The following is a 54,094-nucleotide window of genomic DNA, read 5'->3' as shown; positions in this document are numbered from 1 at the left end:
AACAGGCCCCCCCCCCGTGTGGCGCAGCGCGGGCGGCGGCCTTGTTCAGCCTTCTTCGCTCAGCGTTCCCACTGGTAGAAGCACTTCGCCATCGCGTCCTTCGGACTCCGCCAGGTCTGCGGGTCGTACGGGCTGACGAAGGCTTCGAGCCGCTTGCTGATGCCGACGAACTCGGGGTGTCCGGCCACCTTCGCGATGGCGGGTCCCGGGTCCTGCTCGGCCTCGATGAAGTGCATGTACACATCGCCGAACTGGAACAGGGAGCGCTTGGTCACCCCGACGAGGTGCGGGAGTTCGCCGGCGTCGGAGGCCGCGAAGACGTCGGCGATGTCCTTGGCCGACTGCGGGGCCATCCTGGCGACGATCAGTGCGTGGTGCATGCGGCCTCCACACGCTTGCGGATGAGCTCCATCTGGATGGGCGAGTTGCGGTTGATGATGTCCGTCATCCCGGCGTCGTCGACCGGGGCCTCGGGCTTCATGGCGAAGTCCTGCGTCCAGTGCATCCGGGTGCCGCGCGGGGTCTCGGCGTACTCCCACACGATGTTCATGTACTCGAAGGGGCCGGTCTCGACCCTGCGGGCACGGACAACGAGGTTCTCGCGGTCGGCCACCCGCTCCGACACCCAGCTCCACACCTTGCCGTTGTCGTCGGGGTGCATGGTCAGGCGGAAGGTCACCGTGTCGCCCTCGCGGGACAGCACCTCGCAGGAGGCGTACTCGCTGAACAGCTGGGGCCAGCTCTCCAGGTCGTTCGTCATGTCCCAGACGAGGTCGAGGGGTGCGGCGATGGTGATCTCGTTCTCGGTGTGTCCGGCCACTTCAGGCTCCTGTCGTGAGGGCGCCGTTGACGAGGTCGAGGAAGGCGCGGGGGCTCTTGCAGCGCTCGGCGTCGGTGGGCAGCGCCCGGCCGTGCCGGTTCTCCAGCTCGCCCACGATGCCGAGCAGGCCGAGCGAGTCCAGCCCGAACTCGCCGAAGGGCGTGTCCACCCGGCGTTCGAGTTCCTGCGGGTCGACGGTCACGCCGGCGGCCTTCTTCATCAGCGCGGCCAGTTCCGCGACGGTCACTTGGGTCACGTCGGTGGTCATGCGGGTTCTCCTTGTTGTTCCGGTCGGCGGATCCCGTGGCCGTTCACGCGGCGGATCCGGGGCCACGGCGCAGGACGAGCGCCGCGTTGGAGCCCATGAGTCCCCGGCTGAGGACCAGGGCGGTGCGGAGCTCGGCCGGGCGTGCCGTGGCGGTCACCAGGTCGATGTCGTGGCAGACCTCGAAGACGCCGGGCGTCGGCGGTATCTGTCCGTGCTCCATGGCCTGCACCGCGGCCACGACGTCCAGCAGGGGTGCCCCGCAGTACGACCGCCCGATGCCGGTCTTGGGGGCGGTCACCGGCACGCGGGTGCCGTGCGGGCCGAGGGCGTCGGCGAGGGCGAGCGCCTCCGCACGGTCCGCCTCGGGCACGCCCATCGCGTCGGCGAAGACCACGTCGATCTCCTCCGGTGCGCAGCCGGCCTCGGCTAGGGCGCCGCGGATGGCGTGCGCGAGCCCTTCCCGCGACCGGTCCCAGCGCGAGGCACCGGTGAACGTGGCGGCGTGTCCGGCCACGGTGGCCCGGACGAACGCGTCCCGGCGCCGGGCCCGCTCCAGGTCTTCCACGACCAGCACGGCCCCGCCCTCGGCGGGCACGAAACCGCAGGCCGCCGAGGTGAAGGGGCGGTAGGCACGGGTCGGGTCCTCGACGGTGCTGAGCTCGGGGTAGCCGAGCTGGCAGACCCCCGAGTAGGGGGCGAGCGGCGCCTCGGCGGCGCCGACCACGACCACGTCCGTTCCCCGGTGCACCGCGCGGGCGGCGTGCGCGACGGCGTCCAGGCCGCCCGCCTCGTCGCTGGCCACCACCCCGCAGGGGCCCTTGAAGCCCTTGCGGATGGAGATCTGGCCGGTGCTGGCCGCGTAGAACCAGGCGATGGACTGGTACGGGCCGACGAACCGGGATCCCTGTCCCCACAGCTTCTGTAGTTCCCGCTGGCCGAACTCACCGCCACCGGACCCGGCGGCGGTGACCACACCGACGGAGTACGGCGAGTCGGCGGCGCTGCTGCTCAGTCCCGCGTCCTGAAGGGCGGCGTCGGCGGCGGCCAGCGCGAAGTGGGTGAACTTGTCGGTCTGGACGAGGAAGGTCTCCTCGATCAGGGCCGACGGGTCGAATCCGCGGACCTCGCCGGCGACCCTGAGCGGAAGGTGCTCGCAGCCCTCCCGGGTGACCCGGTCCAGTACGCTCGCGCCTTCCTTGACGGACTTCCAGTAGGTGTCCGCGTCCAGGCCGTTGGGCGCGACCACACCGAGGCCGGTGACCGCGGTGTGCCGGGTGCGTGGACCACTCATCGTCGTCTCCTCCCACTCGGCCCCGTCAGGAGCACCGCGGACTGGAACCCGCCGAAGCCGCTGCCCACGGAGAGCACGTTGTCGAGCCTGCGCGGGCGGGCGGTGCGCGGGACGTAGTCCAGGTCGCACTCGGGGTCCGGGGTCTCGTAGTTGGCCGTCGGCGGCACCACCTGCCGGGCCAGCGCGAGCACACAGGCGACGACCTCGATCGCGCCGATCGCGCCGAGCGAGTGGCCCACCATGGACTTGATCGAGCTCATGGGCGTGTCGTAGGCGTGGGCGCCCAGCGACTTCTTGACCGCGGCGGTCTCGTGCCGGTCGTTCTGGCGGGTGCCCGAGCCGTGCGCGTTGACGTAGTCGATCTCTGTCGGGTCCACGCGCGCGTGGTCGAGCGTGTCCTCGATGGCGCGGGCCATCTCCAGGCCCTCACAGGTCAGTCCGGTCATGTGGTAGGCGTTGCCGAAGGTGGCGTAACCGCCGATCTCGCAGTAGATGTGCGCGCCCCGCGCGCGGGCGTGCTCCAGGTCCTCCAGGACGAGTACGGCGGCGCCCTCGCCCATGACGAAGCCGTCGCGCCGCGCGTCGAAGGGGCGGGAGGCGTGCTCCGGGTCGTCGTTGTTGGGCGACGTGGCCTTGATGGCGTCGAAGCAGGCCATGGTGATCGGGGAGATCGGGGAGTCCGAGGCCCCGGCTATGCAGATGTCGGCGCGGCCCTCCTCGATGGTGTGGAAGGCGTAGCCCACCGCGTCGAGTCCGGAGGTGCAGCCGGTGGACACGGTCTGCACCGGTCCCTGGGCGCCGAACCGCTCCGCGACGTCGGCCGCGAGCGTGCTGGGCGAGAACGCCCGGTGCAGTTGCGGCTCGGCGGCGCGGTGGTCGACGTCCCAGCGCTGTCCGCGCTCGCTGACCAGGACGTAGTCGTGCTCCAGGCGGGTCGTGCCGCCGACCGCGCTGCCCAGGGACACGGCCACCCGCCAGGGGTTCTCGGCGGCGAAGTCGACACCGCTGTCGGTGACGGCCTCCTGGGCGGCGGCGAGGGCGAACTGTATGTACCGGTCGGCGCGTTCGACCACGTCGGTGTCCAGGCCGTGTGCGAGCGGGTCGAAGTCGCACTCGGCGGCGATCCGGGAGCGCAGCCCCTCGGGGTCGAACAGGGTGATGCCGCGGGTCGCGGTGCGGCCGTTGGAGAGGAGGTCCCAGAACGCCGGCACTCCGATGCCGCCCGGGGCGACCACGCCTATGCCGGTGACCGCCACGCGCCGGGTCATGACAGCACCTCTGGGCGTTCCGGCTGCGCACCCTCCCCCTGGACGAGCGGGTACGCCTGGACGTCGTCGCTGATGTCGGGGGCCTCGGTGTCGACGTGTCCGAGCTTCGGGTTCGGTGCGAGGGGGCCCAGATGGAAGATCATGCGGGCTTCCTCGTCGCCGACGTTGCGGAAGCGGTGCCGCATGTCGATGGGGATCATGAGGCCCTGGTCGGAACGGAGGGGAAACGTTTCTCCGTCGAGATCGACCTCCAGCCGGCCCTCGACGACGTAGATGAACTCCTCGGAGTACGGGTGGTAGTGCTCGCTGATCCGTTCGCCGGGCCGGATGATGGCCAGGCCCATGAAGCCGCTGGTGGCACCCACCGTGACCGGGGTGAGCAGGGTGCGCAGGTCGCCGCCGCGCTTGCGGTTGGGCTCGATCTCTTTGAGGTCCACGACGCGCGGGCGCATCTTGTCCATGGTCTGTCTCCAGGTCGTTCGGTGGGGTGTGGGGGCGCTGTGCGGGCTCCTGTGCGGGTCCCCGTGCGCGCTTCCCTTGCGGTCAGGACTGCGCGGCCCTGCGGTCGGTGATCAGCGCCATGTCGGCGTGGGTCAGGAGGCGGGTCGCCTCCCGTGCGCTCGCGAACCGTCCCTCGACACCGAGGGCGTCGCCGTCGAGCAGCCGGGCCAGCACGGCGGCCTTCCTCGGGCCGTGGATGGCGAGCGCCGCCACCGGATCGGCTTCGGGATCACCCCGTACGTCGATGAGGCGGACGACGATGTCCTCCCGCTGGAAGACGGTGCTGCGGTGCACGGGTCCGGCCGGGTCGGCCGCCGCGGTCTCGTCCTGTCGGGACAGCAGCCGGGCCAGTGCCATCCCGCAGCCCTCTTTGGCCGGGTAGTAGAGGGCGTGCCGCGTGAGGTCGGCCGGCTCCTGGCCGCCGCGTGTCACGTGGTGGACGGGCGGCATGGCGGCGCGGGCGAAGAAGGTCCGGGCGGACTCGGGGTCGGTGAGATCCCGGTGCTGCTCCAGATGCGGGTTCAGGGCCTCTTCGACGGCCCGGATCTCGGGCTGCCGGGAGACGTGGCGCAGCGCTGTCGTCAGGTCGCCCTCGACCTCGACGGTGCGGACGACTCGGTTGCCGTGCATGAACAGGGTGGTGCGGCGCAGGCGCGTGGTGGCGTCGACGCGGGCCTCGGGCGGGGCGTATCCGGCGAGGATCTCGGCGACCTTGGACTCGGAGCCGGGCTTGACGGTGAAGGTCAGGGCGTGGCGGACGACGCCGTCGCCCACCCGTACCTCCCTCTGGAGTCCGTCTGCCCCGGGGCGGGCGCCGCCCGCCGTGCCGCCCGTCTCGCGGACGATGCCGTACCGCATCGAGCGCAGTTCGCGGGCGCAGCGTGTCAGGGGCCGGACCGTCTCGATGTGCTCGTCGCTGTTCACCCAGGCGTGGTACGGCGGGGCGGTCGCCCATTCACTCGTGATGAGCCACTGGGACGGGTTCTCCACGGACTGGCACAGCTGGTCACCGAGGTGACCGGGAACCGACGCGACTCGGTCGCGCATCTGCTCGTACGCGTCCAGGAACTGTTGCTCGGCGCCTTCGTGAAGGTCGACCAGCAGGAGGACTCGCATCCTGGAGCCGTCGAACGCCGACTGGGATGTGTAGGGCGAAGTGGTCATCCGGCAGACCCTTCCTTCGCGAGAGCAAGCGGCGGCCGTCCTCGTCCACCAGCGCGAACGCGGGTTCCGGCCCTGAGCCTTCATCGTGGGTCAGGGGTCTGGGGTCCGCGAGCCACGCGGGCCAATTGAGGGACCTGTGCGCGAGGGGGTGCCTGGCTGCTGTCGACGCCGTGTCAGGCGGGTACCGGGGGCTGCATGTGGCGTGGGTGGGGCGCGGGTTGGTGGGGGCTCGTGTAGCGCGGGGGGGGTGTCCGTCCTCGGTCCGGTGGGCTGGCCTTGCGCGAGAGGTGCCGTGTCTTGACACCGGACTCTGCGGGCGGACACCCCCCGACGCGGCCGCCGGGCCCGTGGGGGTACGCCGTCCAGGCGCGGGGCGTACGACCACTCTTCGACGCCGGGCCAGGCATCCTCAGCCCGTCCGGCGTTTGAGGACGAGGCCGTTCAGGCCGATGGGGGTCCAGGGGGCGGAGCCCCCTGGCGGGGTCGAAGGGGCGGAGCCCCTGGGGATGGGACGGGTAGGGGCGGCGGGGGCGAGGAAACCGGGGTGGGCCTACGGGGTCGGCGTTCTCCGGAGGAGGCGGTGCCGTGGAGCGGAGGCCGAGGGGGCTGAAGTCCCCCGTTCAGCAAGGGGACTTGAATACGGCGGCCTCCGCTCGGCTAGTCGGCGAGGTGTCGTTCCACCGTCTCGACCTTGGAGGTGAGCGCGTCGGTCACGCCGGGGCGGATGTCCGCCTTGAGGACCAGGGAGACCCGGGGCGCGCGGGCCTCCACCGCGGCCACGGCACGCTTGACCACGTCCATGACCTCGTCCCAGTCGCCCTCGACGGAGGTGAACATCGCGTCGGTGCGGTTGGGCAGGCCGGACTCGCGGACCACGCGGACGGCGTCGGCGACGTACTCCCCCACGTCCTCGCCGACGCCCAGCGGTGTCACGGAAAACGCGACGATCATGCGTTGACGACGCCTTCCTTGCGGGCGCGGGAGGCGATGACGGCGTCCTCGGCCTCGCGCTTGAGCTTGCGGTCGGCGAAGAAGCCGCCGGTCGGCAGGACGGAGAGGACGAAGTAGAGCGCCGCGGTCTTCAGGGACCACTTGGTGCGGTTCCAGGCGTCCGCCCAGAACACCACGTAGAGGATGAAGAGAACGCCGTGGACCGCGCCCATCACGGGTACCGCGTTGAAGTCCGTGGTCCGCTTCAGCACCGAGCAGACGAGCAGGAGCAGGAACGACACCGCCTCGGGGGCCGAGACGAGGCGGAGGCGGCGGAGGGCGGTGGCGGTCTTGATGTCCACGGGTCACCTTCGGTGGGGTCGGCGGGAGAGACGTCGCTTGTGAACGCAAGCACAAACGCTCGGCCCATTGTGGCAAACGTTCGGGGGTGGGTGCGGACGGGGGTCGCGTCGGCCGTACGGCGTGCTCTAAGGGTGCCGTCAGGGGTGAAGTCCACCCACAGGATCTGTTGGCGGCGGGCACCGCGGGCTACCTTCGCCCCGTGGCGATGTTCCGACTTCAAGGAAGCAAGGTGCTCGCCGTCGACGTGACCGGGGACGCCGTGAAGGCGAAGAACGGCTCGATGGTCGCGTACGACGGGCAGATGGCCTTCAAGAAGATGAGCGGCGGCGGCGAGGGGCTGCGTGGCATGGTGACGCGGCGCCTGACCGGTGAGCAGATGACGGTGATGGAGGTGAAAGGGCACGGGACGTGCTGGTTCGCGGACCGGGCCTCCGAGATCAACCTCGTCAGCCTCCAGGGCGACAAGCTGTACGTGGAGTCGAGCAACCTGCTCGCCACGGACGCGGGGCTGCGGACGGGGACCAGTTTCACCGGGATGCGTGGCGCCTCGCAGGGGAACGGGCTGTTCACGACGACCGTCGAGGGACACGGGCAGGCGGCGATCGTGTCGGACGGCCCGGCCGTGGTGCTGCGGGTCAGTTCGCAGTATCCGCTGACCGTCGACCCCGGGGCCTATGTGGCCCATCAGGGGAATCTGCGGCAGTCCTTCCAGTCCGGTGTGACGTTCCGCACGCTCCTGGGCGAGGGCGGTGGCGAGGCGTTCCAGATCCGGTTCGAGGGGGACGGGCTGGTGTACGTACAGCCGAGCGAGCGGAACACGATCGCGGGAGACGTGTGACATGGGCTTCCGTGAGATCAACTCCAAGATGGTCGAGGCGACCGTCCTGCCTGGGCAGCGGCTGTTCAGTCAGCGCGGCGCGATGCTCGCCTACAAGGGCGAGGTGTCCTTCACTCCCAACACCGCCGGCGGCCAGGGCGGGATCATGTCGATGATCGGGCGCCGGGTCGCGAACGAGGACACTCCGCTGATGAGCGTCGAGGGCAGCGGCACGGTGCTCTTCGGGCACGGCGGCCACCACATCCAGGTGATCAACCTCTCCGGCGACACCCTGTGCGTGGAGGCGGACCGTCTTCTCGCCTTCGAGGGCACCCTCCAGCAGGGCACGATGTTCCTCGGCTCGCAGGGCGGCGTCATGGGCATGGTCCGGGGGCAGATCAGCGGGCAGGGGTTGTTCACCACCACCCTCAAGGGGCAGGGGGCGGTGGCCGTGATGGCGCACGGCGGTGTCTTCGAGATCCCGATCACCCCGCAGCGGCCGGTCCACGTGGATCCCCAGGCCTACGTCGCCCACCACGGCGACGTGCGCAACAAGCTGTCGACCGCCCTCGGCTGGCGCGACATGGTGGGCCGGGGCTCCGGCGAGGCCTTCCAGCTGGAGCTCAGCGGCAACGGTGCGGTGTACGTCCAGGCGTCGGAGGAGAAGCTGTGAGCCCCTACGGACCCCCCGGCGGTTACGGAGCCCCCGGCGGCCCCACCGTCCTCGACCCCGCGACGCTGCCCTGCGACGACAACGTCAACGCCTACACCTTCTGCGTGGAGCTCAAGGGGAGCCAGTGGTTCCTCCAGAAGGGGAAGATGATCGCCTACTACGGCTCGATGGAGTTCAACGGCGTCGGGCACGGCCGACTCGACCGTCTTGTCCGTACGTCCTTTCATTCGCCTCTGCACGCGAGCGACTGGGTCGTGGCCGAGGGCTCGGGGAAGATGCTGCTGGCCGACCGGGCTTTCGACGTGAACTCGTACGACCTCGAAGACGGCAATCTGACCATTCGCTCGGGCAACCTGCTCGCTTTTCAGCCAACTCTTGCCCTCAAGCAATCGATCGTGCCGGGTTTTCTGACACTCATCGGAACCGGAAAGTTCGTGGCCGCATCTAACGGTCCGGTGGTGTTCATGGAACCCCCGATCCGGGTGGACCCGCAGGCACTCGTCGGCTGGGCCGACTGCCCATCGCCGTGCCACCACTACGACCATGGCTACATGACCGGCGTAATGGGCGGTCTACGTGCACTGACGGGCCTCGGCGGGGCCTCCGGAGAGGAGCATCAGTTCGAGTTCGTCGGAGCCGGTACGGTCCTGCTCCAGTCGACCGAGACCCTGATGGCCGAGCAGGCCACGGGGGCGGTTCCACCGGAGGCCGGAGTACCGGGTGCCGGCGGGACGCACACAGGCCCTTCACAGACGGCCGGGGCACAGCGCCTTCCCGGACAGCTGGGAGACCTCCAGCGTCGCTTCGGGCTGTGAGCGGTAGTCTGCGGAGTGTGACATCGAACGTGTGCGCACACGGTGATGTCACAGAAAACCCTCGCTAGTTCGCCTTTCAACATTTTAGGTAGACTTCATTCATGGAGACCGAGACGGCCACCCACTGGCTGACCGATGCGGAGCAGTGCGCCTGGCGCACCCACCTGGAGGTCAACAGGCTCTTGACGTACCAGCTCGAAAAGGACCTGCAGCCGTTCGGCCTGACAATGAACGACTACGAGATCCTGGTGAACCTCTCCGAGTCGGAAGACGTACGGATGCGGATGAGCGACCTCGCGTCGGCCACCCTCCAGTCGAAGAGCCGCCTCTCCCACCAGATCACCCGGATGGAGAACGCGAACCTGGTCCGGCGGGAGAACTGCGAGTCCGACCGCCGCGGGCTCTACGCGGTCCTCACCGAGCACGGTATGGAGACCATGAAGAAGGTCGCCCCGCACCATGTGGCGTCTGTGCGGAGACACTTCATCGACCTGCTGGCCCCCGAGTCCATGACCGAACTCGACAAGGCCCTCAAGCCCATCGCTGAGCACCTGCGTGGCCAGCGGGGACGTCCGTAACCCGGACAGGCCCTAGTGAGCCTGCGGCAGGCGGAGTTCGAACAGGGCTCCGCCCGCCGGCGCCCGGCTCACGGTGAGCGTGCCTCCGTGCCGTACGGCGACGTCGCGGGCGATGGCCAGGCCCAGCCCGGCACCGCCGTCGTCGCGGCTGCGGGCCTCGTCCAGCCGTACGAACCGCTCGAAGATCCGCTCCCGGTCGGCCTCGGCCACCCCGTCCCCGTCGTCGGCGACGGCCACCACGGCCCAGGAACCCTCTCCGGCCACCCCGCCGGCGTCCCGCCGCACGGTCACCGTGACCTCCGCGCGGGCGTGCCGCCGGGCGTTGTTCAGCAGGTTGGTGAGCACCCGCCCCACCTGCGACCGCGACCCGGCCACCTCCACGACCTGCGCGTCCACCGTCACACCCGGGCGCCCCTCGGCCTGTTCCCGGGCCAGCGCACCGAGATCGAACCGCGTGTCACCGGGCCGTTCCCCGGCGTCCAGACGGGCGAGCAGCAGCAGATCGGCCGCGAGGTCCTGGAGCCGTACGGTGTCCTCCACGGCGCCGTCGAGGTCGAGCAGCTCGGGGTGCGCGGCGGCCACCTCCAGCTGGGTGCGCAGGGACGCGATCGGGCTGCGCAGTTCGTGCGAGGCGTCGGCGACGAACCGGCGCTGGCGTTCCACCGAGGCCTGAAGCGCGGCCAGCGTCTCGTTCGTGGTCAGCGCGAGAGCGGCGACCTCGTCGTGCGTGGCCGGCACCGGCACACGGCGTGCGAGGTCCTCGGACGCGGTGATCGCGGCCATCTCGCCGCGGATGCCCTCGACCGGGCGCAGGGCGCGCCGGGTGACCAGCCAGGTGACGCCCGCGACGACCGCGAGCAGCAGCGGGAAACCGATCAGCATGACGGTCAGCGCCGTCCTGACGGCGCTCTGCTCGGCGGAGAGGGGCGCGCCCGCGTACACGGTGAGCTGCCCCCGGCCCTCGACCTCGACATGGACCTCGGCGAAGCGGTAGTCGTCGGTGTCGCCGTCGAGCGTGGCGGTGCCGTTCGTGAAGCTGGTGTGTTCGCTGATCTCGCCCGGGTCGAGGGATTCGGGGGCCGATTCGTCGTCCGCGTCGTCGTCGGAGTCCTCACCGCTCCCGGTCCGGCCCGGCGAGGTCTGTGGCTGCGGCTTCACCGCCCGGGTGCCCGTGCCGCTGATCCGCTCCAGGTCCTCGCTGGCCGCGAGCAGGTTCCCCTTCTCGTCGAGGACCTGGACGGGTTCGTCCTTGTCCACCGACAGCGGCTGGTCGGGCCGGGTGAGCGCGATGTCCGTGGCGACGGCCCGTGCGGTGTGTTCCGCCTCCGTGCCGGCCTGCCCGACGAGGTTGGACCGAAGCGACAGCAGTACGGCGGCCCCGGCCGCGACCAGTGCCACGGCGACCACCAGGGTGGCGGCCAGCGTCGCCCGGGACCGGACGGAACCGAACAGACGGCCGCTCATGGCGATGCCTCCAGTCTCTCCAGCCGGTAGCCGGCGCCGCGCACCGTCCGGATGAGCCCGGCGCTCAGCTTGCGTCGCAGGGTGCTGATGTACACCTCGACGATGTTCGGATCGCCCTCGTAGGCGAAGTCCCAGACGTGCTCCAGGATCTCGGCCTTGGACACCACCTCGCCGGCCCGCACCACGAGGTGCTCCAGCACCGCGAACTCCTTCGTGGTGAGGACCACTTCGCCATCACGGAGGAAGACCCGGCGGGCGGCGGTGTCGACCTTGAGATCTCCGTGGACGTGCACGGGCGAGGCCCCTGCCCCCTGTCCCCCGCGCCGCAGCAGCGCCTTCACGCGGGCGACGAGGACGACGTACGAGAACGGCTTGGTCAGGTAGTCGTCGGCGCCGGTGTCCAGCCCCTCGGCCTCGTCGTACTCGCCGTCCTTGGCGGTGAGCATCAGGATCGGCACGTCGTGTCCGGCGGCGCGCAGGGCGGCGCAGACGCGGTAGCCGTTCATGCCGGGCAGCATGATGTCGAGGATCACGAGGTCGTACGACCCCTCCGAGGCCCGGTACAGCCCCTCCCGGCCGTCGTGGACGACGTCCACGGCGTATCCCTCGGCGGTCAGGCCCTTGGCGAGCGACAGGGCCAGCCGCTTCTCGTCCTCCACGATCAAGATTCCAAAGGGGTGGCGCGAAGCGCCTCGAGCAGGGCGGTGGTGGGAGACGGGTGGGCGCATGCGTAAAGGTTCGCAAAGCGAAGCTGAAGATCTCTTCAGGGGGCTTCAGGTTCCTCTCAGCGTCGGTTCGGCAGATTGGTTCTCGTCGAAACGAAGACATACGAACCGACGTGAAACGTGATCACCCGGGAGGGAACCCCATGAAGCGCAACATCGTCATCGCCACCGTCGCCGCCGCGGCCCTGATCGGAGGCGGCACCGTCGCGGCCTACGCCTCCGGTGACGACGACAGCGCGCCCACGCAGCGTCAGTCCACCGTCCGCGTCTCCGACGACCGGGACGACAGCGCGGAGGACGCCGCTGAGGACAAGGCGGAGGACAAGGCGGACAGGGCGGACGATGCCGCCGACGACCGCCGCGCGGCGGCCACCGCCACCAAGGTCGGCGCCGCCGACGCGATCGCGGCCGCGCTGAAGCACACGCCGGGCACGGCCGTCGCCGCCGACCTGGACGACGACCGCTCGAACGTCTGGGAGGTGAACGTCGTGAAGGGCGACGGCACCGACTACGACGTCCGGGTCTCCGCGGACGACGGCAAGGTCCTCGGCGCCCAGCGCGACACCGATGACGACAACGACGGCCGCGAGGACCTCGCCGCGCTGAAGGGCGCGAGCGTGGACGCCCGCGAGGCCGCCGTGGCCGCCGCGGCGAAGGGCACCGTCACCGACGTCGACCTGGACGACGACGGCCCCGCCGCCTGGAGCGTGGAGACCACGAAGGGCGAGTGGAAGGTCGACCTCAAGACCGGCAAGGTCACCCAGGACCACGACGACGACCAGAACGCTCAGGACGACCGCGACGGCGACGACGACTGACCTGGGGCCGACTCACCGCACCCCCGTCCCCCACTTCCTCAGGGGCGCCCCCTCACGGGTGGCGCCCCTGCCGCCGCGAACGTGGAAGCAACCGCAAACCCGCGGCGTCGACCGGGGTCAGGCCGCCCGCACGGCACCCCCGTTGCGTGCCTCCCCCTCCTCCTCTTCCCCAAGGGCGCCCCCGTCACGGGTGGCGCCCCTCGCCACGGTCACCGCCGCGAGCAGCGTGACCGCGCCGGTCACCGCGAAGCACCACGCCGTCGGCAGCCGTCCGACCAGCACACCGGCGGCCGCGGTGCCCGCCGTGCCCCCCGCGTTGACGGCCGTGTTCACCCAGGCCCCGGCCTGGACCCGGGCGTCCGGCGCCGCGGCCTCGTCGGCGATGAGATACGCGGTGGTGATCGCCGGGGCCACGAAGAGCCCGGCGACCGCCATGGCCGCCGCGAGCGTGCCGAGCCCCGGGGCCAGCCCCGCGCCGAGCACCGCCAGCCCCAGGCCGCCGGCCAGCAGCATCAGCCGTAGCCCGGCCGGCGTACGCCATGTGACGGCCCCGTTGGCGAGCCCGCCGACGGCGCTTCCGGCCGACAGGGCGGCCAGCACCCAGGCCACGCTCTCACCGCCGTGACCGCGCCCGTCGGCGAACGCCACGACCAGCAGCTCGACGGCGCCCAGCGCGAGCCCGACCCCCGCGGCGGCGATCACGGGCCGCCGGATCCCCCGCAGCACCGGGCGCCGGCCCTCGCCGCGCGACTTCGCCCCCGCGTCGCCGGGCATCACGTCCCGGACGGCCGGCGAGGACACGAACCCGGCCGTCCCGGCCGCGATCAGTACCGCCCCGACGACGATCCCGAGGGCCGGCGGAGCGAACCCGACGACCACACCGACCAGCAACGGCCCCGAGACGAAGAGCAGTTCCTCGGCGACGGCGTCCAGGCTGTAGGCGCGCTGCACCAGCGCCCGGTCGCCGGCGATCCTGCCCCACACGGCCCGCATGGTCGGCCCCAGCGGCGGCGTACAGGCGCCCGCGGCGGCGGTCACCGCGCCCAGCACGAGCGGGGAGGCGGTTCCCGGGCGCCAGACGACCACCGTCAGCAGCCCGAGCGACGCGGTGTAGGCCGCGGCCATCGGCACGAGCGCCCGGCGCGGCCCGTGCCGGTCGATCAGGGCCGCCCTGGCGGGCGACAGGAAGACGCTGGTCCCGGAGAACAGCGCCATCACGGTGCCGGCCACCGCGTAGGACCCGGAGGCCCGGGTCACGGCCAGCATCACGGCCAGCGGGACGATCCCGTACGACAGCCTGCCCAGCAGGGCGGCGGCGAAGGTACGGCGGGCGTACGGGATCCGGAGAACGGCGGCATACGAAGGCCGCGCGACAGACGTGGAAGACACGGGAGTTCCTCGACTCGAGGCGGAAAGGGGACGCCGAACCGCCGCGACGGCCCCGGCCGACAGGCCGTACACCGTGCGCGGTCAGGGCGAGCCCTATGCCATGAGGAGGTACATGCGGTTCAAGCTACCAGCGGGGGCCGGGAGTTGCCCATGCCGCAGCGCTGGGAGCCGACCGGATGAGGGGCTGCGAGCCGCCTCACCAACAGCACCCGCGGGGGCGGGGTTCAGGTCCGCGTGAGTCCGGCGACCAGTTCGTCCGCCGCCCGGTAGGGATCCAGCTCCCCGGCGACGATCTTCTCCGCCAACGCGCCGAGCCGGCGGTCGCCGTGGAGGTCGGCGATGCGTTCGCGCAGGGCGGTGACGGCGATGGTCTCGATCTCGCGGGCGGCGCGGGCGCGGCGGCGTTCGGCGAGGACGCCGTGCTCCTCCATCCAGGCGCGGTGCTTCTCCAGAGCTTCCAGGACCTCGTCGACGCCCTCGGCGCGTGCGGCCACCGTCTTGACGATCGGGGGGCGCCAGTCGCCGGGGCCGCGGGACTGGCCGAGGCCGAGCATGTGGTTGAGCTCGCGGGCGGTGGCGTCCGCGCCGTCGCGGTCGGCCTTGTTGACGACGTACATGTCGCCGATCTCCAGGATGCCCGCCTTCGCCGCCTGGATGCCGTCGCCCATGCCGGGGGCGAGGAGGACCACCGAGGTGTCCGCCTGCGAGGCGATCTCCACCTCCGACTGGCCGACGCCCACCGTCTCGACCAGGATCACGTCACAGCCCGCCGCGTCCAGGACGCGGATCGCCTGCGGGGCGGCCCACGCGAGGCCGCCCAGGTGGCCGCGCGTCGCCATCGAGCGGATGTAGACGCCGGGGTCGGAGGCGTGGTCGGACATCCTCACCCGGTCGCCGAGCAGGGCGCCGCCCGAGAAGGGCGAGGACGGGTCGACGGCCAGGACGCCGACCCGCCTGCCCTGCTTGCGGTACGCCGTGACCAGGGCGGACGTGGACGTCGACTTGCCCACGCCGGGAGATCCGGTCAGACCCACGACGTACGCGTTGCCCGTCAGCGGGGCCAGTGCCGCCATGACCTCCCGCAGCTGCGGGGACGCCCCCTCCACCAGGGAGATCAGCCGGGCCACGGCCCGCGGCCGGCCTTCCCTGGCCTGGGCCACCAGGGTGGAGACGTCCTGCATCACAGCTCCGTTCACAGAAAGGTCCTACAAGGAGAACTCAGGCCTTGGCTACCCGCACGATCAGCGCGTCACCCTGGCCGCCGCCTCCGCACAGCGCGGCCGCGCCGACGCCGCCGCCGCGCCGCTTCAGCTCCAGGGCCAGGTGCAGGACGAGCCGCGCACCCGACATACCGATCGGGTGGCCCAGGGCGATGGCACCGCCGTTGACGTTCACCTTTTCGGAGGACACTCCGAGGTCCTTCATTGACTGCACCGCGACGGCGGCGAAGGCCTCGTTGATCTCGATCAGGTCGAGGTCGGAGACCTCCAGGCCCTCCTTCTTCAGGGCGTGCGCGATGGCGTTGGAGGGCTGGGACTGGAGGCTGTTGTCCGGCCCCGCCACGTTGCCGTGCGCGCCGATCTCGGCGATCCACTCCAGGCCGAGCTCCTGCGCCTTGGCCTTGCTCATCACGACGACCGCGGCCGCGCCGTCCGAGATCTGGGACGCCGAACCCGCCGTGATCGTGCCGTCCTTCGAGAACGCCGGGCGCAGCTTGCCGAGCGACTCCGCCGTGGTCTCGGCGCGGATGCCCTCGTCCTTGCTGAAGACGACCGGCTCGCCCTTGCGCTGCGGGATCTCGATCGGGGTGATCTCGGCCTCGAAGATGCCGTTCTTCTGGGCGGCGGCCGCGCGCTGGTGGGACTGGGCGGCGATCTCGTCCTGCTCGGGGCGCCGGATGCCGAGGCGGGTGTTGTGCTTCTCCGTGGACTCGCCCATGGCGATGTTCTCGAAGGAGTCGGTCAGACCGTCGTACGCCATCGCGTCGATCATCTCAACCGCGCCGTACTTGAAGCCCTCGCGGGACTTGGGCAGCAGGTGGGGGGCGTTGGTCATGGACTCCTGGCCGCCCGCGACGATCACGTCGAACTCGCCGGCGCGGATCAGCTGGTCCGCGAGCGCGATGGCGTCCAGGCCGGACAGACACACCTTGTTGATGGTGAGCGCCGGAACGTTCATCGGGATGCCGGCCTTGACCGCCGCCTGGCGCGCGGGGATCTGGCCCGCGCCGGCCTGGAGCACCTGGCCCATGATCACGTACTGCACCTGGTCGCCGCCGATTCCCGCACGGTCGAGGGCGGCCTTGATCGCGAAGCCGCCGAGGTCGGCTCCCGAGAAGGACTTCAGCGAGCCCAGCAACCGTCCCATGGGCGTACGGGCGCCCGCGACGATGACCGAGGTCGTGCTGTTCGTTCCAGACATGAGGTGCGATCCCCTTCCGGCTGCACTGCCGAGGAGTGAACGAGGGTTTACTTCGAATGTACTGAGTGGCACTCCGTGCCGTCACCGGGCCGCCGGTGTGATCGCGCGCACGTTGCGTAACCACCTCGGGAGCGCTGCACTGAGTTCCATGCTGACGCGAATCGACCACATCGGGATCGCCTGTTTCGACCTGGACAAGACCGTGGAGTTCTACCGGGCCACCTACGGCTTCGAGGTGTTCCACTCCGAGGTCAACGAGGAGCAGGGCGTCCGCGAGGCCATGCTCAAGATCAACGAAACCTCCGACGGCGGCGCCTCCTACCTGCAACTTCTCGAACCCACCCGCCCGGACTCCACCGTCGCGAAGTGGCTCGACAAGAACGGCGAGGGCGTCCACCACATCGCTTTCGGTACGGCGGACGTGGACGGCGACGCCGCGGACATCAAGGGCAAGGGCGTACGCGTCCTGTACGAAGAGCCCCGGCGCGGCTCCATGGGGTCACGAATCACCTTCCTGCACCCCAAGGATTGCCACGGCGTACTGACAGAACTGGTCACTTCGGCGCCTGTTGAGTCACCTGAGCACTGACCCCCGTACATATGGGCCGGTAGGGTTGGGGGCGGTCGCCGCTCAGTCCAGGGTGACCCGGCCCCGCCGTCAGAGGTGGGACCGTTTCCGGGGTCCGGGTTTCGGGGGACGAGGGTGGGGCAACAGCCCGTGCTCCGCCGTTGATCTGACACCATTCCCCGGGGGCCCCGTTCGGCGGATGGACGGTGCTCGTATGGGCAGACTTGCGACCAGGGGACGGATGGGACCGCGCAGTGCGGGGCTACGAACGCCAGGAGCGAGAGCCGGCGGCTGACGTCGACCACCTCTCTCGGTTCGAGGCCGAGATGGATCGGCTGAAGACCGAGCGGGAAAAGGCGATCCAGCACGCCGAGGACCTCGGCTACCAGGTCGAGGTGCTGCGCGCCAAGTTGCACGAGGCGCGGCGCACCATCATGTCCCGGCCGGCTTTCGACGGCGGTGACATCGGCTATCAGGCCGAACAGTTGCTGCGGAACGCCCAGGTCCAGGCCGACCAGCTGCGCCAGGAGGCGGAGCGGGAGCTGAGCCAGGCCCGGGCGCAGACCCAGCGCATCCTCCAGGAGCACGCGGAGAACGCGGCGCGGTTGCAGGCCGAGCTGCACCAGGAGGCGGTGACCCGCCGCCAGCAGCTGGACCAGGAGCTGGCCGAGCGCCGGCAGACGGTCGAGTCGCACGTCAACGAGAACGTGGCGTGGGCGGAGCAGCTGCGCGCCCGCACCGAGCAGCAGGCCCGCCGGCTCCTCGACGAGTCGCGCACCGAGGCCGAGCAGGCCCTGTCGGCCGCGCGCACCGAGGCCGAGCGGCTCACCGGCGAGGCCCGCCAGCGCCTCACGGGCGCGGCCGAGGAGGCCCGAGCGGAGGCCGAGCAGATCCTGCTCCGGGCCCGTACGGACGCCGAGCGGCTGCTGAACGCCGCCTCGACGCAGGCCCAGGAGGCCACCGACCACGCCGAGCAGCTGCGCAGCTCCACCGCGACCGAGTCGGACAGCGCCCGCCGGCAGGCCACCGAGCTCAGCCGGGCCGCCGAGCAGCGCATGTCGGAGGCCGAGGAGGCGCTACGCAAGGCGCAGTCCGAGGCCGAGAAGCTGATCACCGAGGCCAAGACGGCCGCCGAGAAGACGCTCTCCAGCGCCGAGTCGGCCAACGAGCAGCGCACGCGTACGGCGAAGGAGCAGGTCGCCCGCCTGGTCAGCGAGGCCACCAAGGAGGCCGAGAGCACCAAGGCGGACGCCGAGCAGGTCGTCGCCGACGCGCGCGCCGAGGCCGAGAAGATCGTTGAGGAGGCCGCCGAGAAGGCCCGCACGATCACCGCCGAGGAGAGCGCGACCCAGCTGTCGAAGGCGGCCAAGACCGCCGAGGACGTCCTCAACAAGGCACAGGAGGACGCCCAGAACACCACCAAGGCGGCGGCCGAGGAGGCGGAGCGCATCCGCACCGAGGCCGAGGCCGAGGCGGACCGGCTGCGCGCCGAGGCGCATGACATCGCCGAGCAGCTCAAGGGCTCGGCGAAGGACGACACCAAGGAGTACCGCGCCAAGACGGTCGAGTTGCAGGAGGAGGCCCGCCGGCTGCGCGGCGAGGCCGAGCAGCTGCGCTCCGAGGCGGTCGCCGAGGGCGAGAAGATCCGCGCGGAGGCCCGCAAGGAGGCCGTCCAGCAGATCGAGGAGGCGGCCAAGACCGCCGAGGAACTGCTCTCCAAGGCCAGGCAGGACGCGGACGAGCTGCGCCAGAAGGCCACGACGGACAGCGAGAAGGTCCGCACCGAGGCCATCGAGCGGGCGACGACGCTGCGCCGCCAGGCGGAGGAGACCCTCCAGCGCACCCGTCAGGAGGCCGAGCGGCACCGCGAGGAGGTCGTCGAGCAGGCCGAGGGCATCAAGTCCGACGCCGAGCGGGCCGCGCGGGAGCTGCACGAGGAGACCGAGCGAGCCATAGAGGGCCGCCGCGCGGAGGCCGCCGAGGAGCTGACGCGGCTGCACGCCGAGGCCGAGCAGCGGCTCGCGGCGGCCGAGCAGGCGCTGACCGACGCCCGCGAGGAGGCCGCGCGCATCCGGCGCGAGACCGCCGAGGAGACCGACCGGCTGCGCGCCGAGTCCGCCGAGCGGATCCGTACGCTCCAGCAGCAGGCCGAGGAGGAGGCCGACCGGCTGCGGAACGAGGCCGCGTCGGACGCGTCCGCGTCCCGTGCCGAGGGCGAGGCCATCGCCGTACGCCTCAGGTCGGAGGCCGCGGCCGAGGCGGAGCGGCTGAAGTCGGAGGCGCAGGACACCGCCGACCGGGTCCGCGCGGAGGCGCAGGCCGCCGCCGAGCGGCTCGCCACGGAGGCGTCCGAGACGCTGGCCGCCGCCCAGGAGGAGGCCGCCCGGCGCCGCCGCGAGGCCGAGGAACTCCTCGGTTCCGCCCGCCAGGAGGCGGACCAGGAGCGCGAGCGGGCCCGCGAGCAGAGCGAGGAGTTGCTGGCCTCCGCCCGCAAGCGGGTGGAGGAGGCGCAGGTTGAGGCGGTCCGGCTGGTCGAGGAGGCCGACCGGCGCGCCACCGAGATGGTGTCGGCGGCCGAGCAGCACGCGCAGCAGGTCCGCGACTCCGTGTCCGGGCTGCACGAGCAGGCCCAGGAGGAGATCTCCGGGCTGCGCAGCGCCGCCGAGCACGCGGCGGACCGTACCCGCCGGGAGGCGCAGGAGGAGGCGGACCGGGTCCGCTCCGACGCCTACGCCGAGCGGGAGCGGGCCAGCGAGGACGCGGGCCGCGTCCGGCGCGAGGCGAACGAGGAGTCCGAGGCCGCCAAGTCCCTCGCCGAGCGGACGGTCGGGGAGGCCATCGCCGAGGCGGAGCGACTGCGCTCGGAGGCCGCCGAGCATGTCCAGCGGGTGCGTACGGAGGCTTCGGACGCGATCGCCGAGGCCGACCAGGCCGCGTCCCGCACCCGGGCCGACGCCCGCGAGGACGCCAACCGGATCCGGTCGGACGCGGCGACGCAGGCCGACACTCTCATCACCGAGGCGCGTTCGGAGGCGGAGCGGCTCCAGTCGGAGACGGTCGCGGAGGCCGACCGGGTGCGCACCGACGCGCTCGCCAAGGCCGAGAAGCTGGTCGGGGACGCCACGTCGGACGCGGAGCGGCTGCGCGCCGAGGCCGCGGAGACCGTGGGGTCGGCGCAGCAGCACGCCGAGCGGGTCCGCGGCGAGTCCGCGCGCGTGAAGGCCGACGCGGAGGCGAAGGCCGAGCAGCTGGTGACCTCCGCGCGCGAGGAGGCCGAGCGCACGCTCGACGAGGCCCGCAAGGCCGCCAACAAGCGGCGCTCCGAGGCGGCCGAGCAGGTCGACACGCTCATCACGGAGACCACGGCCGAGGCCGACAAGCTGCTGACCGAGGCGCAGCAGCAGGCGCACAAGACGACCGCGGACGCCGAGGGACAGGCCGACACCATGGTGGGCGCCGCCCGCACGGAGGCCGACCGGCTGGTCTCCGAGGCGACGGTCGAGGGCAACTCGATGGTGGAGAAGGCCCGTACGGACGCGGACGAGCTGCTCGTCGGCGCCCGCCGGGACGCCACCTCGATCAGGGAGCGCGCGGAGGAGCTGCGCGACCGCATCACGACCGAGATCGAGAGCCTGCACGAGCGGGCCCGCCGCGAGGCCGCCGAGACGATGAAGTCGACCGGCGACCGCTGCGACGCCCTCATCAAGGCCGCCGAGGAGCAGCTGGCCAAGGCGCAGGCGAAGGCCAAGGAGCTGGTCTCGGAGGCGAACTCCGAGGCGGGCAAGGTCCGTATCGCCGCCGTGAAGAAGGCCGAGGGGCTCCTGAAGGAGGCCGAGCAGAAGCGATCCACGGTGATCCGGGAGGCCGAGGAGCTCAAGGCCGAGGCGATCCGCGAGGCCCGGCGCACGGTCGAGGAGGGCAAGCGCGAGCTGGAGGTCCTGGTCCGGCGCCGCGAGGACATCAACGCCGAGATCTCCCGTGTCCAGGACGTCCTGGAGGCGTTGGAGTCCTTCGAGACACCGGGCGCGGCGAAGGACGGCGGGGTCAAGGCGGGTGCGACAGTGGGCGCCCCTCGATCGGGTGGCAAGTCGTCAGACAGCTAGCGGGACGACCGGTTTCCGGTGTCTCCTGGGGCCTTTGACCAAGTTTTTGGCAAGCCGTCCGACGGTTAGCCACTCAAAAGGGGTCTCATTCTCCAGATCAAACACGTATCCGCTCGATGACACACCGCTTCGGCCCCTAGGATTCCACTTATCACCTCACCGGTCTCATTCGACAGGAACCCCATGAGCGACACTTCCCCCTACGGCTTCGAGCTTGTGCGGCGTGGGTACGACCGCGCGCAGGTGGACGAACGGATCTCCAAGCTCGTCTCCGACCGTGACAGCGCTCTCGCCCGCATCACCGCTCTGGAAAAGCGCATCGAGGAGCTCCACCTCGAGACGCAGAACGCCCAGGCCCAGGTAACCGACGCAGAGCCGTCGTACGCCGGCCTCGGCGCGCGTGTCGAGAAGATCCTCCGCCTCGCCGAGGAAGAGGCCAAGGATCTGCGCGAGGAGGCACGTCGCGCGGCCGAGCAGCACCGCGAGCTCGCGGAGTCGGCGGCCCAGCAGGTCCGCAACGACGCAGAATCGTTCGCTGCGGAGCGCAAGGCCAAGGCCGAGGACGAAGGCGTCCGGATCGTCGAGAAGGCCAAGAGCGACGCGTCCCAGCTGCGCTCCGAGGCTCAGAAGGACGCGCAGTCCAAGCGTGAGGAGGCCGACGCCCTCTTCGAGGAGACCCGCGCCAAGGCCGCTCAGGCCGCCGCCGACTTCGAGACGAACCTCGCCAAGCGCCGCGAGCAGTCCGAGCGCGACCTGGCGTCCCGTCAGCAGAAGGCGGAGAAGCGCCTCGCGGAGATCGAGCACCGCGCGGAGCAGCTGCGTCTGGAGGCGGAGAAGCTGCGCACCGACGCCGAGCGCCGTGCCCGCCAGACGGTGGAGACGGCCCAGCGTCAGGCCGAGGACATCGTGGCGGACGCCAACGCCAAGGCCGACCGCATCCGTTCGGAATCCGAGCGCGAGCTCGCGGCTCTCACCAACCGCCGCGACAGCATCAACGCTCAGCTGACGAACGTCCGCGAGATGCTGGCGACCCTCACGGGCGCCGCGGTGGCCGCCGCCGGCACGCCGGCCGAGGACGAGCCGATCTCCCGCGGGGTGCCCGCCCAGCAGACCCGGTAACGATCGGGCACACATCTGCTGAATTTCGGCAAAGCCCTCTGCCACTGGGGTGGCAGAGGGCTTTGTCCCGTTTTAGCGTGGGCCGCATGATCGAGCTTGAGGGGCTGACCAAGCGGTACGGCGACAAGGTGGCGGTCAACAACCTCACCTTCACCGTCAGACCGGGCGTCGTCACCGGCTTCCTCGGCCCCAACGGCGCCGGGAAGTCCACGACCATGCGGATGGTCCTGGGCCTCGATCACCCCACCGGCGGCCACGTCCGTATCGACGGCAGGCGTTACGACCAGCTCAAGGACCCGCTGACGTATATCGGGGCCCTGCTGGAGGCCAAGGCCTGGCACGGCGGGCGCAGTGCCTTCAACCACCTGCTGTGCCTCGCACAGAGCAACGGCATCCCGAGGAGCCGGGTGCGTGAGGTGCTGGAGACGGTCGGGCTGACGGCGGTCGCCAGGAAGAAGACCAAGGGCTTCTCGATGGGCATGGGACAGCGGCTCGGGATCGCGGGCGCGCTGCTCGGCGATCCACGGATCCTGATGTTCGACGAGCCGGTCAACGGGCTCGACCCCGAGGGCATCCACTGGATCCGCAACCTGATGAAATCCCTGGCCGCCCAGGGGCGGACCGTGTTCGTCTCCTCCCACCTGATGAGCGAGATGGCCCTGACCGCCGACCACCTCGTGGTCATCGGTCAGGGACGGCTGCTCGCCGACACCTCCATGGCCGACTTCATCGAGCGCAACTCGCGGTCGTACGTCCGTATCCGCACCCCGCAGCGGGAACGGCTGCTCGACGTCCTGCACACCGCCGGGACCACGGCCGTGGAGACCGGTGACGGCACGCTGGAGGTCGACGGCAGCAAGGCCGAGCAGATCGGGGAGCTGGCGGCGGGGCACGGGATCGTGCTGCACGAGCTGAGCCCGCAACAGGCCTCCCTGGAGGAGGCGTTCATGCAACTGACCGCGGAGTCGGTGGAGTACCACGCGCACGCCGACACGCTGCCCCGCGAACAGCGGCCGCTGCGGGAGCAGCAGTCGTGGGGCGACGAGTGGAGGAGGAGCTGAGCATGGCAGCCACCCAGGTCGTCCGCTCCGAATGGACCAAGATCCGGTCCGTGGCCTCCACCGTGTGGACGCTCTCTCTCGCCGTGGTGGTCACCATCGCGCTCGGGATGCTGATCTCGGCCCTGTCGAACAACGAGTTCGACAACATGAGCGAGCGGGACAGGCTCTCCTTCGATCCGACCTTCATCAGCTTCGCCGGGATGAGTCTCGGTCAGCTCGCGCTGATCGTGTTCGGCGTGCTCGTCGTCTCGAACGAGTACAGCACCGGCATGATCCGCACCTCGCTGGCCGCCGTGCCGCAACGCGGGACCTTCCTGGCCAGCAAGATCGCGGTGGCGACCGGCCTCGCGCTCGTCGTCGGCCTGGCCACCAGCTTCGTCACCTTCTTCCTCGGGCAGGCGATGCTCGGCTACCACCGGGCGGAGATCGGCGACCCGGGGGTGATGCGCGCGGTGATCGGCGGCGGGCTCTACATGACCCTCATCGCGATGTTCTCGATGGGTGTCGCCGCGATGCTGCGGTCGCCGATGCTGTCGCTGGGCATCCTGATGCCGTTCTTCTTCCTGGTCTCCAACATCCTCGGCAACGTCTCGGCGACCGAGAAGATCGGCCGGTATCTGCCCGACCAGGCCGGAAGCAAGATCATGCAGGTGGTCACCCCGGTCGACGACGAGACACCGTACGGCCCCTGGGGCGGGCTCGCGATCATGGCGCTGTGGGTGATCGCGGCACTCGTCGGCGGGTACGTCACGCTCAAGAAGCGGGACGCCTAGCGGCACGTCCGAGTGGGATGTATGTGCGGAATGTCCGGGGTTGACCACGGTCGGGAGCGTGGGCGGCCGAAGTTTTACTCGCCCTTGAGCGGAACCGTCAGCGCCTCGGTATCCTCCTAACCCTTACGGGGGGCGTGTGCCCCGCTGTCCTGAACCTTTCGATGGGTGCGGAGCATGATCGAGGCAGTCGGCCTGACCAAGCGCTACGGCGACAAGACCGCTGTGTACAACCTGTCCTTCCAGGTACGGCCCGGTTCCGTCACCGGCTTCCTGGGCCCCAACGGCTCGGGCAAGTCGACGACGATGCGGATGATCCTCGGCCTGGACAACCCGTCCGCGGGACAAGTCACGATCGGCGGCTATCCGTACCGCAAGCTGCCCAACGCCCCCCGCCAGGTCGGCGCGCTGCTGGACGCCAAGGCCGTGCACGGCGGCCGGGCCGCCCGCAACCACCTGCTGTCCCTGGCCCAGCTGTCCGGCATCCCGGCCCGGCGGGTGGACGAGGTGCTGGGCGTGGTCGGCCTCCAGGACGTGGCCGGAAAGCGGTCCAAGGGCTTCTCGCTCGGCATGGGGCAGCGGCTGGGCATCGCCGCGGCGCTGCTCGGCGACCCGCAGGTGCTGCTGTTCGACGAGCCGGTCAACGGCCTGGACCCCGAGGGCATCCTCTGGGTGCGGAACCTGATGAAGTCGCTGGCGGCCGAGGGCCGCACCGTCTTCGTCTCCTCCCACCTCATGAGCGAGATGGCGCTGACCGCCGACCACCTCATCGTCATCGGGCGCGGTCAGCTGCTCGCCGACATGAGCGTCAAGGACTTCATCGCGGCGAACTCCGCCGGCTTCGCCCGGGTCCGTACGCCCGACACCGAGCCGCAGCTGCGCGAGAAGCTGTCCACGGCGCTCGCCGAGGCGGGCGGGCACGTGCTGCCCGAGCAGGACGGCGCGCTGCGGGTGACCGGGCTGCCGCTCCCCCGCATCAGCGACATCGCGCACGACACGGACGTACGGCTGTGGGAGCTGTCGCCGCACCAGGCCTCGCTGGAGGAGGCGTACATGCGGATGACACAGGGTGCCGTCGACTACCGCTCGACGACCGACCAGAAGGCAGGGCTCCAGCAGCCGCTGCCGCCGGGCGCGCAGCCGCCGATGCCGGTGCCGGGTCAGGGCCAGCCCGGCTGGTACGCCCCGCCGCCGCCCCAGCAGGGCGGGCAGCCGTTCGCCGCGCCGCAGGGCCAGCCGGGGCCGTACGGCGCCCCTGGCGCGCCCGCTGCGGCGCCGGGGGCGGACGCGTCCAACCCGTACGCCCAGCACGCGCCCCAGGCGCCCCAGGGCCCGGCCCAGCCCCCTGCCGCGCCGCCGCAGGCCCCGGCCCAGCCGCCCGTCACTCCCTCCGCCCCTGCCGCCCCGACCAAGCCCGAGGACGCCCGATGAGCACGCCCCAGCCTCCGATGCCGCAGACCGCCGCACCGAACTGGCAGGCGGCGCCCGGCTCGTCGTACCCCGGCTACACCTCGCCGATCCCCGTCGTGCGCACGCACCTCGGGCACGCGCTCGCCTCCGAGTGGACGAAGATCCGCTCGGTGCGCTCCACGATGTGGACGCTCGGCGTGTTCGTGCTGCTCGTCGTCGGCATCGGCCTGGCGGCCGCCGCGCTGGTCGCCGCCAACTCCTCGGACGGCAGCCTGAGCCAGGAGAACCCACTGTCACTCGGCTTCTTCGGGCTGCTGCTCGGCAGCATGTGCATCATCACGCTCGGCGTGCTGACCACCGCCTCGGAGTACGGCACCGGCATGATCCGGACCACGATGACCGCCTGCCCGTCCCGCGGCCGGGTGCTGGCGGCGAAGTCGATCGTGTTCTTCGCGGTCGCGTTCGTGGTGACGCTGGCGTCGGCCTTCCTCGTCGCCCTCGCCGACGTGTCCATGCTGGACGCGCGGGACCCCAGCGGCCAGGAGTGGCTGAAGGGCACGGTCGGCATCTCGCTCTACATCGCGCTGCTCGGCCTGCTCTCGCTCGTCGTCGGCTCGATCATCCGGCACTCGGCGGGCGCGATCACGATCATGATCGGTGTGCTGCTGGCCCCGCTGGTCATCGCGCTGTTCATGTTCTCGGAGTCGCTGCGGGACCTGCAGCAGGCCCTGTTCGAGTACTCCATCCCGAACCAGCTCAGCGTCTTCTACTCCCAGTCCCTCAGCGACTCCGGCCCGTCCGGCTGGGACCCCCTGTGGATCATGCTCGTGGTGACCGCGGCCGCGTTCGCCGCCGCGTACGCCCTGCTGGAGAACCGGGACGTGTGAACCTGCCCGGCAGGCTCCGGGCCCTGTCCTAGAACTTCGGCGTGTTACGGGACCGCTGCACCCGCGTGGTGCGGCGGTCCTTCGCGTTCCAGCAGGCCTTGTGCCAGTGCCGGCGGTCGTCGACGCCCGCGTGGTCCGGCCAGGCGACGACGTGCGGGACGCCGTCCGGGATCATCTGGTCGCAGCCGGGGCAGCGGTACGCCTTGCCCTGCGCGCTGGCGCCCGCCACATGCCGTACGTTCCACTCCTCGCCCTGCCAGCTCTCCGCGGACTGCCAGCCGCCGTAGCGGCCGGAACGGTCGTCCTCGGCGCTGGGTCCGGACGAGCCGGCTCCCTTGGGTCGGTTGCGACGCGGGGACACGGAACACCTCACGGGGCTATACAGGATGCAGGGGCCATGTCCAGCCTACGCGGCGGGGACAGGGGTAGTCGTACGGCACCAACCCCCACAAGTCCCCCACGCCGACGATCGATTCTTCAGTCAATCCGCAAATCTCTTCGTCAAGCCGTGTCCTCGGCACGTGTCAGACGGTTATGCCGGGTGGGGGAGCTCCGCGTCGGAGCCAAGGAAGCAGGAAAAGGCAATGCACGTAGGAAGTTTCGTGTTGGCTGCCCGGTTCCCGGGACAGGGCGAGGGGGAGGCGCTGCACCGCGCCGTCCGCTCCGCCGAGGTCGCCGAGGAAGCGGGGCTCGACACGGTCTGGGTGGCCGAGCACCACTTCGTGCCGTACGGCACCTGTCCGTCCGCGATCACCCTGGCCGCCCTGCTGCTCGGCCGCACCCGGCGGCTGCGGGTCGGGACCGCGGTCAGCGTGCTGCCCACCGTCCACCCGGTGGCCCTCGGAGAGCAGGCCGCGCTGCTGCACATCGCCTCCGGCGGGCGGTTCTCGCTGGGCGTGGGGCGCGGCGGGCCGTGGGTCGACCTGGAGGTCTTCGGCTCGGGTCTCAAGGCGTACGAGCAGGGGTTCCCCGAATCTCTCGACCTCCTGCTGCGCTGGCTGCGCGAGCCCTCGGTCGCGTCCACCGGCGAGCAGTTCGACTTCCGCGAAGTCCCGGTCGTGCCCAGGCCGTCGGAGTGCCTCACGGACGTCGAGGGACCCGAGGTCGTCGTCGCGTGCACGTCGCCGAAGAGCGTGCGACTGGCCGCCGAGCGCGGACTGTCGATGCTGCTCGGGATGCATGTGGGCGACGAGGAGAAGGCCGAGATGGTCGCCCTGTGGCGGGAGCACGCGCGTGCGGCCGGGCGGTCACCGGACGAGATCCGCGGCGCGGCCCATGTGTCGGCCGGGGTCTGCCAGATCGCGGACCGGCGCACGGACGCGGTGGAGACGCTGACGAAGGCGATGCCCGGCTGGCTCCGCCAGGGCCTGGAGGCCCATGTGACGGTGGACGGCCGCCATCGCGCGATGCGCGACCCGCTGGCGTACACCGAACTGCTCTGCGGACTGCACCCGGTCGGCACCCCGCGCCTGTGCGCCGACCGCCTGGCGGCGACCAGCGAACGGACCGGTATCTCGCGTTTCGCCCTGCTCGTCGAGGGCTCGGGCGACCTGGCGGCGACCGAGGAGAACGTCCGACGGCTGGGCGCCGAAGTGCTGCCGCACCTCGGCTGAATCACCCGGTCCCGGATCGACGGCCGGTACCGCCAGGGGGCTTGCCGCCCGGTACTGATTGCACCTCCCGCGTACGGAGCGGCAAGCAAGCGGCTTACTGCGTCAGCAGTCCCTGAATTCCGGGGACTGGTTCAGCAGCTGGCTGCGCACCGAGGTGAAGCGGGCATGCGTCTCGTCGACCGAGGCGTCAAGCGGGAACACCGCCACCCGGTGGCAGTTCTGGAAGGCCAGTCGCACCCCGAAGTGCCGCTGCAGCGCGCCGCGTATCGCGTCACTCGCAAGCGCACGCAGCAGCTGGCCACGTGCCTGCTCGTCCGGCGGGGGCGTCTGGTTGTCGGCGAACGAGCCGCCGTCGACCTTCAGCTGGGCCACCAGGGAGCTGATCATCTCCCACGCATAGGGCAGGGAGGTCCGGACGCAGTCGACGAAGGCTGCTTCGTCGACCTCGCCTCGCTCGGCCTGTTCGAGTAGGGCCGGTGAGACGTCGAGCGACATGGGTTCTCCTCTCGCACCCCCACAACAGCGGGGGTTGCCTGACAGATAGGGGAGTTCGCGATACCGAACACTCTGTGTACACGCGTCGCGACCTCCCGTTTAATACGGTAGGCAACAGACGGTGACGGCACCAGGAGAATGCGTACATGGGCGGTCCCCGTTGGACACACCAGGCGCACAATCGGCCAGAAATGAACAGGGGCAGTCCGGGGTCATACGGACTCCCCCAGGGCGAATCGCGTCGACCGGGACCCGTCGAGTAGCGTTGCCGACCATGCGTCTCGTCATTGCCCGATGCTCCGTCGACTACGCGGGCCGGCTCACCGCCCACCTGCCCTCGGCGCCCCGTCTGATCCTGGTCAAGGCGGACGGCAGCGTCTCGATCCACGCGGACGACCGGGCCTACAAGCCCCTGAACTGGATGTCGCCGCCCTGCACCCTGAAAGAGGGTGACGGCGAGCAGAAGGACATCTGGACGGTCACGAACAAGGGGGGCGAGAAGCTCATCATCACGATGGAGGAGATCCTCCACGACTCCTCCCACGAACTCGGCGTGGACCCCGGCCTGATCAAGGACGGCGTGGAAGCGCACCTCCAGGAGCTCCTCGCCGACCGCATCGAGACCCTCGGCGAGGGCTACACGCTCATCCGCCGCGAGTACATGACGGCCATCGGCCCGGTCGACATCCTGTGCCGCGACGCCGAGGGCCAGACCGTCGCGGTCGAGATCAAGCGCCGCGGCGAGATCGACGGCGTGGAGCAACTCACCCGCTATCTGGACCTGCTGAACCGCGACCCCCACCTCGCGCCGGTCCGCGGCGTCTTCGCGGCCCAGGAGATCAAGCCCCAGGCCCGCGTCCTCGCGACGGACCGCGGGATCGGCTGCCAGGTGCTGGACTACGACGCCATGCGCGGGATCGAGGACGACAAGCTGCGGCTGTTCTGACGCCCGCTTCCAGGCAGTTGCACGACGGTGAGGGCCGGGTCCTGAGGATGGACCCGGCCCTCTCGTCTCTCCGCTTGTCCTGAATCGGGGTCAGATCACGGAATCGGAGCCCGTGCTCGGCGTGCCCGCATCGGTGCTCTGCGGGGCGCTCGCGGAACTGGTGGTCTCCGTGGGGCTGGAGGAGGCCGGGCCGCTGGCCGAGGTGGAGCTCGTCGGAGTGTCCGTCGGAGGCGTCGTCGGGTCCTCCGTCGGCTCCTCGGTGGGCTCCTCGGTCGGCTCCTCCGTGGGCTCCTCGGTCGGCTCCTCGGTCTCCGTCTCGGTCGGCCTGGGCGAGGTCGGCGGCCTCGGCGTCGACGACGGTGGCTTCGACGGCGAGTTCGACGAACCGCCGCCGGGCTTCTGCGTCCCGCTCGGGTCGTCCGACGGATCCGTCGCGTCATCGGTGGGCGTCGGGTCGTCCGACGTGCCGTACGTCCCGTCGGGGCCCGGGTCGGTCGGGCGGCTCGTGGCCGTGCCCGTGTCCCCGGTGCCCTTGTCGTCGTCGCCCTCCGCCTTGTCGGCTCCGAGGCTGTCGTCGCCGATGCCCTGGCTGGCGGACGGGTTCACGCCGACCTGGGTGGCCGGGTTGTCGGGGTTGTTGTCGGACGTGGCGCCGAGCGTCACCACCGTGCCGAGTACGGCCACGAGCAGGGCGCCCGAGCCGGCCGCGACGAGGTTGCGCCGTGCGAAGCCCCTGATACCGCCACTGCCCTTGTGCGAGGGCGCCGGGGACGACAGCGAGGCCGTCGACGAGGCCCGGTGGGTGACCAGGGTCGTGGCCTCCCCGGCCGGCGGGAACGCGGCGGCCGGCACTCCTCCGGGCGGCGACTGGGACTCCTCGTACCGCGCGTCCGGCACCTCCTCCCCCGCCGTCGCGCCGAACGCGACCAGCCCCGGCGTCGTACCGGAGCGGTCCGCGACCAGCGCGAGGGCGCGGCGGCCCGCGACCGTGCCGCGCTTGTCGGCGAGGGCTCCACGCAGGCCGATGGAGGTCTCCAGCTCGGTGCGGGCCCGGTCCAGCCGGCCGCCGCAGAGCGCGAGGATGCCCAACTCATGGTGGAAGTAGGCCTGTTCGGTGACCTCACCGGCCAGGCGGGCGGCCTCGGCGCCCGCCCGCAGCGCCCGCTCCCAGGCGCTCCAGTGCAGCCCGGCCGCGAACGCCGGTCCCGCTGTGCGGGCCAGCCGCACGGTCGGGCTCTCCTCGTCCTCGGCGGGCGGCGTCGTGGTCGGCACGAGCGCGCCCAACGCGGCGAGCACGGCGTCCGCCTCGGCGCACACGCGCTCCGGCGTGACCGAGGGGTGCCCGGCCCACCAGGCGTAGTGCCGCGCGGCGGTCAGGGCGCTGTCCCCGACGTCCTCGGCGTATCCGGCGGCCGCCAGCTGGGCCCGTACGCCCGCGGCGAGCCGGTAGCGGGAGCCGACCGGTGAGACCAGCCCGCAGTCGGCCAGCTCGCCCAGGGCGGCGTCCGCGTGGGTGTCCCCGACCAGCGCGGGCAGATGCGCCTGGTGCGGCAGCTCGCCGCCGAGCGCGACGGCGAACCTCAGGGTGGCGCGGGCCGAGGCGCTGAGCCGCGAGGCGAGCAGCGGCGCGGGCCCGGCTGCCTCGCCGAGCGACGGCAGGGGTGTCTCCTCGCCGCCGGCCTCGGTGCCGCCGTACGCCGCGTCCTCCGGCGGCGTGTCCTCGAAGATCCCGTACTCGTCGGCTGCGTCCGCGCCGGCCCGCAGCCGGTCCCGCTGCCGCAGCAGGGCCCCGGCCTGGACGAACCTGAGCGGCAGGCCCTCCGACTCGAACCACAGGTCGCCCGCCCAGTTCGCCTCGTCCTCGGTGAGGACCCGGCCGACCTGGCGCTCCAGGAGCTCCACGCTCGCGGCACGGTCGAGGCCGCCGAGGGCGACCTCCTCGATGCCGGACTCGACGGACGGCACGGGCACGTCGGGCGTGGCGCCGAGCAGGAACGCGCACTCGGGGGTCGCGTCCAGCAGCTCGTCGAGCGCGGCGCCGCCGAACTCGAGGTCGTCCACGACGACGACCGCGCCGATCTCCCGCACGAAGGCGAGCAGGTCGTCCTGATCCGGGCGGTGCAGGGGTGCGCTGTAGACGGCGTAGAAGAGGTCGTACAGGAGGTCCGCGGGCGTGCGGTGGAAGCCGGTGAGCCGGACCACGCCGTCGGGGGCGAGGTCCGCGCAGTCCTCGGCGACGAGGTCGAGGAGGCTGGTGCGACCGGCGCCGGCGGAGCCCACCAGGCGTACGGAGCGTCCGCGGGCGAGCATGCGGACCAGCTGTTCGCGCTCGTCCTGGCGGGTGAGCAGCGGCTCGGCGGGACGGGCCGGCCCGGGTGGGACGGGCGGCTTCGCGGCGCGGTCGACCTCGGCGCGTTCGGCCGGGGTCAGCCTCTCGGGCCGCGACGGCCGCTCCGCCGGCGGGCAGACCTCGATCTCGCTGCCGTCGACGGGGTTGACGGTGAGCAGGAAGTCGCCCGAGACCAGCTGCACGGTCCGGGCGAGTGCGGGCGAGTGCTGTCCGAAATCGGGTGTGAGGGGGTCCCTGGGCGGGCGATGGCGCGACGACTGGCCGTCACCGTCATGGCCGTACTCCTCGGGTCCCCGGTTGTTCGGGTCCATAGGTTTCAAGCCCCCCAAAAGCGTCGTGTGCCTGAGCCAAGCCCCTCCCGGCCTTGCTGCACACCGCGCTGTCGCTTCTGGTCCGGGCCCGCTCGAAGGGGTTTGTCTAGGCGGCGGGCAGCCGAACCCTAAACCTTTGCACAGTATCTACGACAGGTCGGGGTACCGCGCCGTCCGAGACGTCACAGTCTCGTGAGGATTGTGCGTGACGTGCGCTTCGCTACCGGAACGCCCTACTGTCCCGCCCCACCCGTGCCGGGTGTCACACCCGGGGCAGGGACTCCACCCCGATACCGCCCTCGATCGCCAGGATCCGGTGCAGCCGGGTGGCCACCAGCAGGCGCTGCATCTGCGGCGGTACCCCGCGCAGCACCAGGCGCCGGCCGCAGCGGCCGGCCCGCCGGTGGGCCCCCATGATCACCCCGAGTCCGGTGGCGTCCCAGGAGTCCAGCTCGGACAGGTCGAGCACCAGATCGCCGACTCCGTCGTCGACGGCCGAGTGCAGGACAGTACGGGCGTCCGCCGCGCTGCGGACGTCGAGGACGCCCCCGACGACCAGTTCGGCGTGGTCGCCCCTGATGTGCATATGCGCTCCCCAAGCGTGCGTAGTGCTCCGCGGTGCGTTGCCTGTGCTTGTGCCTGTGTCTGTGCTTGCTATGAGTCTTCGCTGTGGCGGGTGATGCAACCTCTGACTGCGTTGAGCGGCCAGAGGTTGCCGTCTGTAAGCGAACCGATACCGAATTCACCCCATCGCGTGATGGGCGCGGGGGCTGTGCGGGGGTCTACGAAACCTCAGTAGCTGTAAAAGCCTTGCCCGCTCTTACGGCCGATGTCACCTGCGTCCACCATCCGGCGCATCAGCTCCGGCGGGGCGAACTTCTCGTCCTGGGACTCGGTGTAGATGTTGCTGGTGGCGTGCAGCAGGATGTCGACACCGGTGAGGTCCGCGGTGGCGAGGGGACCCATGGCGTGCCCGAAGCCCAGCTTGCAGGCGAGGTCGATGTCCTCGGCGGTGGCGACGCCCGACTCGTACAGCTTGGCGGCCTCGACGACGAGGGCCGAGATGAGACGGGTCGTCACGAAGCCGGCGACATCCCGGTTGACGACGATGCAGGTCTTGCCGACGGACTCGGCGAACTCCCGTGCGGTGGCGAGGGTTTCGTCGCTCGTCTTGTAGCCGCGGACCAGCTCGCACAGCTGCATCATCGGCACGGGCGAGAAGAAGTGGACACCGACGACCCGCTCGGGATGCGCGGTGGCCGCCGCGATCTTGGTGATCGGGATGGCGGAGGTGTTGGAGGCGAGGACGGCGTCGTCCCGCACGATCTTGTCGAGCGCGCGGAAGATCTCGTGCTTGACCTCGAGCTTCTCGAAGACGGCCTCGACCACGACATCCGCGTCGGCGACGGCGTCCAGATCGGTGGTCGCGGTGATACGGGCGAGGGCGGCGTCGGCGTCGTGCGCCTCCAGCCTGCCCTTGCCGACGAACTTGTCGTACGACGCCTTGATGCCGTCGGTGCCACGCTTGAGAGCCTCGTCGGTGACGTCCCTGAGGACGACGTCCCACCCCGCCTGAGCGGAGACCTGGGCGATCCCGGAACCCATCAAGCCGGCGCCGATGACGGCAAGCTTCCGTGCCACTGTTGCGACTCCCCTTTGAAACGCCTTACACCCTGTTTAGGTTGCCTCTTCGGCGGACCTTAGCGCTCGTGAGGGACTGTGTGACCGGTTAGTAACGCGAGTCACGTCTCATCTGACGGACATCACACCGGCACGGGTCATTCCACGCCTCGGACGGCGTAGTTGAGCACCTTCTCGCCCAACAGCTCCTCGATGTCGTCGAGAAGTACGAGCATCTCGCGTGACACTTCGTCCGGATTGCGCCCCTTGAGCATCTCGCGGCCGACGGCCACGAAGACCGTCTGATGGCACCAGGCGATCTGACCCGCGATCAGGCCCGGGAGGGGGTCGCCGCCGGACGCGCCGGCCTCCTCGCGCAGGGTGGCTTCGAGGTGGTCGTGGATCTCCTGCTGGAGACTCCACAGCCGGGAGCGCAGCGGCGGCGCCTCGTGGATGACGCGCATGAAACGGTCGTAGCCCGCCATGAGACCGAGCCGGGGTGAGACGGCCTCGGTCTCGGCGCGCAGCTCGCGCAGTACGGCGCGGGCGGCCGACTCCCCGGCGTCCCGGCCGCGCACCCAGCGCGAGAGCTGCTCGACGATGCCCGCGGCACGGTCGAAGAAGAGGTCCTCCTTCGCCGGGAAGTAGTTGTAGACGGTGTTGACCGAGACGTCGGCCGCCTCCGCCACCTCCGCGATGGTCACCGTCACGAAGCCGTGCTCCAGGAACAGCCCGGTGGCGATGTCCGAGATCCGCTGCCTCGTCTCGCGCTTCTTCCGCTCCCTGAGCCCTTCAGCCATGCTCCCCATCCTAGCTTCGCTGGGGCCGCTGAAACTTTGGGGTCATTGCAAAATTTAAGAGACTCTGTTTTTCTGGAGCCATGCCCATCATCAGTACGGCCGGACTGGCCCGTACCTTCCAGACCAAGCTCGGCCCCGTGGACGCCGTGCGCGGCATCGACCTGACCGTCCGCGAGGGCGAGATCCTCGGCTTCCTGGGGCCGAACGGGGCGGGCAAGACGACGACCCTGCGCATGCTGACGACGCTGCTCGCCCCGACCGGCGGCGCGGCCACGGTCGCGGGCCGCGACCTGGCCGGCGATCCGGCCGGGGTGCGGCGGGCGTGCGGTTACGTCGCCCAGTCGGGCGGCGTCGATCCGCAGATCACCGTGCGGGAGGAGCTCGTCACCCAGGGCCGCCTGTACCGCCTGACGAAGGCGCAGGCGGCCGAGCGCGCCCGGGAGTTGGCCCGCGACCTGGGTCTCACCGACTTCCTCGACCGCAAGGCCGGCGCCCTCTCCGGCGGGCAGCGGCGGCGCCTCGACATCGCGATGGCGCTCACGCACCGCCCGAAGGTGCTGTTCCTCGACGAGCCGACGACCGGCCTCGACCCCGGCAGCCGGGCCGACCTGTGGGACCTGGTCCGGCGGCTGCGCGACGAGCAGGGCACGACGGTCTTCCTGACCACCCACTACCTCGACGAGGCCGACGCCCTCGCCGACCGCCTGGTCGTCGTCGACCGGGGCGTGGTCGTCGCCCAGGGCACGCCGAGCGCCCTGAAGCTGGAGTACGGCGGCTCGATCGACGCCTCGCTCCAGGACACGTTCCTCGCCATCACCGGCCGCGGCGCCACGTCGGCCGACGCCGCCCCCGTAGCCGTATAGGACCCCACCGATGCTCTTTCAGGACACGGCCCTCATCTACGGCCGCTATCTCCGCCAGTCCCTGCGCTCCCGCTTCGCTCTGCTCTTCGGCGTCCTGATGCCGCTGCTGTACCTGCTCTTCTTCGGCCCGCTGCTCACCGGCCTGCCGCTCGGCGGGCACGGCAGCTCGTGGCAGGTGCTGGTGCCCGGACTGCTGCTCCAACTCGGGTTGTTCGGGGCGTCGTTCGCCGGGTTCGCGATCATCATCGAGAAGAGCCACGGCGTGGTGGAACGCATGCGGGTGACGCCCGTCAGCCGCCTGGCGCTGCTGCTGGGCCGGGTGCTGCGCGACGCCACCGTGTTCGTCTTCCAGGCGGTGCTGCTGGTGCTGGCGGCGCTGGTGATGGGACTGCGCGCTCCCCTGCCCGGGGTGCTGATCGGCTTCGCGTTCGTCGCACTGCTGACGGTGTCGCTGGCCTCGCTGTCGTACGCGCTGGCCATGAAGGTCGGCACCCCGCAGGAGTTCGGCCCGGCGATCAACGCCATGACGATGCCGATGATGCTGCTGTCGGGTCTGATGCTGCCGATGACGCTGGGGCCGACGTGGCTGGACGTGCTGTCCCACTTCGTACCGTTCCGCTATCTGGTGGACGCGGTGCGGGACGCCTACGTCGGCTCGTACGCCACGGCGCACATGCTGTACGGCGGTCTGGTCGCGCTCGCCTTCACCGCACTGGCCGTGACAGTCGGCACACGCGTGTTCCGAACCGCCGGAGCGTAACTACGCTGGTCACATGGTCAATCTGACGCGCATCTACACCAGGACCGGCGACCAGGGCACCACCGCCCTCGGCGACATGAGCCGGGTCGCCAAGACCGATCCGCGGATCTCGGCGTACGCCGACGCCAACGAGGCGAACGCGGTGGTCGGCACGGCGATCGCGCTGGGCGGGCTCGACGAGGAGATCGTCAAGGTCCTCACCCGGGTACAGAACGACCTGTTCGACGTGGGCGCGGACCTGTCGACTCCGGTGGTGGAGAACCCGGAGTTCCCGCCGCTGCGGGTCGAGCAGTTCTACATCGACAAGCTGGAGGCGGACTGCGACCACTTCAACGGGCAGCTGGAGAAGCTCCGCTCCTTCATCCTGCCCGGCGGCACCCCGGGCGCGGCCCTGCTGCACCAGGCCTGCACGGTGGTCCGTCGGGCCGAGCGCTCCACATGGGCGGCGCTGGAGGTCCACGTCGAGCTGATGAACCCGTTGACGGCGACCTACCTCAACCGCCTCTCCGACCTCCTGTTCATCCTGGCGAGGACGGCGAACAAGGAGGTCGGGGACGTGCTGTGGGTGCCGGGCGGGGAGCGCTAGCCGCTCCCCGCCCCGGGGCAGGCGCCTAGCTCCGGGCCCGCTCCTTCGGCGCGGCCACGCGGTCGGCGGGCGCGGGCTTCGGCTGCTTCGGCCAGATCCAGTAGCCGAGGGCGATGAGGCCGTAGATGCCGACCGTGCGGATCGCCACCCACTGGAAGGTGCGCAGAGAGCTGATGTCGCCCGAGTCGCCGACGTACCAGACCGCGAGCTGGAGCAGGGCCAGGGCCACCGCTCCCCCGCCCACGGCCCGCAGCCACAGCCTGGCCTCGTGGCGGGCGCGGGCGCGGCCGTAGCGGGGCGGCTTGTGCGGGGGCGGGCCGTCGGCCAGGCGGTGGGCGGCGTGGCCGTCGAGCCAGCGGATCGTGTAGTGGCCGAAGGCGACGGTGTAGCCGATGTAGAGGGCGGCCAGACCGTGCTCCCAGCCCGGCTCGGCGCCGTTCTTCAGGTCGATCGCCGTCGCGACGAACAGAACCAGCTCCAGCACCGGCTCGCACAGCAGCAGCACGACGCTCGTACGGCGCCACTTCAGCAGGTAGCGGACGGACAGGCCCAGGGCCAGCAGCACCCAGAAGCCCACCTCGCAGGCGATGATGAGGGCGACGATCACAACATGCTCCCTTCGGTCACCCTTCCAGGCTCCCGGCGGGCACGGCCCCTTTCGTCGTCGGCGGTGACGAAACCGCCGTACATCGAAAGATGCAGTCCAGGACCCTCCCCCCGCATCAGGCACCGGCCGCGGGCAGCGTGTTGGATGGAGTCATGGCCCTCCCCCGCCCGCACCGTTTCGACGTGTACATCGCCATCGGCGGGCTGCTCGGCGGCCTGCTGCTGGTGGCCATCGGTCTGGCCACGCGGACCGCCAAGGACCCGATCACGCTCTTCGACGGCCCCTGGCCGATCCTGGTACCGCTCACCGTGATGGCCGGCTGCGAGCTGCTGCGCCGGGCGGCCCCCCGCGCCGCCCTGCTGATCGGCACGCCCGCGATCTGCGCGGACGTCCTGACCCAGGGCAGCCTGGCCACGGTCCTGATGTTCACCGACCTCGTCTACGCGGCCGTGCTGTACGGCCCGCTCGCCTCGGCCCGCCGCATCCAGTGGATCACCGGTCTGCTCACGGTGGCCGGGACGCTGGTGCCGTTCGCGGTGTGGCGCGTCCCGGAGGCGCTGCTGATCGGCGTGGTCGTCGGCATCGTGGCGTACGCGCCCGCCGCCACCGGCTGGATCGTCCGCAACCACCGCGACGCCGCCGAAGCCGCCCGCCTGCGCGCCGAACAGACCGCGCTGCTGGCCGAGACGGACCGTGCCCAGGCCGTGACGTCGGAACGCGCCCGCATGGCACGCGAGTTGCACGACATGGTCGCCAACCACCTCTCAGCCATCGCCATCCATTCCACGGCCGCGCTCTCCCTCGACGACCCGAAGACCTCCCAGGAGGCCCTCACGGTCATCCGTGAGAACAGCGTCGAAGGACTCGCCGAGATGCGCCGGCTCATCGGCATCCTGCGTGACGCCGGCGGCGACACCGAGCCGGTCGCCGCACCCACGCTCGACGGCCTCGACGCGCTGGTCGAGGGCGCCCGCACCAACGGCCTCGACGTCCACCTCGACGCGGAGCCCGGCAGCGTCCCCACCCCCGTCGAGCTCGCCGCCTACCGCATCGTCCAGGAGGCCCTGACCAACGCCCTCAAGCACGCCTCCCCCGGCCGGGTCACAGTCGTCCTCGGTCAGCGGGACGGCTCCCTCACCGTGACCGTGACCAGCCCGTTCGGCGACCGTGACGGGCCGCGCGCGCCCGGCTCCGGCGCCGGACTCGTCGGCATGCGGGAGCGGGTCGCACTGCTGGGCGGCGCGTTCGAGGCCGGTCCCGCCCGCGACCCGGACTCCGCGGACGGCAAGATCTGGGTCGTACACGCCACGCTTCCGCTGACCGAAGGAGACCTCGCATGATCCGTGTCCTCGTCGCCGAGGACCAGTCCGCCGTCCGCGCCGGGCTCGTCCTCATCCTGCGCAGCGCGCCCGACATCGAGGTGGTCGGCGAGGCGGCGGACGGCGAGCAGGCGGTGGCCATGGCGCGCGAGCTGCGGCCGGACCTGGTGCTGATGGACGTACAGATGCCCCGCCTGGACGGGGTGTCGGCGACACGGCAGGTCGTCGCCGAGGGGTCGGCCGACGTCCTCGTGCTGACCACCTTCGACCTCGACGAGTATGTGTTCGGGGCCCTGCGGGCGGGCGCGTCCGGCTTCCTGCTCAAGAACACCGAGGCCAAGGACCTGCTGGCGGCGGTGCGCACGGTGGCGCGCGGTGAGGGCCTCATCGCCCCGGCCGTCACCCGGCGCCTGATCGCCGAGTTCGCCGCGAAGCCCGTACGCGAGCCCACGGCCGACCCGTCCGTCCTCGACGCGCTCACCCGGCGCGAGCGCGAGGTGTTGTCCTGTCTCGGTGAAGGGCTGTCGAACGCCGACATCGCGACCCGTCTCGACATGGCCGAGGCCACGGTGAAGACCCATGTCAGTCGGCTGCTGGGGAAGCTCGAACTGCGCAGCCGGGTGCAAGCGGCCGTACTGGCGCAGGAGTTGGGCGTCTAGGGGTTCAGGGAGCGGCCGCACACCAGAGTGGTCCAGACCTATTGACCCGTGGTCCAGACCTTTCTATTCTCGCGGCACCGTGGGCGTGAAGGCTCAGTCACGCCCCCAACTCCCCGAGGAGGCGCAGCATGCGCTTCAGACACAGAGTCGCGGCAGGGTTCGCGAGCCTGTTGCTCCCGCTGGCCGGCCTGGTCGGCCTCGCGAGCCCCGCCGAGGCCGCGACATCCGCCACCGCCACCTACGTCAAGTCCCAGGACTGGGGCTCCGGCTTCGAGGGCAAGTGGACGGTGAAGAACACCGGCTCGACCTCCCTCAGCTCCTGGACGGTCGAGTGGGACTTCCCCTCCGGCACGTCCGTCACCTCCGCCTGGGACGCCGACGTCACCTCCTCCGGCACCCACTGGACCGCGAAGAACAAGTCCTGGAACGGCACCCTCGCCCCCGGCGCCTCCGTCAGCTTCGGCTTCAACGGCTCCGGCTCCGGCTCCCCCGCCAACTGCAAGCTGAACGGCGGCAGTTGCGACGGCGGCACCACCGAACCCGGCGACAACGCACCCAGCGCCCCGGGCACGCCGAGCGCCTCCGACATCACCAACACCTCGGTGAAGCTGTCCTGGAACGCCGCCACCGACGACAAGGGCATCAAGAACTACGACGTCCTGCGCGACGGCGCCAAGGTCGCCACCGTGACCACGACGTCGTACTCCGACACCGGCCTGGCCGCCGGCACCGACTACTCCTACACCGTCCAGGCCCGCGACACCGCCGACCAGACCGGCCCGGTCAGCGGCGCCCGCGCGGTGCGCACCACCGGCGGCACCACCGACCCGCCGCCCACCGGCGACAAGGTCAAACTCGGCTACTTCACCGAGTGGGGCGTCTACGGCCGCAACTACCACGTCAAGAACCTGGTGACGTCGGGATCCGCCTCGAAGATCACGCACATCAACTACGCGTTCGGCAACGTCAAGAACGGCCAGTGCACCGTCGACGACACCTACGCCGCCTACGACAAGGCCTACACCGCCGACCAGTCCGTCAGCGGCACCGCCGACACCTGGGACCAGCCCCTGCGCGGCAACTTCAACCAGCTGCGCCAGCTGAAGGCCAAGTACCCGCACATCAAGGTGCTGTACTCCTTCGGCGGCTGGACCTACTCCGGCGGCTTCGGCCAGGCCGCGGCCAACGCCGCCGCGTTCGCCAAGTCCTGCAAGGCCGTGGTCGAGGACCCGCGCTGGGCCGACGTCTTCGACGGCATCGACATCGACTGGGAGTACCCCAACGCCTGCGGCCTGACCTGCGACACCTCCGGCCCCGCGGCCTTCAGGACCCTGATGTCCGCGCTGCGCACGGAATTCGGCTCGAACTACCTGGTCACCGCGGCCATCACCGCCGACGGCTCCTCCGGCGGCAAGATCGACGCAGCCGACTACGGCGGCGCCGCCCAGTACCTCGACTGGTACAACGTGATGACGTACGACTACTTCGGCGCCTTCGACGCGGACGGCCCGACCGCCCCGCACTCGCCGCTCACCTCGTACGCCGGTATCCCCCAGGCCGGCTTCAACTCCGCCGACGCCATCGCCAAGCTCAGGTCCAAGGGCGTACCGTCCGCCAAGCTCCTGCTCGGCATCGGCTTCTACGGCCGCGGCTGGACCGGCGTCACCCAGTCCGCCCCGGGCGGCTCGGCGACCGGCGCGGCACCCGGCACCTACGAAGCGGGCATCGAGGACTACAAGGTCCTGAAGAACTCCTGCCCGGCGAACGGCACCATCGCCGGCACGGCGTACGCGCACTGCGGCACCAACTGGTGGTCCTACGACACCCCGTCGACGATCGCCGGGAAGATGACCTGGGCCAAGAACCAGGGCCTGGGCGGCGCGTTCTTCTGGGAGTTCAGCGGCGACACCGCGGGCGGTGAGCTGGTGACCGCCATCAACAACGGGCTCGACTGACCTGAGAACTAAGCGACATTGACGCGCTGACCGGGCGGGGCTGCCTCAAGCCACGCGAGGAAACCGGTCAGCGCGTCTTCGCTCATGGCGAGTTCGAGGCGCGTGCCCCGGTGCAGACAGGTGAGGATCACCGCGTCGGAGAGCAGCGCCAGCTCCTCCTCGCCGTCGGGAACCCGGCGGCCGGCCACCTCGATGGCGGAACGCTCCAGGATGCGGCGCGGGCGGTAGGCGTAGGAGAAGACGCGGTACCACTCGATGCGGTCGCCGTTGTAGCGGGCGACGCCGTAGCTCCAGCCCTTGCCGTTGGGGTCGGGTTTCTCCGGCAGGTCCCAGCGCAGGGAACAGTCGAAGGTGCCGCCCGAGCGCTGGATGAGTCTGCGGCGCAGGCCGAAGACGAACAATCCCAGCACCACGAGGGCGACGACGATTCCGCACACAGTCAGAGCGAGGACCATCGACACCGACCTCCTCGTCTCCTAGGTAACGGAACGGAAAAAACTTCCATATCTGCCTCAGCCGCGACCGGCACCGGATTGCTCCGGTCCCAGCCGCGGCTGAGTGACGTCATCGCGTGCGCTCCCCCAGAGCCTAAGGGGCCCGGGAGGTGACCCCGTGGGTCAGCGCGCCGTCGCCGCTTGCAGGCGGACCTCCGCGCGGCGGCCGGCGGACGCGTCGTCGTCCGACTGCGCGCGCTCCAGCGCCCGCTCCGCGCGCTGGACATCGATCTCGTCCGACAGCTCGGCGATCTCGGCCAGCAGCGACAGCTTGTCGTCCGCGAAGGAGATGAAACCGCCGTGCACCGCGGCGATGACGGTTCCACCTTCACTCGTACGGATGGTCACCGGGCCCGACTCCAGCACACCGAGCAGCGGCTGGTGACCGGGCATGACGCCGATGTCGCCGGACGTGGTGCGCGCGACGACCAGGGTGGCCTGGCCGGACCAGACCTCACGGTCGGCGGCGACCAGCGCGACGTGCAGCTCAGCAGCCAAGGTGGCTCCTCGGGTCACCACCCGGCGGTTCTGCCGGGTGTTGGTTACAAGTCTAGTAGGCGTGGATGAGGGGGCGGGACGAACCCCCGCCCCCTCCGTCAAGAGCTCAATGGCTCAAGAGCACCGATGCGTCAGGAGACGCCCAGTTCCTTCGCGTTCTTCTTCAGGTCCTCGATACCACCGCAGAGGAAGAACGCCTGCTCCGGGAAGTGGTCGAACTCACCGTCGATGATCGCGTTGAACGCGACGATCGACTCGTCCAGCGGCACGTCCGAGCCGTCCACGCCGGTGAACTGCTTGGCGACGTGGGTGTTCTGGGACAGGAAGCGCTCGACACGGCGGGCACGCTGGACGACCAGCTTGTCCTCCTCGCCGAGCTCGTCGATGCCGAGGATGGCGATGATGTCCTGGAGGTCCTTGTACTTCTGGAGGATCCCCTTGACGCGCATGGCGGTGTTGTAGTGGTCCGCCGCGATGTACCGCGGGTCGAGGATGCGGGACGTCGAGTCCAGCGGGTCCACGGCCGGGTAGATGCCCTTCTCGGAGATCGGACGGGAGAGAACCGTCGTCGCGTCGAGGTGGGCGAAGGTGGTGGCCGGGGCCGGGTCGGTCAGGTCGTCCGCGGGGACGTAGATCGCCTGCATCGAGGTGATCGAGTGACCACGGGTCGAGGTGATGCGCTCCTGGAGGAGACCCATCTCGTCGGCCAGGTTCGGCTGGTAACCCACCGCGGAGGGCATACGGCCGAGCAGGGTCGAGACCTCGGAACCGGCCTGCGTGAAGCGGAAGATGTTGTCGATGAAGAACAGCACGTCCTGCTTCTGGACGTCACGGAAGTACTCGGCCATGGTGAGGCCGGCCAGCGCGACGCGCAGACGGGTGCCCGGGGGCTCGTCCATCTGACCGAAGACCAGGGCGGTCTTGTCGATGACGCCCGAGTCGGCCATCTCCTCGATGAGGTCGTTGCCCTCACGGGTGCGCTCACCGACACCGGCGAACACGGAGACACCGTCGTGGTTGTTGGCGACGCGGTAGATCATCTCCTGGATGAGCACCGTCTTGCCGACACCGGCACCGCCGAACAGACCGATCTTTCCACCCTTGACGTACGGGGTGAGAAGGTCGATGACCTTGACGCCGGTCTCGAACATCTCGGTCTTCGACTCGAGCTCGTCGAAGTTCGGGGCCTTGCGGTGGATGCCCCAGCGCTCGCCCTCGTACTGCTCGTCGACGTTCAGCACCTCACCGAGGGTGTTGAACACCTTGCCCTTGGTGAAGTCGCCGACGGGCACCGTGATGGAGGCACCGGTGTCGGTGACCGGGGCCTGGCGGACCAGACCGTCGGTGGGCTGCATCGAGATCGTGCGGACCAGGCCGTCACCCAGGTGCTGGGCGACCTCGAGGGTCAGCGTCTTCTGCGCGCCGTCCTGGGCCGGGTCGGCGACCTCGACGTGAAGGGCGTTGTAGATCTCCGGCATGGCGTCGACGGGGAATTCCACGTCGACGACCGGGCCGATGACCCGGGCGACGCGGCCCGTGGCAACGGCCGTCTCAACTGTCGTCGTCATTACCTGTCACTCCCCGCGGTCGCGTCGGCCAGGGCTGCGGAGCCACCGACGATCTCGCTGATTTCCTGGGTGATTTCGGCCTGGCGGGCCGCGTTGGCAAGCCGCGAGAGCGTCTCGATGAGCTCTCCCGCGTTGTCGGTGGCCGACTTCATCGCGCGCCGCGTGGCGGCGTGCTTGGAGGCGGCCGACTGGAGCAGCGCGTTGTAGATACGGCTCTCCACGTAGCGCGGCAGCAGGGCGTCGAGGACGTCCTCCGCCGAGGGCTCGAAGTCGTACAGCGGGAGGATCTCGCCCGAGGGCGCGGCCTCCTTGGCGACCTCTTCGAGGCTGAGCGGCAGCAGACGGTCGTCGAGGGCCGTCTGCGTCATCATCGAGACGAACTCGGTGAAGACGATGTGGAGTTCGTCCACGCCGCCCTCGGCCGTGTCCTTCTCGATCGCCTCGATCAGCGGAGCCGCGACCTTCTTGGCGTCCGCGTACGACGGCTCGTCGGTGAAGCCGCTCCACGACTCCGCGATCTTGCGCTCACGGAAGTTGTAGTGGGCGACACCACGGCGGCCGACGATGTAGATCTCGACCTCCTGGCCCTCGCGCTCCAGACGCGCGGTCAGCTGCTCCGCGATCTTGATGGCGTTCGAGTTGAAGGCGCCGGCGAGACCACGGTCGCTCGTCAGGAGCAGCACCGCGGACCGCGTGACCGTCTCGGCCTGCGTGGTCAGCGGGTGCTTGGTGTTCGAGCCGGTACCGACCGCCGTGACCGCGCGGGTGAGCTCGGTCGCGTACGGCGTGGAGGCCGCCACCTTGCGCTGCGCCTTGACGACACGCGAGGCGGCGATCATCTCCATCGCCTTGGTGATCTTCTTGGTCGCGGTGACGGATCGGATGCGACGCTTGTAGACCCGGAGCTGGGCTCCCATGAGTCAGGTCCCTTCCTTACGTCACTTGGCGGCGGCCGGGGCGTCCTCGCCGAGAAGCTTGCCGTCCGAGGTCTCGAACTGCTTCTTGAATTCGGCGATCGCGTCGGCAACAGCGGTGAGGGTGTCGTCCGACATCTTGCCGCCCTCCTTGATGGAGGTCATGAGGCCCTGCTCCTTGCGGTGCAGGTACTCCAGGAGCTCCGTCTCGAAGCGGCGGATGTCGTTGACCGGGACATCGTCCATCTTGCCGGTGGTGGCACCCCAGACCGAGACGACCTGGTCCTCGGTGGCCATCGGCTGGTACTGAGCCTGCTTGAGCAGCTCGACCAGACGCGAACCACGCTCCAGCTGCGCCTTCGACGCGGCGTCCAGGTCGGAACCGAAGGCGGCGAACGCCTCCAGCTCGCGGTACTGGGCCAGGTCCAGACGGAGACGACCGGAGACCTGCTTCATCGCCTTGTGCTGCGCGGAACCACCGACTCGGGAGACGGAGATACCGACGTTCAGCGCGGGGCGCTGACCGGCGTTGAACAGGTCCGACTCCAGGAAGCACTGGCCGTCGGTGATGGAGATGACGTTGGTCGGGATGAACGCCGAGACGTCGTTGGCCTTGGTCTCGACGATCGGCAGACCCGTCATCGAACCGGCGCCCATGTCGTCGGAGAGCTTCGCGCAGCGCTCCAGCAGACGGGAGTGCAGGTAGAAGACGTCACCCGGGTAGGCCTCACGGCCCGGCGGGCGGCGCAGCAGCAGGGACACGGCGCGGTAGGCGTCGGCCTGCTTCGAGAGGTCGTCGAAGATGATGAGGACGTGCTTGCCCTCGTACATCCACTGCTGGCCGATGGCCGAACCGGTGTACGGCGCCAGGTACTTGAAGCCGGCCGGGTCGGACGCCGGGGCGGCGACGATGGTCGTGTACTCGAGCGCGCCGTTCTCCTCCAGCGCGCGGCGGACCGACGCGATGGTCGAGCCCTTCTGGCCGATGGCGACGTAGATGCAGCGGACCTGCTTGTTCACGTCGCCCGAGCGCCAGTTGTCGCGCTGGTTGATGATCGTGTCGACGGCCAGGGCGGTCTTGCCGGTCTGGCGGTCACCGATGATCAGCTGACGCTGGCCACGGCCGATCGGGGTCATCGCGTCGACGGCCTTGTAGCCGGTCTCCATCGGCTCGTGCACCGACTTACGGGCCATGACGCCCGGAGCCTGAAGCTCCAGGGCGCGGCGGCCGGACGTCTCGATCTCGCCGAGGCCGTCGATCGGGTTGCCGAGCGGGTCGACCACGCGGCCGAGGTAGCCCTCGCCGACGGCCACGGAGAGGACCTCACCGGTACGGGAGACCGGCTGCCCCTCCTCGATGCCGCTGAACTCACCGAGGACGACGGCGCCGATCTCGCGCTCTTCCAGGTTGAGCGCGAGGCCGAGGGTGCCGTCCTCGAACTTCAGCAGTTCGTTGGCCATGGCCGAGGGGAGGCCCTCGACCTTCGCGATGCCGTCGCCGGCAAGGGTGACCGTACCGACCTCCTCGCGCGAGGCCGCGTCCGGCTTGTACGACTGGACGAAGTTCTCCAGCGCGTCCCGGATCTCCTCCGGCCGGATCGTGAGCTCCGCCATCTGGGTTCCCTGCTCTCCTTGTTGGGCCCGAAGTTTCACTTTGGGGGGATGGGGACTCCCCCCATAAAAGAGGTGAATCCTCTACACGGCCCAACATGGGCCGTCGTAAGTACGTACTGCTCTTGCTATGAAGTTGCTGCTAGCTCGCCAGTCGGCGGCCGGCGTCCTCGATGCGGTCCGCGAGGGAGCCGTTGATGACCTCGTCACCGACCTGCACCCGGATTCCGCCGACGACCTCGGGGTCCACGTCGAGGTTGAGGTGCATCGGGCGGCCGTAGAGCTTCGCGAGGGCGGCACCCAGGCGCTGCCTCTGCGGGTCGCTCAGCGGCACCGCCGAGGTGACGATGGCCACCATGCGGTCCCGGCGCTCGGCGGCGAGCTTGGACAGGGACTCCAGTCCCGACTCCAGGCTACGTCCACGCGGCGCGGTCACAAGACGCGTCACGAGACGCTCGGTCGTCGCCTTGGCCCGACCGCCGAGCAGGCTGCGCAGCAGCTCGCTCTTGGCCGACGCCGTCGCGGCGCGGTTGGTCAGCGCGGCGCGCAGCTCGGTGCTGGAGAAGACGATCCGGCCGAACCGGAACAGCTCGTCCTCGACGTCGTCGAGCTTGCCCGTGCGCTGCGCGGCGGTGAGGTCGGCGGTGTCCGCCAGCTCCTCCAGCGCGTCCACCAGGTCGCGGGACTGCGACCAGCGGGAACGCACCATGCCGGCCAGCAGGTCGGTGGTCTCGCCGCCGACCTGGCCGCCGAGCAGGCGCTGAGCCAGCTCGGCCTTGGCCTCGCCAGCCTGCGCCGGGTCGGTCAGGACCCGACGCAGCGACACCTCGCGGTCGAGCAGCGCGGTGACGGCGGCCAGCTCGTCGGCGAGCTTGGCCGCGTCGACGGACGTGGAGTCCGTCAGCGCGTCGAGACGCTCACGTGCGGCTGCCAGGGCCTCGCGGCTCGCTCCGTTCATCGCGCGGCCTCGGCCTTCTCCTCAAGGTCCTCGAGGAAGCGGTCGATGACACGGCTCTGCCGGGCGTGGTCCTCCAGGGACTCGCCGACGAGCTTGCCGGCCAGTTCGGTGGCGAGCTTGCCGACATCCTGGCGCAGCGCGGACGCGGCGGCCTTGCGGTCGGCCTCGATCTGGGAGTGACCGGCGGCGACGATCTCCTCGCGCTGCCGCTGGCCTTCCGCGCGCATCTCGGCGATGAGCGTGGCGCCCTGCTCCTGCGCCTCCTGGCGCAGACGCGCGGCCTCGTGCCGGGCCTCGGCGAGCTGTGCCTTGTACTGCTCGAGCACGCTCTGGGCCTCGGTCTGGGCGGCCTCGGCCTTCTCGATACCGCCCTCGATGGCCTCGCGGCGCTCTTCCAGAACCTTGTTGATGTTCGGGAGGAGCTTCTTGGCGAGGAAGCCGAAGACGATGACGAAGGCGAGCAGGCCGATGACAAGCTCAGGGATCGGCGGGATGAGGGGGTTCTCCCCCTCACTCGCCGCGATGAGCAGCTGGCTCATGTGAGTGCCTTTCGTCTAGTCGGCTGGACTGGATTCGCTGATCAGTAGCCGTAGACGAACGGCATGACCAGACCGATGAGGGCGAGCGCCTCACAGAAGGCGAAGCCGAGGATCTGGTTGGCACGGATCAGGCCGGCGGCCTCGGGCTGACGGGCCAGGGCCTGGGTGCCGTTACCGAAGATGATGCCGACGCCGACGCCGGGGCCGATCGCGGCGAGGCCGTAACCGATGGAGCCGAGGGAGCCTTCGACAGCAGCAAGGGTCTGGGACATGCCAGTTCTTCCTTTTCTTTACGGACCGGTGGGGGTTGGCCACCGGACGATCTGTGGAGGTGGGAGGGCGGTGGCTCAGTGGTGCTCGGCGAGGGCGCCCTGGATGTAGGTGCACGTCAGCAGGACGAACACGTAAGCCTGCAGTGCCTGGATGAACAGCTCGAAGGCGGTCATGACGATGACCATCACGAACGAGACACCCGCGTAGGCGATGCCGAAGCCGTTCAGCATGTACCAGCTGGCGATCGTGAACAGCAGCAGCAGGGTGTGACCCGCGAACATGTTCGCGAAGAGTCGCACGGCGTGCGTGAACGGCCGGATCAGCAGGTTGGAGAAGAGCTCGATCAGCATGGCCAGCGGCAGCACCGCACCGAGCGACTTGTCGTAGCCGGTGACGTTCTTCCAGAAGCCGACGAAGCCGTGCCGCTTGAAGGTCAGGGACACCCAGAGGATGTAGACGATCAGGGCCAGGACCAGCGGGTACGAGATGATCGAGGTGACCGGGAACTGGGCGATCGGAATGATCGACCACAGGTTCAGCATCCAGACGAAGAAGAACAGCGAGACGACGAGCGGTACGTACTTCTCGCCTTCCTTCTTGCCGATGGTCTCGTAGACGACACCGCGCCGGATGAAGTCGTAGCCCGCTTCGGCGACCATCTGGAGCTTGCCCGGGACCACCTGCGGCCTGCGGAAGGCGGCCCAGAAGAAGCCCACGATGATGATCGAGCCGAGCAGCGCCAGCAGCATCGTCTTGTTGAAGTACACGTTGCTGTCGCCGTCACCCCACAGGGGCTGGAACATGAACGAGTGCAGGCCCGGGGACACATCGGCGAAGCCACACCCGTCGAAGAGGTGGCAGTTGGTGTCGAAGGCGAGCACCTGCGTCGGGTCAGCACTCACCGCGGGCTCCTTCAGCGTGGCGCATAGGTACGGCAACCTCGTTGTGTCGGCGCGGCGCGCAGCCGCGGTTCGGCACGGGACTGGTGTTACGGATGTGGGGGCGGCTGGGGGGCATCTCGCCTCGCGATTGAGCAGGCGTCAGCTCAGATGCCCGCGCCCGCGATGCCGCAGTTGGCACCGGACGATAGCAGGACTTCTCGAGCGCCCTTATCCCGCCCCTACCTCTCACGACGAGTGCCCCGTCTTTTCGGGCTTGTCACCCTTCGAGGGAGTGCCCGAATCGGGTTCGACGTAGAGGGTCTTGGCTTTCATGGTGGCGCGCGTCTGCATGGCGATCCACACGAGCGTTCCGGCGAGCAGGGTGAACGCGAAGGCCCGCGGATGGAACAGCGTCGTGTTCTTGAACGCGGCCATGAAGATGAACAGCAGCAGGATCTGCGCCGCGTACAACATCAGGCCCATCGCCTGGAACAGGTGCGGAAGCGATTTGGCAGTGCGTTGCAGAACGAAGAGGCCGAGTCCCATGAAGAGGATCACGACCACCGTCGCGACAACAGCCCCGATCGCCCCCTTGCCACCGGCGACCACCCCGCCGACGACGGCTGCGACAGCGCCGACGGCGGCTGTGGGCACAGCGGCCTGGAGCAGGATCCGGGCGTCATTGGACGGCATGGCGGCAACTCCGCTTTCACGGTGGGGGCAGGGTGTCGTCATGGACGAGCGTAGTCCCGGGTGGAGAGAGAACCTCACGCCGGTGGACCGTCGCACTGCGGCCCTTCGGCTCTATCCGGGGGTTCTCGTGAACCGTATCACAAACTATTTGATGAGGTCTTTACCTGGGGTGTGTGCTCGGTGTCACACATGAGAGTGACACTGCGCGTCTGTGCAGGAACGCAGCCTACTTGTCTGGTATTGGGGAACTTCGTTCCCCCATGACTTGGCAATGCTCTAGTCAGATTCTTACCTTGGCCGCGCTCTTACCTTGACCCGTCGAGGCTCAGCGGGACGATCCGGCCTTCCGCCGGTCCAGGAAGCGCGAACGGGCGCCGATGGCGGTCGCGCCGTTGACCCCCGCGACTCCGGCGGCGACCGGGGTCCGCGGCTCCTCCTCGGGCTGGGAGCCCGCCGGGGCCTGGGCGGCAGGAGTCTGCGGCGTGGTGGCCGCGGGCTCGGCGACGGCCCGGCGGCGGCGGTAGCGCGGCGGCACGAAGGCCTCGGCCCAGCGGGGCGCGCGCGGAGTGAAGCGCGGGAGCAGCAGCAGGCCCAGGCCGATGGCGCTGAGGAACACCACGCTCAGCACGATCCACATGGACGCCGAGTTCACGGAGTAGGCGAGCGCGCCGAAGGCGATCAGCGCCGACCAGAAGTACATGATCAGCACCGCGCGGCTGTGCGAGTGGCCGATCTCCAGCAGCCGGTGGTGCAGGTGGCCGCGGTCGGCGGCGAACGGCGACTGGCCGCGCCAGGTGCGGCGGACGATGGCCAGCACCAGGTCGGCGGCCGGGATCGCGATGATCGTCAGGGGCAGCAGCAGCGGGATGTAGACGGGCACCGTCTGGTGCACGGCCTCCTTCTCGGAGCCGGCGAACAGCTTCAGCGCGTCCGGGTCGACCTGACCGGTGATGGAGATGGCACCCGCGGCGAGGACCAGGCCGATCAGCATGGAGCCGGAGTCACCCATGAAGATCCGCGCCGGGTGCATGTTGTGCGGCAGGAAGCCCAGGCACATGCCCATCAGGATCGCCGAGAACAGCGTCGCGGGGGCGGCTGCCTCGATGCCGTACGAGACCCAGACGCGGTAGGCGTAGAGGAAGAACGCGGCCGAGGCGATGCACACCATGCCCGCCGCGAGGCCGTCCAGGCCGTCGACGAAGTTGACCGCGTTGATGGTGATGACGACCAGGGCGACGGTGAGCAGGGTGCCCTGCCACTGGGTCAGGGCGACCGAGCCGAAGCCCGGGATGGGCAGCCACAGGATCGTCAGACCCTGCATGACCATGACGCCGGCGGCGATCATCTGGCCGCCCAGCTTGATCAGGGCGTCGATCTCGAACTTGTCGTCCAGGACGCCGATCAGCCAGATGAGCGCCGCTCCGGAGAGCAGGGCCCGCGGTTCGTTGGACTTCTCGAAGACCGCGCTGAGGTTGGTGAGGTGGTCGGCGACCAGCAGGCCCGCGCACAGGCCGAAGAACATCGCGATACCGCCGAGCCGCGGAGTGGGTTCCCGGTGCACGTCACGTGCCCGGATCTCCGGCATCGCCCCGGCCACGATCGCGAACTTACGTACCGGCCCTGTCAGCAGATACGTCACCGCGGCCGTGATGCAGAGCGTCAGCAGGTATTCACGCACGGGCTTCCCCACAGGTCTCGCTGGCCATCACAGCCCCACACCCTAGCGACGGACACATACGCGACGCATATGTGTGGGGACTTTCGGGTAGCGACGATGGTTGCACGCGTGGCTGTGTCGCTGGTGCGTCTACCCCGCCTCAGCCGGGATACGGCGGAAATCTACCGGTCAGCTCCCGCACTTCTTCACGGGCCCGCTGGCTCTCGGTCTCCCCGCGCAGCACCCCCGCCAGCAGGGCGGCGAGCCACGCCATCTCCCCCTCGCCCATGCCCTGGGTGGTCACGGCCGCCGTACCCAGCCGCAGGCCGCGGGCGTCGCCGTGCGGCAGCGCGCAGCAGTCCAGCACCATTCCGGCCGCCGCGAGCCGGCCGCGTGCGTCCCTGCCGTCGACGCCGAGCGGTGCCGGGTCGGCGGTGATGAGGTGGGTGTCGGTCCCGCCCGTGGTGACGACGAGCCCCTCCGCGGCCAGCCCGGCCGCGAGCATCCGCGCGTTGGCGACCACCTGATGGGCGTACGCGGCGAACGCCGGGGTTGCCGCCTCGCCGAACGCGACGGCCTTGGCGGCGATGGTGTGCATCTGGGCGCCGCCCTGGGTGAACGGGAAGACGGCGCGGTCGATCCGCTCGGCGAGGTCCGAGCCGCACAGGATCATGCCGCCGCGCGGCCCCCGCAGCACCTTGTGCGAAGTGGCGCACACGACATCGGCGTACGGCACCGGGTTCGGTGCCGCTCCCCCGGCGACGAGCCCCATCGGGTGGGCGGCGTCGGCGATGAGATACGCGCCCACCTCGTCGGCGATGTCGCGGAAGAAGGCGTAGTCGATGTGGCGCGGATAGGCGATGGACCCGCACACGATCGCCTTGGGCCGGTGGTTGCGAGCCAGTGTCCGCACCTGGTCGTAGTCGATGAGCCCGGTCTCGGCGTCCACCCCGTAGCCCACGAAGTCGAACCAGCGCCCGGAGAAGTTGGCGGGCGAGCCGTGGGTGAGGTGGCCTCCGTACGGCAGCCCGAGGGCGAGGACAGTGTCGCCGGGCCGCAGCAGGGCGGCGTACGCGGCGAGGACGGCGGACGACCCCGAGTGCGACTGCACATTGGCGTGCTCGGCCCCGAACAGCGCCCTGGCCCGGTCCACGGCGAGCCGCTCGGCGACGTCGGCCATCTCGCAGCCACCGTGGTAGCGGGCGCCCGGATACCCCTCCGCGTACTTGTTGGCGAGCGGCGACCCCAGTGCCGCCAGCACGGCGGGCGAGGTGAAGTTCTCGGCGGCGACCAGCTGAAGCGTCGTCGACTGCCGATCGAGCTCCCCGAGCAGGATGTCGGCGAGCTCAGGGTCCTGACGGCGCAGGACATCGGCCTCGAGGGTATGGGTGACCGACATGATGGGCTCCGGGCGTGCGTCGACGATGACGTACGTCCAATGTAGGCCGGGGACGTCGGGGCCGCCCGGTGTTGGCCCATCCGGGACACGTGCTCCGTCCGCCGGCCCATCGCCCGCGTCACGCGCGCGCGGGAACCCCCGTCAGCGCCGTCACGACCGGATCCAACGCCTCGTGTATCTCGTCCCCCACCGACCGGAAGAACGTCAACGGCGCCCCGTACGGGTCGTACACCTCGTCCGCCTCCGCCGTCGGCGCGAGCAGCCACCCGCGTAGAGCCGCCGCCGCACGCACCAGCGCACGCGCACGGAAGACCACGCCCTCCTCCAGCGGAGGCAGGGTGGCGGGGTCTATCGCCTTCACCAGGCGGGTGAACTCCTTCAGGGTGAAGGTGCGCAGGCCCGCCGAATGGCCCATGGAGATGACCTGGGCGCGGTGGTCACGGGTGGCGGTCAGGACCAGGTCGGCGCGGATGACGTGCTCGTCGAGGAGCTCGCGGCCGACGAAGCCGGCGGCGTCCGCGCCGAAGTCGGCGAGGACCGTCTCCGCGTTGGCCTCCATGGACGCGCCCTCATGGCCCCAGGTGCCCGCGCTCTCCACGATCAGCCCGCCGCCGAGCACGCCGAGCCGCTGCGCCACGAAATGACGGGTCAGCCGCTCGGTGATCGGCGAGCGGCACACGTTGCCGGTGCTGACGTGGAGGATGCGGAAACTGTCGCGCGGGAGACCCACGAAGGTCGTCGTGATCTCCGCCGCGCTTTCCCCGTTGCCTATGCCACGCCCCGCTTCAGGGGCTGTCAATTGGCCACCTCGAGGTCGGGTACGACCTTCCGCAGCTCTTCCGCGGAGATCGCGCCCGCGCGCAGCAGGAGGGGCACTTCACCCGTGACGTCGACGATCGAGGACGGCACGTTGCCCGGGGTCGGGCCGCCGTCCAGGTAGACGGAGACCGAGTCGCCGAGCATCTCCTGCGCGGCGTCACAGTCCTCCGGCGCGGGGTGGCCCGTCAGGTTCGCCGACGACACGGCCATCGGACCGACCTCCGTCAGCAGCTCGATGGCGACGGGGTGGAGGGGCATCCGTACGGCGACCGTGCCCCGTGTGTCCCCCAGGTCCCACTGGAGCGACGGCTGGTGCTTGGCGACCAGCGTCAGCGCGCCCGGCCAGAACGCGTCGACCAGTTCCCAGGCCAGCTCGGAGAAGTCGGTGACGAGACCGTGGAGCGTGTTCGGGGAGCCGATCAGCACGGGGGTGGGCATGCTGCGGCCCCGCCCCTTGGCCTCCAGCAGGTCGCCGACGGCCTCCTTGGTGAACGCGTCGGCGCCGATGCCGTACACCGTGTCGGTCGGGAGGACCACGAGCTCGCCACGGCGGACGGCGGACGCGGCTTCACGCAGACCGGTGGTGCGGTCGGTCGCGTCGTTGGTGTCGTATCGCCGTGCCATGTCTAGCGGGCCTCCTCGTACACGTAATGCGGGGCTTCGGAAAGAACTGCCTGCGGGGT

Annotated in this window: 55 protein-coding genes; 20 read left to right on the top strand and 35 right to left on the bottom strand. The window is 70.4% G+C overall.

Going from position 1 to position 54,094, the window contains the following annotated elements; genetic code table 11:
* Positions 1-59 precede the first annotated feature (59 nt).
* The 9 genes from ACFU95_RS04195 to ACFU95_RS04155 form a co-directional block, all read right to left on the bottom strand.
* A complete protein-coding gene (locus ACFU95_RS04195; RefSeq protein ID WP_383821385.1) occupies positions 60-380 on the bottom strand; it encodes a TcmI family type II polyketide cyclase in 321 nt (106 codons plus the stop codon).
* Positions 365-820 (bottom strand): SRPBCC family protein, encoded by a 456-nt coding sequence (locus ACFU95_RS04190; protein ID WP_383821383.1) that lies wholly within the window; start codon positions 818-820, stop codon positions 365-367. The genes ACFU95_RS04195 and ACFU95_RS04190 overlap by 16 nt, the downstream gene beginning before the upstream one ends.
* A gap of 1 nt (position 821) precedes the next feature.
* Positions 822-1,088: an acyl carrier protein gene (locus ACFU95_RS04185; protein ID WP_383821381.1), complete on the bottom strand. Its 267-nt coding sequence runs from the start codon at positions 1,086-1,088 to the stop codon at positions 822-824.
* Positions 1,089-1,131: 43 nt separating this feature from the next.
* Positions 1,132-2,379, bottom strand: coding sequence for a ketosynthase chain-length factor (locus tag ACFU95_RS04180; RefSeq protein ID WP_383821378.1), 1,248 nt, complete (start codon positions 2,377-2,379; stop codon positions 1,132-1,134).
* The gene (locus ACFU95_RS04175) at positions 2,376-3,647 is read right to left on the bottom strand and encodes a beta-ketoacyl-[acyl-carrier-protein] synthase family protein (RefSeq protein WP_383821375.1); all 1,272 of its coding nucleotides are present in this window, start codon (positions 3,645-3,647) and stop codon (positions 2,376-2,378) included. Before ACFU95_RS04175 ends, ACFU95_RS04180 begins: the two co-directional genes overlap by 4 nt.
* The gene (locus ACFU95_RS04170) at positions 3,644-4,108 is read right to left on the bottom strand and encodes a cupin domain-containing protein (protein WP_383821372.1); all 465 of its coding nucleotides are present in this window, start codon (positions 4,106-4,108) and stop codon (positions 3,644-3,646) included. Before ACFU95_RS04170 ends, ACFU95_RS04175 begins: the two co-directional genes overlap by 4 nt.
* An 82-nt stretch (positions 4,109-4,190) precedes the next feature.
* Positions 4,191-5,312, bottom strand: a complete 1,122-nt coding sequence (locus tag ACFU95_RS04165; protein ID WP_383821369.1) for a SchA/CurD-like domain-containing protein — start codon at positions 5,310-5,312, stop codon at positions 4,191-4,193.
* A gap of 657 nt (positions 5,313-5,969) precedes the next feature.
* Complete coding sequence (locus ACFU95_RS04160) at positions 5,970-6,263, bottom strand: MTH1187 family thiamine-binding protein (RefSeq protein WP_383821367.1); 294 nt, start codon at positions 6,261-6,263, stop codon at positions 5,970-5,972.
* Positions 6,260-6,604, bottom strand: a complete 345-nt coding sequence (locus ACFU95_RS04155) for a DUF3817 domain-containing protein (RefSeq protein ID WP_383821365.1) — start codon at positions 6,602-6,604, stop codon at positions 6,260-6,262. Before ACFU95_RS04155 ends, ACFU95_RS04160 begins: the two co-directional genes overlap by 4 nt.
* A 206-nt stretch (positions 6,605-6,810) precedes the next feature.
* Here ACFU95_RS04155 and ACFU95_RS04150 point away from each other — a divergent pair, with 206 nt between their 5' ends.
* The 4 genes from ACFU95_RS04150 to ACFU95_RS04135 all read left to right on the top strand — a co-directional run bounded on the left by ACFU95_RS04150 (position 6,811) and on the right by ACFU95_RS04135 (position 9,488).
* Positions 6,811-7,443, top strand: a complete 633-nt coding sequence (locus ACFU95_RS04150; protein ID WP_383821424.1) for an AIM24 family protein — start codon at positions 6,811-6,813, stop codon at positions 7,441-7,443.
* A gap of 1 nt (position 7,444) precedes the next feature.
* On the top strand, positions 7,445-8,095 hold the full coding sequence (locus ACFU95_RS04145; RefSeq protein WP_383821362.1) for an AIM24 family protein: 651 nt from the start codon (positions 7,445-7,447) through the stop codon (positions 8,093-8,095).
* Positions 8,092-8,910 carry an AIM24 family protein gene (locus tag ACFU95_RS04140; protein WP_383821360.1) on the top strand — a complete coding sequence of 273 codons (819 nt, stop codon included), beginning with the start codon at positions 8,092-8,094 and terminating at the stop codon, positions 8,908-8,910. The genes ACFU95_RS04145 and ACFU95_RS04140 overlap by 4 nt, the downstream gene beginning before the upstream one ends.
* 101 nt (positions 8,911-9,011) lie before the next feature.
* Positions 9,012-9,488, top strand: coding sequence for a MarR family winged helix-turn-helix transcriptional regulator (locus ACFU95_RS04135; RefSeq protein ID WP_048582906.1), 477 nt, complete (start codon positions 9,012-9,014; stop codon positions 9,486-9,488).
* Between the two features lie 12 nt (positions 9,489-9,500).
* Here the strand turns inward: ACFU95_RS04135 and ACFU95_RS04130 are convergent, their stop codons facing one another.
* Entirely contained in the window at positions 9,501-10,952 is a 1,452-nt protein-coding gene (locus ACFU95_RS04130) for a sensor histidine kinase (RefSeq protein WP_383821357.1), read from the bottom strand.
* Positions 10,949-11,680: a response regulator transcription factor gene (locus ACFU95_RS04125; protein ID WP_383821354.1), complete on the bottom strand. Its 732-nt coding sequence runs from the start codon at positions 11,678-11,680 to the stop codon at positions 10,949-10,951. Before ACFU95_RS04125 ends, ACFU95_RS04130 begins: the two co-directional genes overlap by 4 nt.
* A 140-nt stretch (positions 11,681-11,820) precedes the next feature.
* Here ACFU95_RS04125 and ACFU95_RS04120 point away from each other — a divergent pair, with 140 nt between their 5' ends.
* Positions 11,821-12,495 (top strand): PepSY domain-containing protein, encoded by a 675-nt coding sequence (locus tag ACFU95_RS04120; RefSeq protein ID WP_383821350.1) that lies wholly within the window; start codon positions 11,821-11,823, stop codon positions 12,493-12,495.
* A gap of 117 nt (positions 12,496-12,612) precedes the next feature.
* Here ACFU95_RS04120 and ACFU95_RS04115 read toward each other — a convergent pair whose 3' ends face one another.
* The 3 genes from ACFU95_RS04115 to ACFU95_RS04105 all read right to left on the bottom strand — a co-directional run bounded on the left by ACFU95_RS04115 (position 12,613) and on the right by ACFU95_RS04105 (position 16,305).
* Positions 12,613-13,884: an MFS transporter gene (locus ACFU95_RS04115; RefSeq protein ID WP_383821347.1), complete on the bottom strand. Its 1,272-nt coding sequence runs from the start codon at positions 13,882-13,884 to the stop codon at positions 12,613-12,615.
* Between the two features lie 224 nt (positions 13,885-14,108).
* Positions 14,109-15,065: a methylmalonyl Co-A mutase-associated GTPase MeaB gene (gene meaB / locus ACFU95_RS04110; protein ID WP_383821344.1), complete on the bottom strand. Its 957-nt coding sequence runs from the start codon at positions 15,063-15,065 to the stop codon at positions 14,109-14,111.
* A 37-nt stretch (positions 15,066-15,102) separates the two neighbouring features.
* A complete protein-coding gene (locus tag ACFU95_RS04105) occupies positions 15,103-16,305 on the bottom strand; it encodes an acetyl-CoA C-acetyltransferase (protein ID WP_383821342.1) in 1,203 nt (400 codons plus the stop codon).
* 148 nt (positions 16,306-16,453) lie between these two features.
* Between ACFU95_RS04105 and mce the strand changes: the two genes are divergently transcribed.
* From mce to ACFU95_RS04070, 7 genes are all read left to right on the top strand, one after another.
* Entirely contained in the window at positions 16,454-16,894 is a 441-nt protein-coding gene (gene mce / locus ACFU95_RS04100) for a methylmalonyl-CoA epimerase (protein WP_030046674.1), read from the top strand.
* A gap of 233 nt (positions 16,895-17,127) precedes the next feature.
* Positions 17,128-20,976 (top strand): polarized growth protein Scy, encoded by a 3,849-nt coding sequence (scy, locus tag ACFU95_RS04095; protein WP_383821338.1) that lies wholly within the window; start codon positions 17,128-17,130, stop codon positions 20,974-20,976.
* Between the two features lie 183 nt (positions 20,977-21,159).
* Positions 21,160-22,095: a cellulose-binding protein gene (locus tag ACFU95_RS04090; protein WP_030046672.1), complete on the top strand. Its 936-nt coding sequence runs from the start codon at positions 21,160-21,162 to the stop codon at positions 22,093-22,095.
* Between the two features lie 86 nt (positions 22,096-22,181).
* Positions 22,182-23,156, top strand: a complete 975-nt coding sequence (locus tag ACFU95_RS04085; protein WP_383821336.1) for an ABC transporter ATP-binding protein — start codon at positions 22,182-22,184, stop codon at positions 23,154-23,156.
* 2 nt (positions 23,157-23,158) lie between these two features.
* Positions 23,159-23,929 carry an ABC transporter permease gene (locus tag ACFU95_RS04080; RefSeq protein ID WP_383821334.1) on the top strand — a complete coding sequence of 257 codons (771 nt, stop codon included), beginning with the start codon at positions 23,159-23,161 and terminating at the stop codon, positions 23,927-23,929.
* 174 nt (positions 23,930-24,103) lie between these two features.
* Positions 24,104-25,357, top strand: a complete 1,254-nt coding sequence (locus tag ACFU95_RS04075) for an ABC transporter ATP-binding protein (RefSeq protein WP_383821331.1) — start codon at positions 24,104-24,106, stop codon at positions 25,355-25,357.
* Complete coding sequence (locus tag ACFU95_RS04070) at positions 25,354-26,223, top strand: ABC transporter permease subunit (RefSeq protein WP_383821328.1); 870 nt, start codon at positions 25,354-25,356, stop codon at positions 26,221-26,223. Before ACFU95_RS04075 ends, ACFU95_RS04070 begins: the two co-directional genes overlap by 4 nt.
* A gap of 28 nt (positions 26,224-26,251) precedes the next feature.
* Here the strand turns inward: ACFU95_RS04070 and ACFU95_RS04065 are convergent, their stop codons facing one another.
* A complete protein-coding gene (locus ACFU95_RS04065; protein WP_383821326.1) occupies positions 26,252-26,584 on the bottom strand; it encodes an ATP/GTP-binding protein in 333 nt (110 codons plus the stop codon).
* Between the two features lie 223 nt (positions 26,585-26,807).
* Here ACFU95_RS04065 and ACFU95_RS04060 point away from each other — a divergent pair, with 223 nt between their 5' ends.
* Entirely contained in the window at positions 26,808-27,836 is a 1,029-nt protein-coding gene (locus ACFU95_RS04060) for an LLM class flavin-dependent oxidoreductase (protein WP_383821323.1), read from the top strand.
* Between the two features lie 102 nt (positions 27,837-27,938).
* Here the strand turns inward: ACFU95_RS04060 and ACFU95_RS04055 are convergent, their stop codons facing one another.
* On the bottom strand, positions 27,939-28,331 hold the full coding sequence (locus tag ACFU95_RS04055) for an SCO5389 family protein (RefSeq protein ID WP_030046665.1): 393 nt from the start codon (positions 28,329-28,331) through the stop codon (positions 27,939-27,941).
* Positions 28,332-28,605: 274 nt separating this feature from the next.
* Here ACFU95_RS04055 and nucS point away from each other — a divergent pair, with 274 nt between their 5' ends.
* Entirely contained in the window at positions 28,606-29,277 is a 672-nt protein-coding gene (gene nucS, locus ACFU95_RS04050; protein WP_383821319.1) for an endonuclease NucS, read from the top strand.
* Positions 29,278-29,367: 90 nt separating this feature from the next.
* Here the strand turns inward: nucS and ACFU95_RS04045 are convergent, their stop codons facing one another.
* From ACFU95_RS04045 to ACFU95_RS04030, 4 genes are all read right to left on the bottom strand, one after another.
* Positions 29,368-31,938: an ATP-binding protein gene (locus ACFU95_RS04045; RefSeq protein ID WP_383821318.1), complete on the bottom strand. Its 2,571-nt coding sequence runs from the start codon at positions 31,936-31,938 to the stop codon at positions 29,368-29,370.
* A gap of 262 nt (positions 31,939-32,200) precedes the next feature.
* The gene (locus ACFU95_RS04040) at positions 32,201-32,524 is read right to left on the bottom strand and encodes an STAS domain-containing protein (protein ID WP_030046661.1); all 324 of its coding nucleotides are present in this window, start codon (positions 32,522-32,524) and stop codon (positions 32,201-32,203) included.
* Between the two features lie 206 nt (positions 32,525-32,730).
* Positions 32,731-33,579, bottom strand: coding sequence for a 3-hydroxyacyl-CoA dehydrogenase family protein (locus ACFU95_RS04035; RefSeq protein WP_383821314.1), 849 nt, complete (start codon positions 33,577-33,579; stop codon positions 32,731-32,733).
* Positions 33,580-33,716: 137 nt separating this feature from the next.
* Complete coding sequence (locus ACFU95_RS04030) at positions 33,717-34,358, bottom strand: TetR/AcrR family transcriptional regulator (protein WP_383821311.1); 642 nt, start codon at positions 34,356-34,358, stop codon at positions 33,717-33,719.
* An 80-nt stretch (positions 34,359-34,438) separates the two neighbouring features.
* Here ACFU95_RS04030 and ACFU95_RS04025 point away from each other — a divergent pair, with 80 nt between their 5' ends.
* The 3 genes from ACFU95_RS04025 to ACFU95_RS04015 are packed head-to-tail and all read left to right on the top strand — an operon-like array spanning position 34,439 to position 36,567.
* Entirely contained in the window at positions 34,439-35,221 is a 783-nt protein-coding gene (locus ACFU95_RS04025; protein WP_383821308.1) for an ABC transporter ATP-binding protein, read from the top strand.
* Between the two features lie 10 nt (positions 35,222-35,231).
* Positions 35,232-35,981, top strand: coding sequence for an ABC transporter permease (locus ACFU95_RS04020; protein WP_383821306.1), 750 nt, complete (start codon positions 35,232-35,234; stop codon positions 35,979-35,981).
* Positions 35,982-35,994: 13 nt separating this feature from the next.
* On the top strand, positions 35,995-36,567 hold the full coding sequence (locus ACFU95_RS04015) for a cob(I)yrinic acid a,c-diamide adenosyltransferase (RefSeq protein ID WP_383821302.1): 573 nt from the start codon (positions 35,995-35,997) through the stop codon (positions 36,565-36,567).
* Between the two features lie 25 nt (positions 36,568-36,592).
* On the opposite strand, the gene ACFU95_RS04010 is transcribed toward ACFU95_RS04015, so the two are convergent.
* Positions 36,593-37,174, bottom strand: a complete 582-nt coding sequence (locus ACFU95_RS04010) for a hypothetical protein (RefSeq protein WP_383821299.1) — start codon at positions 37,172-37,174, stop codon at positions 36,593-36,595.
* 152 nt (positions 37,175-37,326) lie between these two features.
* Between ACFU95_RS04010 and ACFU95_RS04005 the strand changes: the two genes are divergently transcribed.
* The 3 genes from ACFU95_RS04005 (at position 37,327) to ACFU95_RS03995 (ending at position 41,107) form a co-directional block, all read left to right on the top strand.
* Complete coding sequence (locus tag ACFU95_RS04005; RefSeq protein WP_383821297.1) at positions 37,327-38,514, top strand: sensor histidine kinase; 1,188 nt, start codon at positions 37,327-37,329, stop codon at positions 38,512-38,514.
* Positions 38,511-39,152, top strand: a complete 642-nt coding sequence (locus tag ACFU95_RS04000) for a response regulator (RefSeq protein WP_383821295.1) — start codon at positions 38,511-38,513, stop codon at positions 39,150-39,152. Before ACFU95_RS04005 ends, ACFU95_RS04000 begins: the two co-directional genes overlap by 4 nt.
* Before the next feature lie 128 nt (positions 39,153-39,280).
* Positions 39,281-41,107, top strand: a complete 1,827-nt coding sequence (locus ACFU95_RS03995; protein WP_383821292.1) for a glycosyl hydrolase family 18 protein — start codon at positions 39,281-39,283, stop codon at positions 41,105-41,107.
* A gap of 8 nt (positions 41,108-41,115) precedes the next feature.
* Here the strand turns inward: ACFU95_RS03995 and ACFU95_RS03990 are convergent, their stop codons facing one another.
* The 14 genes from ACFU95_RS03990 to ACFU95_RS03925 form a co-directional block, all read right to left on the bottom strand.
* Positions 41,116-41,562 carry a DUF2550 domain-containing protein gene (locus ACFU95_RS03990; protein WP_030049637.1) on the bottom strand — a complete coding sequence of 149 codons (447 nt, stop codon included), beginning with the start codon at positions 41,560-41,562 and terminating at the stop codon, positions 41,116-41,118.
* A 162-nt stretch (positions 41,563-41,724) separates the two neighbouring features.
* Positions 41,725-42,099: a F0F1 ATP synthase subunit epsilon gene (locus ACFU95_RS03985; protein WP_383821290.1), complete on the bottom strand. Its 375-nt coding sequence runs from the start codon at positions 42,097-42,099 to the stop codon at positions 41,725-41,727.
* Positions 42,100-42,230: 131 nt separating this feature from the next.
* Positions 42,231-43,667 (bottom strand): F0F1 ATP synthase subunit beta, encoded by a 1,437-nt coding sequence (gene atpD / locus ACFU95_RS03980; RefSeq protein ID WP_383821287.1) that lies wholly within the window; start codon positions 43,665-43,667, stop codon positions 42,231-42,233.
* Positions 43,667-44,584, bottom strand: coding sequence for a F0F1 ATP synthase subunit gamma (locus tag ACFU95_RS03975; protein ID WP_383821284.1), 918 nt, complete (start codon positions 44,582-44,584; stop codon positions 43,667-43,669). Before ACFU95_RS03975 ends, atpD begins: the two co-directional genes overlap by 1 nt.
* A gap of 21 nt (positions 44,585-44,605) precedes the next feature.
* On the bottom strand, positions 44,606-46,195 hold the full coding sequence (gene atpA / locus ACFU95_RS03970) for a F0F1 ATP synthase subunit alpha (protein WP_383821281.1): 1,590 nt from the start codon (positions 46,193-46,195) through the stop codon (positions 44,606-44,608).
* Positions 46,196-46,334: 139 nt separating this feature from the next.
* Positions 46,335-47,150 (bottom strand): F0F1 ATP synthase subunit delta, encoded by an 816-nt coding sequence (locus tag ACFU95_RS03965; protein ID WP_383821278.1) that lies wholly within the window; start codon positions 47,148-47,150, stop codon positions 46,335-46,337.
* Entirely contained in the window at positions 47,147-47,689 is a 543-nt protein-coding gene (locus ACFU95_RS03960) for a F0F1 ATP synthase subunit B (RefSeq protein WP_383821275.1), read from the bottom strand. Before ACFU95_RS03960 ends, ACFU95_RS03965 begins: the two co-directional genes overlap by 4 nt.
* A gap of 41 nt (positions 47,690-47,730) precedes the next feature.
* On the bottom strand, positions 47,731-47,961 hold the full coding sequence (atpE, locus tag ACFU95_RS03955) for an ATP synthase F0 subunit C (RefSeq protein ID WP_009321656.1): 231 nt from the start codon (positions 47,959-47,961) through the stop codon (positions 47,731-47,733).
* Between the two features lie 75 nt (positions 47,962-48,036).
* Positions 48,037-48,864, bottom strand: a complete 828-nt coding sequence (gene atpB, locus ACFU95_RS03950; RefSeq protein WP_062717686.1) for a F0F1 ATP synthase subunit A — start codon at positions 48,862-48,864, stop codon at positions 48,037-48,039.
* A gap of 225 nt (positions 48,865-49,089) precedes the next feature.
* Positions 49,090-49,536: a hypothetical protein gene (locus ACFU95_RS03945; protein ID WP_383821271.1), complete on the bottom strand. Its 447-nt coding sequence runs from the start codon at positions 49,534-49,536 to the stop codon at positions 49,090-49,092.
* Positions 49,537-49,861: 325 nt separating this feature from the next.
* Positions 49,862-51,214, bottom strand: a complete 1,353-nt coding sequence (locus ACFU95_RS03940) for an MraY family glycosyltransferase (RefSeq protein ID WP_383821268.1) — start codon at positions 51,212-51,214, stop codon at positions 49,862-49,864.
* 139 nt (positions 51,215-51,353) lie between these two features.
* Entirely contained in the window at positions 51,354-52,592 is a 1,239-nt protein-coding gene (gene glyA / locus ACFU95_RS03935) for a serine hydroxymethyltransferase (protein WP_383821265.1), read from the bottom strand.
* 118 nt (positions 52,593-52,710) lie between these two features.
* Positions 52,711-53,391 carry a protein-tyrosine-phosphatase gene (locus tag ACFU95_RS03930; protein ID WP_383821263.1) on the bottom strand — a complete coding sequence of 227 codons (681 nt, stop codon included), beginning with the start codon at positions 53,389-53,391 and terminating at the stop codon, positions 52,711-52,713.
* Positions 53,388-54,035 (bottom strand): L-threonylcarbamoyladenylate synthase, encoded by a 648-nt coding sequence (locus ACFU95_RS03925; protein WP_383821260.1) that lies wholly within the window; start codon positions 54,033-54,035, stop codon positions 53,388-53,390. Before ACFU95_RS03925 ends, ACFU95_RS03930 begins: the two co-directional genes overlap by 4 nt.
* Between the last annotated feature and the right edge of the window lie 59 nt (positions 54,036-54,094).

Source organism: Streptomyces sp. NPDC057623 (assembly GCF_042800355.1).
In the GTDB taxonomy this organism is placed as follows: Bacteria; Actinomycetota; Actinomycetes; order Streptomycetales; family Streptomycetaceae; genus Streptomyces.
This window is presented reverse-complemented; position numbering and strand designations above follow the sequence as displayed.

Excerpts from the sequence above, each read along its gene's own strand:
- ACFU95_RS04195 (WP_383821385.1), bottom strand. The coding sequence starts at position 380 with ATGCACCACGCACTGATCGTCGCCAGGATGGCCCCGCAGTCGGCCAAG.
- ACFU95_RS04185 (WP_383821381.1), bottom strand. The coding sequence starts at position 1,088 with ATGACCACCGACGTGACCCAAGTGACCGTCGCGGAACTGGCCGCGCTG.
- ACFU95_RS04180 (WP_383821378.1), bottom strand. The coding sequence starts at position 2,379 with ATGAGTGGTCCACGCACCCGGCACACCGCGGTCACCGGCCTCGGTGTG.
- ACFU95_RS04175 (WP_383821375.1), bottom strand. The coding sequence starts at position 3,647 with ATGACCCGGCGCGTGGCGGTCACCGGCATAGGCGTGGTCGCCCCGGGC.
- ACFU95_RS04170 (WP_383821372.1), bottom strand. The coding sequence starts at position 4,108 with ATGGACAAGATGCGCCCGCGCGTCGTGGACCTCAAAGAGATCGAGCCC.
- ACFU95_RS04165 (WP_383821369.1), bottom strand. The coding sequence starts at position 5,312 with ATGACCACTTCGCCCTACACATCCCAGTCGGCGTTCGACGGCTCCAGG.
- ACFU95_RS04160 (WP_383821367.1), bottom strand. The coding sequence starts at position 6,263 with ATGATCGTCGCGTTTTCCGTGACACCGCTGGGCGTCGGCGAGGACGTG.
- ACFU95_RS04150 (WP_383821424.1), top strand. The coding sequence starts at position 6,811 with ATGTTCCGACTTCAAGGAAGCAAGGTGCTCGCCGTCGACGTGACCGGG.
- ACFU95_RS04145 (WP_383821362.1), top strand. The coding sequence starts at position 7,445 with ATGGGCTTCCGTGAGATCAACTCCAAGATGGTCGAGGCGACCGTCCTG.
- ACFU95_RS04135 (WP_048582906.1), top strand. The coding sequence starts at position 9,012 with ATGGAGACCGAGACGGCCACCCACTGGCTGACCGATGCGGAGCAGTGC.
- ACFU95_RS04130 (WP_383821357.1), bottom strand. The coding sequence starts at position 10,952 with ATGAGCGGCCGTCTGTTCGGTTCCGTCCGGTCCCGGGCGACGCTGGCC.
- ACFU95_RS04125 (WP_383821354.1), bottom strand. The coding sequence starts at position 11,680 with ATGCGCCCACCCGTCTCCCACCACCGCCCTGCTCGAGGCGCTTCGCGC.
- ACFU95_RS04120 (WP_383821350.1), top strand. The coding sequence starts at position 11,821 with ATGAAGCGCAACATCGTCATCGCCACCGTCGCCGCCGCGGCCCTGATC.
- meaB (WP_383821344.1), bottom strand. The coding sequence starts at position 15,065 with ATGCAGGACGTCTCCACCCTGGTGGCCCAGGCCAGGGAAGGCCGGCCG.
- ACFU95_RS04105 (WP_383821342.1), bottom strand. The coding sequence starts at position 16,305 with ATGTCTGGAACGAACAGCACGACCTCGGTCATCGTCGCGGGCGCCCGT.
- mce (WP_030046674.1), top strand. The coding sequence starts at position 16,454 with ATGCTGACGCGAATCGACCACATCGGGATCGCCTGTTTCGACCTGGAC.
- ACFU95_RS04090 (WP_030046672.1), top strand. The coding sequence starts at position 21,160 with ATGAGCGACACTTCCCCCTACGGCTTCGAGCTTGTGCGGCGTGGGTAC.
- ACFU95_RS04085 (WP_383821336.1), top strand. The coding sequence starts at position 22,182 with ATGATCGAGCTTGAGGGGCTGACCAAGCGGTACGGCGACAAGGTGGCG.
- ACFU95_RS04080 (WP_383821334.1), top strand. The coding sequence starts at position 23,159 with ATGGCAGCCACCCAGGTCGTCCGCTCCGAATGGACCAAGATCCGGTCC.
- ACFU95_RS04075 (WP_383821331.1), top strand. The coding sequence starts at position 24,104 with ATGATCGAGGCAGTCGGCCTGACCAAGCGCTACGGCGACAAGACCGCT.
- ACFU95_RS04070 (WP_383821328.1), top strand. The coding sequence starts at position 25,354 with ATGAGCACGCCCCAGCCTCCGATGCCGCAGACCGCCGCACCGAACTGG.
- ACFU95_RS04060 (WP_383821323.1), top strand. The coding sequence starts at position 26,808 with ATGCACGTAGGAAGTTTCGTGTTGGCTGCCCGGTTCCCGGGACAGGGC.
- ACFU95_RS04055 (WP_030046665.1), bottom strand. The coding sequence starts at position 28,331 with ATGTCGCTCGACGTCTCACCGGCCCTACTCGAACAGGCCGAGCGAGGC.
- nucS (WP_383821319.1), top strand. The coding sequence starts at position 28,606 with ATGCGTCTCGTCATTGCCCGATGCTCCGTCGACTACGCGGGCCGGCTC.
- ACFU95_RS04045 (WP_383821318.1), bottom strand. The coding sequence starts at position 31,938 with ATGGACCCGAACAACCGGGGACCCGAGGAGTACGGCCATGACGGTGAC.
- ACFU95_RS04040 (WP_030046661.1), bottom strand. The coding sequence starts at position 32,524 with ATGCACATCAGGGGCGACCACGCCGAACTGGTCGTCGGGGGCGTCCTC.
- ACFU95_RS04030 (WP_383821311.1), bottom strand. The coding sequence starts at position 34,358 with ATGGCTGAAGGGCTCAGGGAGCGGAAGAAGCGCGAGACGAGGCAGCGG.
- ACFU95_RS04025 (WP_383821308.1), top strand. The coding sequence starts at position 34,439 with ATGCCCATCATCAGTACGGCCGGACTGGCCCGTACCTTCCAGACCAAG.
- ACFU95_RS04020 (WP_383821306.1), top strand. The coding sequence starts at position 35,232 with ATGCTCTTTCAGGACACGGCCCTCATCTACGGCCGCTATCTCCGCCAG.
- ACFU95_RS04015 (WP_383821302.1), top strand. The coding sequence starts at position 35,995 with ATGGTCAATCTGACGCGCATCTACACCAGGACCGGCGACCAGGGCACC.
- ACFU95_RS04005 (WP_383821297.1), top strand. The coding sequence starts at position 37,327 with ATGGCCCTCCCCCGCCCGCACCGTTTCGACGTGTACATCGCCATCGGC.
- ACFU95_RS04000 (WP_383821295.1), top strand. The coding sequence starts at position 38,511 with ATGATCCGTGTCCTCGTCGCCGAGGACCAGTCCGCCGTCCGCGCCGGG.
- ACFU95_RS03995 (WP_383821292.1), top strand. The coding sequence starts at position 39,281 with ATGCGCTTCAGACACAGAGTCGCGGCAGGGTTCGCGAGCCTGTTGCTC.
- ACFU95_RS03990 (WP_030049637.1), bottom strand. The coding sequence starts at position 41,562 with ATGGTCCTCGCTCTGACTGTGTGCGGAATCGTCGTCGCCCTCGTGGTG.
- atpD (WP_383821287.1), bottom strand. The coding sequence starts at position 43,667 with ATGACGACGACAGTTGAGACGGCCGTTGCCACGGGCCGCGTCGCCCGG.
- ACFU95_RS03975 (WP_383821284.1), bottom strand. The coding sequence starts at position 44,584 with ATGGGAGCCCAGCTCCGGGTCTACAAGCGTCGCATCCGATCCGTCACC.
- atpA (WP_383821281.1), bottom strand. The coding sequence starts at position 46,195 with ATGGCGGAGCTCACGATCCGGCCGGAGGAGATCCGGGACGCGCTGGAG.
- ACFU95_RS03965 (WP_383821278.1), bottom strand. The coding sequence starts at position 47,150 with ATGAACGGAGCGAGCCGCGAGGCCCTGGCAGCCGCACGTGAGCGTCTC.
- ACFU95_RS03960 (WP_383821275.1), bottom strand. The coding sequence starts at position 47,689 with ATGAGCCAGCTGCTCATCGCGGCGAGTGAGGGGGAGAACCCCCTCATC.
- atpE (WP_009321656.1), bottom strand. The coding sequence starts at position 47,961 with ATGTCCCAGACCCTTGCTGCTGTCGAAGGCTCCCTCGGCTCCATCGGT.
- ACFU95_RS03945 (WP_383821271.1), bottom strand. The coding sequence starts at position 49,536 with ATGCCGTCCAATGACGCCCGGATCCTGCTCCAGGCCGCTGTGCCCACA.
- glyA (WP_383821265.1), bottom strand. The coding sequence starts at position 52,592 with ATGTCGGTCACCCATACCCTCGAGGCCGATGTCCTGCGCCGTCAGGAC.
- ACFU95_RS03925 (WP_383821260.1), bottom strand. The coding sequence starts at position 54,035 with ATGGCACGGCGATACGACACCAACGACGCGACCGACCGCACCACCGGT.